Raw genomic sequence first — 57671 nt, forward strand, 5'->3', positions numbered from 1 at the left:
TTTTTCTGTGTCAGATAAAGGTGGAAGTACTTTCTTAAAAAAACTGAAGGCTGGTCGTGTGACCAACTTCATCCGCAAATTTCTAACGCCGAAGATAACGGCGATGATTACAATTAGCAGTACTACAATAGTCATAGCAAAACCTTTTGCCAGTTAGTTTGTTTTAGCCACTGGAACTGATACGCCAGCGGCCATGTAGGGAATCATTTTTCTTATCACGGCTTCAATGTCATTCTTTTCATTAAAGTCTGACTCTGCAATTTCAACTAGTGCATTCGATGACGCCATAGTGAAAACGACAGTTCCTAACGTAAAGTGTAGTCTCCAAAACATTTCAGCGGCAGGAATATGAGGTGCACAAGCTTGGACAGCATGAACAAATTTCATTAAAGGCTCTTGATAATGTGTCGTGATGAACCAGCGTAAGTGACCTTGGCTTTCAAAGTATCCTCGACCTAAAAGCTGAAGAAAATTACTGGTACCTTGTTCATGCAACTGATTCATATCAAGCAGAGGCTGAACTAAGCACGAAAAAACATCGTCAAGAGTAGAGTTTTGTTTATCTAAGCTTCCAATTGCTTGTGAAGCTGTTGGCATAAACAAGTCTAAATATCGTGCTAAAACAGCACGAATTAGCTCTTTCTTTGAACCGAAGTGATAATTGACTGAAGCCAAGTTAACTTCTGCTTTGCTGGTGATAAGTCTTAAGGAAGTTTCAGAAAAACCACGCTCTGCAAACAGCTTTTCAGCGGCATTGAGAATTTTGGTTTTTGTGTCTTGTCTTGTTGCCATTCCATGACCCATTCTTTATTTTAAACACTCGTTTAAAATTACTGCTTAAATCCTCTAAAGTCAATCAAGATCACAATAATAAAATCAATCTCAGTGACTTGTTACTCAAATTTAAACTCATGCTACTACGATGCAAATTTGGTTAATTTTAGGTAAACTAGAGGTCGTTCCAAATTAGTCATTTCGATTTGTTACTGCTTAAAATTAGTAAAATCAAGGCACGAAGATAGAAGTTTAGTGAACTAAATGAATGATAAGTAACGAAGAGTTTACTAATTTTAAGCGTAACCCGCAGGGCTGTGTATATTTTTTGTTTCTTCGGTGTTGTCGAATGCTTATGTAGAGTCACTACACCTCACATTCGTCGCCTTGAACAAACAAAAAATCTACAACAGCAACTCGAAATAGTTAATTGGGAACGACCTCTCAATTAAACAGGAAGTCATAACTGATGAAATTCTATAACCAGAGACCAGCAAAGTTGTCTCTTGTTATTGCATTAGCACTTGGTCTAAGTGCGTGTGGTAATGAGCAAACAGCCCAAGCTGACACTAAAAAAGTAGATGCGAAACCAACAGTAGCTGATGGTAAAGCCTTTATTAACGATGCAGAGCAACAATTAGCCGATCTTTCTGTTGAAGCAAGCCGTGCTGAATGGATTTACAGTAATTTTATTACTGAAGATACTGCTGCCCTAGCCGCTGCAGTAGGTGAAAAATACACAGCTAATTCGGTTAAGTTCGCAACTGAATCAGCAAAATATGCAGGCCTACCTTTAGGTGCTGTAGATGAACGTAAATTAAATGCGTTAAGAACAAGCCTCGTATTACCAGCACCTTTAGATCCTAAAAAGAATGCTGAACTTGCTCAAATCAGTGCTGAACTGAACGGTATGTACGGCAAAGGTAAGTACTGCTTCCAAGATGGTAACTGCATGACGTTACCTGAACTATCAGCAATTATGGCTGAATCACGCGATCCTGCTAAACTTCTTGAAGTGTGGAAGGGTTGGCGTGAAATCTCAAAGCCTATGCGTCCATTGTTTGAAAATGAAATCAAACTGGCGAATGAAGGCGCACAAGATTTAGGCTTTAAAGACCTTTCAGAATTATGGCGTAGCCAATACGACATGGAACCACAAGCATTCTCTGATGAGTTAGATCGCTTATGGGGACAGGTAAAACCTTTATACGATTCATTGCACTGTTATGTTCGTGGCGAGCTGAACGAAAAATACGGCGATGATGTAGTAGGAAAAACCGGGCCAATACCAGCTCACCTTCTTGGTAACATGTGGGCACAAAGCTGGGGTAACATTTACAATGAAGTTTCTCCAAAAAATGGCGATCCAGGGTATGACGTAACCAAACTTCTTGCTGATAATAACTATGACGAAAAGAAAATGGTTAAGCAGGCCGAAGGATTCTTTACTTCTCTAGGCTTTGAACCGCTACCAGAAACATTTTGGACTCGTTCTTTATTCACTCAGCCACAAGATCGTGATGTAGTTTGTCACGCTTCGGCATGGGACTTAGATAACCTTGATGATATTCGAATCAAGATGTGTATCCAAAAGACAGCTGAAGAGTTCACTGTAATCCATCATGAATTAGGTCACAATTTCTACCAGCGTGCCTATAAAAATCAACCGCATATCTTCAAAGGCAGTGCAAACGATGGTTTCCATGAAGCGATTGGTGACACTATTGCGTTATCAATTACACCTAAGTATTTGAAGCAAATTGGACTACTAAACGAAGTTCCTGACGAGTCAAAAGATATTGGTCTTCTACTTCGTCAAGCTCTTGATAAAGTAGCATTTATGCCTTTCGGCTTAATGATTGATCAATGGCGTTGGAAAGTATTCAATGGTGAAATTAAACCATCTGAATACAACAAAGCTTGGTGGGAGTTGCGTCAAAAATATCAAGGTGTTCAGGCACCTGTTGCACGTAGTGAAGCTTACTTCGATCCAGGTGCGAAATACCATGTTCCAGGTAACGTACCATATACTCGTTATTTCTTAGCACACATCTTACAATTCCAGTTCCATAAAGCATTATGTGAAATTGCTGGTGATGAAGGTGCCGTTCACCGTTGTTCTATCTACGGTAGCAAAGAGGCTGGTGAGAAACTGAATACGATGCTAGAAATGGGTTCAAGTAAACCTTGGCCAGAAGCGCTTGAAGTCGTAACTGGCACTAAAGATATGGACGCAAAAGCCGTTCTTGATTACTTTGCACCACTTAAAGTTTGGTTAGATGAGCAAAACAAAGCCCAAAACAACCAATGCGGATGGTAATAAGTAAATGATGTAAGTCTATAAGCCCACTCCGTTGGGCTTATGGACTTTTGCAATCTGACACACTTTGTAAATATTAATTTCTATTGCAAAGCGGCTGTTTGGCTTATAGTGACACTAATTTCGATTTTCAAAGATTATCTATGCGTTTTTTTCTTGTTTTTATTAGTCTTTTTTTCATACCAACCATTGGTTATGCTCACGATAAAAGTGAAATAAATGAAAAGATTAATGCCACTTACAGCCATTTTATTAATGCATTCAAACAACTTAATGCAGACCTGATTCAACCTGTATATAACAAAACAGCGATTTACATTCCTGAACAAAAAAGTGATGACTTAATTATAGGCTCAGAAGATATCGACCTCATTTATCAACGTTTCTTTAATCGCATTAAGCATAAAAATGCAAAAGTGAGTGTTGGCTTTAGAATCATTAGTCGTGATATTTCATCTGATAGAGCTACCGATATCGGTTATTATTTAATACGGTTTATCCCAGCTGATCATACTGAACAACCAATTTCAGAGTTCTCTGGTAAATTTTTAGTGATCAGTAAACCGACGAAAAATGGTGACTGGCAGTGGATTACTGAAATGAACAATAAGGCCAAACCGGCATTTTATTTTGGTGCAGAGTCTAAACCTGGGTTATTTTATACTGATACGAAACCTTTAAAACTGATCAAGAAATGACAAAGTCAACACATTGCCCATGTGGTTCTGAAAAAGAATATCAAAACTGCTGTCAGCCTCTTCATTTAAAGAAAGCTGTAGCTCAAACCCCAGAACAACTCATGCGTTCCCGCTACACCGCTTTCGTCTTAAAAGAGTTTCAATACCTAATGGATACCCATGCTGAAGATTTTTGGCAAGCGAGAAGCGTAGAAGAGCTTTCTAAACCTCCTCACCCTGAGTGGATTGGTTTAAATGTCATTAACTCATCAGAATCACAAAATACAGGTACAGTAACGTTTATCGCTTGGTTCAAAGCTGATGGGCAGCTCGATGCTATTCATGAACAATCTAATTTCCAAAAAAGAAACGGACTTTGGTATTACACAGATGGTGAGCATTTAAAAGTACCCACCCCTAAGCGCAATGATTTATGCATTTGTAATAGCGGAAAAAAATTTAAGAAATGTTGTGGGGCTTAAAATATGAATACGAAGAGTAAAGTGTGTTTAGTAACAGGTGGTAGCTCTGGTATCGGAGAAGCTATTTGTAAGCTTTTCCAAGAAAATAATTATTTGGTTTTGAACTTAGACATAAAGCCTGGTGAGTTTGGCGAGTACAATCACTGTGATATGTCTAAGTTTGATGAAGTAACCCAATGCGTTGAAGACTTATCAAATAAATACAATATCGATACCGTTATTTTAAATGCTGGTAAGCATATATCTGCCAATATTGAGAATACCTCTGAAGCTGATTTTGATGCATTGTTCAATTTGAACGTAAAAGGTGCTATTGCCACAATTAAGGCCGTAATACCCAATATGAAAGCAATGAATCATGGTAATATTCTGCTTATTGCATCCGATCAAGCGCTTATTGCGAAGAATAATTCATTCGCATACAACCTAACTAAAACAGCACTCGCATCGATAGCGAAAACTACGGCACTAGATTATGCACCATTTGGCATTCGTGCCAACGCCATCTGTCCCGGTACAATAGAGACCCCGCTCTACCACTCGGCGATTAATAGATACTGTGATGAGTCAGGAGCAAACAAAAATGAAATTCATAAAGAAGAAGCGGCTTTACAACCTGCTAATCGTCTTGGGCAACCTGAAGAAGTTGCAGAATATGCGCTATTTATAGCTTCAGATAAAGCCAAGTTCATTACCGGTAGCTTACAAGTCATTGATGGTGGCTATACAACTCAGTAGCCTAAACTTAGCGAAAGTAATTACAAAAGACCTTGTGCTTACAAGCTTAAGTGCAAGGTTTCTTCTATAGCATCTTCCAATTCCTCATTTACAGAATCCTCTAAAAATTTATTGAATTCAGCTTCACGAAGTGCAGGACTATACAAAAAGCCTTGTGCCTGATGGCAATTCTGTTCACTTAAGAAATGCTCTTGTTCTTTCGTTTCAACACCTTCAGCAGTCAATGATAAATTCAATGCTTTTGCCATTGCGATAATTGCACTCACAATCTCTCGGCTCTCTTTACTGACGTTAAGATCTGATATAAATGAACGATCAATTTTCAATTTTGAAATTGGGAACTGTTTTAAATAACGCATCGAGCTATAACCAGTACCAAAGTCATCAATCGCTAACCCTACTCCTAATTCAGATAATTCATGGCACAAATTCGTTGCAAAGCGAATGTCTTCCATTAACTCTGTTTCAGTGATTTCGAGTATCAGAGATTGAGGCTTTATTTGGTAGCGATTCAATAGCCCCCATACTTGCTCGAACAAGTTTCCGCTAAAGAACTGTCTGGCCGACACATTAACATGCATCGTGAGCTCTCGATTATAATGCTGCCATAAATTCAACTGACGACAAGCAGCCTCTAAAATCCATCCACCGATTGGTACTATCAATCCCGATTGCTCTGCAATATCAATAAAACTACCTGGGTATAACACGCCTTTTTTCGGGTGATGCCAACGAATTAACGCTTCAGCACCTGTATATTTACCCGTTTTTAAATTTCTTAATGGTTGATAATAAAGTTCAAGCTGTCGATTTCTTACCGCTGTATGTAAATCGCGTTCAATTTCATTATCTTCTTTAAATGCATTCAACATAGTATGGTTGAATACTTGAATTGTTTTTCCCTGTTTCTTTTTCGCTATTTGTAGCGCAATATCTGCACTAGTTAATGGAGATACCAGCTCAACAACTGAGGCAATATCAACAACAGCAATAGCAGGTTTTGGATCAATGGTATCTCGATGGATTTGCGCTGGGGCTCTTAAATGTTGATAAAGTTTATCGGTAAACGATTCAATGCTTTCATCTTTTTGATCATTAATAAGCATTCCAAACTCATCACTTCCTACTCGCGCAATTTCCTTTGCTTTGTGGATTTCAGCTAAATGACGTAACCGTCTGGCCATTTCCTGGAGTAATGCATCTCCCTTCTCATGACCATAAGTGTCATTGAAACTTTTAAATCCAACAAGATCAATGAGAAATAAATGCCCTTTATTGGTAGCTTCAAGTTCCTTATTAAAGTGAGCTCGATTATATAACCCTGTTAGAGCACACCGCCACGCTCTAATTTCTAGCTCTTCTTGGTATCTGTGCTCCTCAGTGCAATCTACACTGGTCATTAAAGCAAAATGATTACCACGGGCAGTAATGAAAGGCGAACAACTGTAGCGAATCCACAAACTTTTACCATCGGGTCCTTTTAACTCAACCTCATCGGAAATAGTGTGCCCTAAAATAACTTTCTCAAGCTGTTTTCGACCATACTCTGGTTTTTGCTTAAATAAGAACAAATCCCAAACAGGTTGACCAATAAAGTCTGAAGCTTTCTGACCGGTTCTTTTTCCGTAAGCATCATTTACAAATTCCACGTTTTCCGTGTGTAAATTCACGAGCATGGTAACCTGAACAGACTGTTCAGCAGCGCATTTAAATAAGGTTAAAAGTTCGTTTTGCTCATAACTATTGTGAGTAGCAAGAGTTAGAGCAAGCTGATCGGCTACTTGGCAAGCGATATATATTTCACTATCACTCCAATCTCTTTGTTCATGTGCTCTTTCAAGGTTCAGCACGCCTTCTAAACGTCCATTAATTCTAATCGGCACATCTAAGAGTGATGCAATATCGAAGGGTTCTAGATAAGTTTTACGTATTTCATCAACTCGATGGTCAGCCTTTGCATCGTTAACATCAATGTGCCGACTATTTTTAAGAAGCTCTAAATACTCTGGATAAACATTACATTCAACAGTATTGTCATTCCGTAAATTTGAAAGCGGCCCCTGATTTGCTAACAGCTCAAAACGATCTTGCTCTTCTGCTAATAACCAAACGCTCACAGCAGTAAGATTGAGGTTATTTAAGAGTAACTCAGTTGCGAACTCTGACGTTTTTGTAAAGTCACCATTTTGTTTTGGCTTAGAATTCACAATTGATTCAACAATATGTTGATACTTACGGCCTTTCACGTATTTCCCTTACATTTGCCTAGTGGCAACAATGTTTATTCTTTTTGTTTTGATTGAGCAGAATACTCGAAACAGTAATTAAAGTCCTAACTTCTGCATTTGAAAGAGCATTTTTTCAACGGCAACCTCAAACTCAAGCTTTAAAATCAAGCTGTGTTCGCTTTTATCGATGGAGTACTTTACTGTTTCAAATTGTTTCTGAGCTTCATTTGCAAGTGTTTTTGCTTCTGAATCTGCTTGCTCTGTTAAATCGAACTTTATTTCTAATACGTTATCTTCTTCATTTATCACTGCACCAATGTCTAATGTAGAGCCACATGTGGTGCAGTTATCATTGATGTCTAAATTCTGTGCTTCTTTAATCGATTTCATTTTCATAACCCAAAAAACAAATTTGGCACATTATATTTGAATGCTGGTTCCGAATTCCTGACTTAGATCACGCCGTCTCAATCAACTTTGCCATCGTTCTTTGTTGTTGAAGTTGATCGATAAAAGCGGGGTTCTTGTTCTTAGGCTTAACTTCTTCAACGTTCTTGTATCGGTTAATTGTATGCAAATCGCAATTTTCCAAAACTCTTTGAATCGGTGAGGGTAATTCGCCTCTAAATACAAGCGGTTCAGGACTCATAGACTCTCGTAAGCGAAATTCGATGTGGCCTTGTGCGTGAAAGACTTCACTGTGCTCTTTAAATTCAGTTTCAGTCGAAAGGTCTTCTTCTAAATGAGTTTCGTGCGGGAGTTCGAAATGGTCTCTAAGATCAATGTCGTTTATTAATTCAAATTGAGCCATATCTCGTACATCTTGTGAGAGCAAAGCTAAAATGAGTGCAAAGTCACCGCGACAATTAGTTTCGGTCGCTTTATTTAGCGATAAACCAATGTCGAGTTCATTTTTTAACACTCGCTCAATTTGCATAAAAAACCATCAAAACAACTACTTCTAATCAATTTATCGGCAAACAAATCGATTACTTTAATTTTTTTTAAATTCTCTCTTTACATGGTTCTAAATTCTGACTACTATTGCCGCCGCAAATTGAGGAGGGGTTCCCGAGTGGCCAAAGGGATCAGACTGTAAATCTGACGGCTCTGCCTTCGAAGGTTCGAATCCTTCTCCCTCCACCATTTTGCGACAAAAATTGAATAAAAATGCACCGGAGGGGTTCCCGAGTGGCCAAAGGGATCAGACTGTAAATCTGACGGCTCCGCCTTCGAAGGTTCGAATCCTTCTCCCTCCACCATTTTTCATTCAATATCTCCAAGATGGAGGGGTTCCCGAGTGGCCAAAGGGATCAGACTGTAAATCTGACGGCTCTGCCTTCGAAGGTTCGAATCCTTCTCCCTCCACCATCTTTTAAGTTTAAATTTCTCTATATTTACCGCACAATTTCTTATATTCTCTTGCTCATTCTCAGTGGATGGATTTTGCAATATGAGTAGCAAGTGGGTTAATAACGCCATAAAAAAAATTGATGCAGACTTTCAACGAAGTGCAGATACTCATCTCATCAAACTTGATATTCCATCTTTAACAGGGATTGATTTATACCTTAAAGATGAAAGTACTCACCCTACTGGTAGCTTAAAACATCGATTAGCACGTTCTCTGTTTTTGTATGCACTCTGTAATGGCTGGATTAAAGAAAACACAACAATTATTGAGTCATCTTCAGGAAGCACTGCAGTATCAGAAGCATACTTTGCTCGATTGCTTGGATTGAAATTCATCGCAGTAATGCCAAATTCAACAGCGAAAAGAAAAGTCGAACAAATCGAATTTTACGGTGGTGAATGTCACTTTGTTGAACATTCAAGTGAAATTTATGCAGAATCAGAACGTTTAGCTAAAGAACTAAACGGTCACTATATGGATCAGTTTACTTACGCCGAAAGAGCCACCGATTGGCGTGGAAATAACAACATTGCTGAGTCGATCTTCTCACAAATGGAAAAAGAGCCTTACCCTATTCCTAACTGGATTGTTATGAGCCCCGGTACTGGTGGTACCTCAGCAACTATTGGCCGCTTTATTCGTTATCAATGCTTGGACACTCAACTGATGGTTGTTGATCCTGAGAATTCCGTTTTTTTTGATTACTTTCACTCTAGAGATAAATCCCTAACATGCTGTTCAGGCAGTAAAATTGAAGGTATTGGTCGACCAAGACCTGAGCCATCTTTCATCTGTGGTGTGATTGATGATATGCGAAAAGTACCTGACGCAGCTTCCATTGCTACAATCCACTGGTTAGAGAGGCTTATTGGAAGAAAAGCTGGGGCATCTACAGGTACTAATCTTTACGGTGCATTACAAATTGCCATCGAAATGAGAGACAAAGGTGAAAAAGGCTCTATTGTTACTTTACTTTGTGACTCTGGGAATCGTTATTTAGATACATACTACAATACAACTTGGATTGAAGAGAACGTGGGTGAACTGGAAGAGTTCAATCATTTTTTAAGTAATATTTAGAGACCATATACGGCCTCTAAGGCGTGTCGATCTTTCCTAATTTTTTTCAGCGATAAATTGGTTATTTTATGCAAGGCAGCGCTTGTGATGTTTTCTCATGCTAAATGAGCAAATGATAACGCCGCAGATATGACCAATTAACGCTGCCTTCAATGCTGAGTTGTAGGCGGCTATGTATTTATATGTATTGATGAGACTGCTGCAACCATTGCTTGATTCAATTCTTTCAATCCACTTTGTACTCCTTTCATGCTGTTACTAACATTCGCTGCACATTTAACAGACACTGAGTTTGCATGGATTTTACTTGACTCATATTTCCGCTGAGCATTTATTAACATCGAAACTAAAAAGTCATGAACTTTTTGATTATTCTTGATTTTAGTTTCTATATTTGAATCATTGGATTTCAACTGAGCTTGAATATCACTCATAGAAATATGTTTATTAGAGTTCGATATCGACGTTAAATCAGACATTATCATACTCCTGTCTTAACTAAATTAAGCCAGATTTATCTAAAAACTGACTTAATTGGAGAAGTGCTGAGGTTAACCTTTTGCTGAAGGAGTGCTACCTGCATTCATACCTGAAAATGCTTGCATCAATCCTTGAATAAAGCTGCCCATTTCACTTTGAAGATCTTGTGAGCCCTTGGCACCTTTAATTGCTGCATGCTTCGCAGCATTTGCATTTGCTTTGCCAGCTAAAGACATGTCTTTCTTTTGATCTTTTTCAACTTCAAGAAGCATTGTCATAAATTGTAATAAAGCTTCAATTTCTTTTTTTAGCTTGTCATTTTTCTTCGCCACGTTGTCCATTGTATTTGATGTATCAACGCTATCATTTTTACTTGGACCATCAACATTATTTACTGTTGAAGTATTTGCATTGCTTGCTGAGCTTACACTAGTCATAATTTCTACCTCTTGATTTTTTGCTTACCTTAACTATAGGTGCTCAAAATAAATACGATATTGTTAAAACAAAGGTTCTTTCTGCAACTGGTATGACCAGCCAATTAGTCACCTGCACTCGCAACAGCGACTGAAATTGCACTCATCAAATCAGCAATACTCATATGAAGTTTTTGGGTACTTTTCTGTGCTCCATGAGTATCCGCAACTAGCTGAGGAATTGTTAATGGAACTGCAGGTGCTAAGGTTTCAGTATGGGTTTGCAAGTGACCATTACCATCATTAGTAATATGAATCATCGTATGGCCTACAATATAAAACCGATCTGCACCTGCGTTCCCCTTATTAATTTTTTGTTTGATCGCTTCAATCATTTCTTGAGGCGTCAAACCAGCAAGCTCAAGCTCACGATTCATTTCTTCTTTAACTTTCTTATCAATCTCTTTACTTGTGTCATCTTTCGTCAAATTATTCATCATCAACAATAACTGCTGCATAGAATAATTTATGTTGTCATTTTGATGACAACATTGAGAAACTCGGTGAAAGTTGTTTGAATTGTTACTTTGCGATTTGCTTTTGTCAGGCTTAAAAAGCTGTGAGCAATTTCCAACATTGCTCGAATTAATGCTTAAAGACATTTTTCTATCCTCCGAGGGATTGAACTACTGTAAGAATAGAAAAATGAAAATAACAGTTATATCGATAAGAAATGATTTATACAAGAAAGTGGTAAGACCAAGGCTGTTTTTAAAGATTAGTCTATATTTAAGTATTTATGGGTTTGTACGGACAAACGCCAATTTCTCTCAATACACACCTTCATTGCCAGTTCAGTTGCCCTTGGTTTTTGACTAATAGGTTGTAAGCAAACCGTTTTATTTTTGAGATTAGTGTTACCTAAGAGTTCATCTAGCTCGTCGATATGACTTTGCTTGGCAATGGGGTGTTTGATTTCATTGGCTCGGCTCAATGCTTGTTGTAAAACTTTATAGCCACCTTTCATATTGATTTTAGGTGACACCGTAACGTAGGTTTCAGTGCTACAAAGAACTTCAAACGTTCCGCTAGTTTCAATCTGAGTTAAATATCCGGCCTCATGGAGCTTTGTTGTAAGTTCAGTTAAATCATGAATACAAGGTTCTCCACCAGTAATCACTATCAATTTTGCTGTGAACCCCTTTTCCTCAAATGCATTAATCAAGCTTGCAGCATCATGTTCAGCCCACCTGCCTACGACACCATCAACTTGAATTACCAAGTCCTTATCGACTTTATTTTCAGATAACACATCCCATGTCTGCTGAGTATCACACCAACTGCATCCAACTGGGCAGCCCTGTAAACGAACGAAAATCGCAGGAATGCCTGTATGGCTACCTTCTCCTTGAATCGTTTCGAAGACCTCATTTATCGGATATTGCATATAAAAAACCTGAAAATAAAAACGGGTTGCATTTATAGTGGATTTTATCAGAATCTGCAACTCGTTAAGGCGTGATCTCTTTCAAGTTTATCTAATTTCTATGATTATGAAATTTTCAACGGTTTTCATTACACAATGGCTGAGCTAAACTGCTTACCTAATTAACCTATTTGTAAAGAAATCATGTCTAAAGCAGTAATTGTTTTCAGTGGTGGTCAAGATTCTACAACTTGTTTAGTTCAAGCCTTGGTAGAATATGATGAAGTTCATGCAATCACCTTTGATTATGGTCAACGACACAGTGATGAGATAGAAAGAGCAAAATTGCTGGCTAAAAAGTTTAATATCGCGAGTCACAAGGTTATGGATGTTTCTCTACTTAATGAACTGGCAATTTCCGCTTTAACCAGAGACTCTATTCCTGTATCACATACTCTTATGGATAACGGTTTACCAAATACTTTTGTACCAGGCAGGAATATCTTGTTTTTGACTTTAGCGGGCATATACGCCTATCAGCTTGGTGCAAAGACAGTGATTACTGGTGTATGTGAAACAGACTTTTCTGGTTACCCCGATTGCCGAGATGAGTTCGTTAAAGCAATGAATTCAGCATTGAAGCTAGGCATGGAATATCCGCTCACCATCAAAACGCCTTTAATGTGGCTTGATAAAGCCGAAACTTGGGCTTTAGCCGATAAGTACCACGAACTTGAAACTGTTCGTTATGAAACACTCACTTGCTACAATGGAATCGTTGGTGACGGCTGTGGTGACTGCCCTGCATGTGACTTAAGATCAAATGGACTTAATGAATATTTAAACAACAAATCAGCAGTAATGGATTCTCTGGAAAATAAATCTCGTGCAGAATTGGATTAACAAGTACTTCGGACAAACATTCAGTTTAGGTATGGGGATCACTTTGATCTCCTCCCTACTCTTTTTACTTAACATCTATACCCCTTCAGTCGATCATTATCTTGTTTATGATAGAGAGCTCATTGCATCTGGAATGTATTGGCAGCTGGTAACGGGAAATTTACTTCATTCAAATATTTGGCATCTATTGCTCAATCTTGCTGGGCTTTGGGTCATCCTGTCCATTCATGCCATGCACTATACAAGAAAACAGATATGGCTTTTATTTTGGCTTTTTTGTTTACTAGAAGGTGTTGGTCTATATTTGTTTTCCCCAAAATTAGAGGCATATGTTGGTTTATCAGGGATGTTACATGCCTTATTTGCATACGGAGCCTTATGCGATATTCAATCTAAGTTCAAATCAGGTTGGTTATTACTTTTGGGAGTAATAGCTAAAGTTGCACATGAACAAATCTACGGTGCAAGCACAGAAGTAACTGAAATGATTGGGACCAGAGTAGCGACAGAGTCTCATTTAACCGGAGTTATCATTGGAGTCATAATTGCTATCATGTTTGTTTGCCTTCAACATGGTCGAAAGCAGCCTAAAACATGAACAATAAATAATCACCTCAAAATATTATTTGTGCCAAAATACATGCATATTTCTTTTAGGACTGCGCATGGCTTCAGCATTACCGTCTAGGCCTCAATTCGAATTTATATGGGATGCAAATAAAGCCCCGGCACTGAGTTGGAATACACTCGACTTTGATCGTTTTACTTCTGTTCTAGGCAGTGATTGGAAAGAGTTAACATTTTCTTTAACTGTTGCGGATAGTACAAAAAAGACCTTTCGAATTGAGCCCTTGATAGATAATAAGCAAACAGATAATCATCTTTCAGTCATTAAATTTCATAATAGCGATAAGCCAGACAAGCAGATTAAAGGCCTATTTTTTAATGACAGTAACATACAAAAATATGTTGCTTCACAACTTGAAGTACACGATACCCCTCCACCAACTCAAGTTGCATATGAAACAGTTTTTAAAGTCAGTAATATATGGCCACACGTTACAGGTAAAAAACCTTTAATAGTATTCGACTTCGACTTTACATTGATTTGCGACTATACCGACTACGAAGCTGAGGATTGTGAATACGACATCGCACTTATTGAAGAAGACTTAAATGAACAACTCACTAAAGGAAAAGCACTTCATCCTGAAATGAAGTATGTGTTGATTACAAATACACATGAGCTTTACTTTGAAAGTAAATTCGCACTAACTGAAATAGATGCTTCCCTATTCGAAGAGCTCAAACCAATGAAAAAATGTCTTCTAAAAGCTCCAAGGCTGAATGAATTTCTATTAAACTCAAAATATACCTTCGATCAGATTATTATCGTAGATGATAATGAAAGTGACTTGGAGAACTTGGCTGATATGTGTGCTCAGCATAATATACCAGCTGTGAAATTACAGTTTTTTGGTGGTATGGATGATAAAATCGCCCACTTGGCAAAAATTAATGACTCCACAAAGCACTTACCAGAGGTTGAGCAACTTGCTAAATTTATCGAGCGCTGCCCTTGTTATAAACAATTATTGGATTATTTTAATGAGAATCGGCCTCAAACAAATTCTGATGAAGCTTAAGAAAGCCACTATTTAATAAAACTCAAGCAGAATGATTTCGCTCTTGCTTACTATCTATCCATGCCACCCAAGCAAAAATTGCAATAGACGTTATATACGTCCCCACTAATACCCAAGTAAACCAATGCTGCATAAACCATCCTAATATCATCCTTGATAGTCTGAGTATAGTTGACATTTACCTGTTCTATGAATACTTTGTGATAACTGTCATGGAAACAGGTTTTTACACTAGGAGTGTGTAAGTGAATATCATTGAAACGGACCGACTTTATATTCGAGAATTTACATTGACTGATGCCGACTTTATTTTTGAACTAATGAACACTGATGAGTACATAGAAAATATTGGTGATCGAAACATTAAGACAAAGAATTGTGCAGAAAACTTTCTAACCGATAAACTGATTAAGAGTTATCAATTACACGGCTATGGTTTATTTGCAATCATTAGAAAGGATGATGACACCATTGTCGGTATGAATGGTTTCGTTAACAGAGAGACGCTTCCACATACCGATATCGGTTTCGCCTTTTTACCCCAGTTTATGGGCAAGGGCTATGGTTACGAGTCTTCACAAGCATTAATGCAATATGCGGAATCAAATCTAAAGTTATCGCCAATTTTAGGGATCACGTCTAAAACAAATGTAGCGTCTCAAACTTTATTAAAAAAAATAGGGCTTCGTTATATTGAGTCAATTACACTCGATGATGAAGATGAAGAAATCATGCTATTTAGTAACCGAGTTAAACTTAATGATGAATAAGATGGTTAAGTATTGTATTTCAATTTTTTGGCTTCTAATTTCTACATTCATTTATGCGCAAGAACCATTAACGATAGATAGACAGCTCCCATCAAATATACAGTTCAACTTTGCTAACCCAGACAACATTCATCCTCAAAGAAGCGACTTTGAAGTCAAGAGTGCAATTCCAATGAGCTCAGAAGACGGTCAGCGTTGGGTGTTATTGACCATCAACAATTCAGCCAATGGAAACAGAACACTTAATCAAAGACATTTATTGGCAACGTTAGCTGATGGGAGTAAAGTTAAACCTGCTGAGTTTTCCCAACCATTCAAAGCAGGGGAAACCCTATCGATTTCAGTATACTTTACTAATAGTAGTTTTCCGATTATTTTGGTCACTTCCAATCCCAACTAAGGGACGCTGCATGTCTGAACACGGCTTATTTATTGATGTTGAACGTACAGAAAATCACATCTTTGTCATTTTTAATGCCATTGGAAAACTGACGCATGAGGATTATCTTAAAATCACTCCTATGCTCGATAATGCTCTAAAAGACATATCAAGTCCCAGTATTGATATCCTTCTCAATGCTTCACAACTGGAAGGCTGGGAACTACGAGCAGCTTGGGATGACGTAAAAATTGGAATTAAGTATGCGGGTAAATTCAATAAGATTGCGATAGTTACTCATAAGGATTGGCTTGAAGTCAGTACTAAAATTGCCAATTGGTTCACCGCAAGTCAAATAGAAACATTTGAGTCAGAATCATCTGCGATAGATTGGTTGAAAAGATAAAGTTGAAGACTACTTTATCTAAAAGTAAGAGACTGTAAATAAATCTGTGTAACTGTCTATTCTTTTAACTATCAATAAGTAAGGATAGACAGTTATGAATACTAAAGAGCTAGAAGCCTTTGCTAAGGCGTCCCACAGCATGTACTTAAAACACATAACTTGTGGGAGCACCTAACTACTGCAGCTTAAACATTTTACTCTACGGGTGACAAACGTTATGTAACTCTAAGTTTGTACCAACATCTTTATTTCTGTCTGCTTTAGCATCATCATTTCTCAATTGAGTTAAATGATCCAAGTAAGCTTGGTCAACATCTTGAGTAATGTATTTACCATCAAACACCGACGTTTCAAATTGTTCAATATCAGGGTTTTCCAACTTCACTGCGGCTACGAGATCCGATAACTCTTGGAAAATAATGCCATCGGCACCAATGATTTTTGCAATTTCGTCCGTTTCTCTGCCGTAAGCAATCAATTCTTCAGAAGTCGGCATATCAATGCCGTATACATTAGGAAAACGTATTTCTGGAGCCGCTGACGCAAAATAAACTTTCTTAGCTCCAGCCTCTCGAGCCATTTCAATAATTTGCTCTGAGGTCGTGCCACGAACAATTGAATCATCTACAAGTAAAACATTTTTGCCTTTGAACTCTTGATGAATAGCATTAAGTTTACGGCGGACTGATTTCTTGCGCTCAACTTGTCCAGGCATAATAAAAGTACGCCCAATATAACGATTTTTTACAAACCCTTGACGATATGGAAGCCCAAGCGTATTTGATATTTCTAATGCGACATCACATGAAGTCTCAGGTATTGGAATTACAACATCGATGTCGTGTTCATCCCATTCACGCTTAATTTTCTCACCCAGTTTGGTACCCATATTAATGCGGCTTGCATAAACGGATGCTTTATCAATCGTTGAATCAGGACGAGCAAAATAGACATACTCGAAAATACAAGGCGCATGTTTTGCGTTATGAGCACATTGTCTTGTATGAAGATTACCTTCCAAATCGATATAGACAGCTTCACCTGGGGCCACATCACGGATAAGTTCAAATCCAACAGCGTCAAGCGCAACGGACTCTGAAGCAACCATGTACTCTGTGCCAGTTTCAGTTTCACTCTTACCGAGCACTAGAGGTCGAATTCCAAATGGATCACGGAATGCCACAAGGCCTTGACCGATGATCATAGCAACAGCCGCATAAGCGCCACTTACTTGCTTATGTACTTGCTTAACCGCACCAAATACTTCATCAGGAGTCAAAGAAAGTCCACTAATATGCTGCAACTCATCTGCGAGTAAATTAAGAAGAATTTCAGAGTCCGAAGTCGTATTAATGTGGCGGCGTTTACGTTCAAGAGTTTCGCGTAATTCAATGGTATTAATTAAGTTACCATTGTGAGCAAAAGCAATACCAAAAGGCGAGTTAACGTAGAAAGGCTGTGCTTCTGAAGCACTAGAACTGCCCGCTGTTGGATACCTTACATGCCCAATACCAGCGTTACCTTGTAAGCGTTGCATATGCTTAGCTTCAATAACATCTTTTACTAAGCCGTTTGCCTTTCTCAGCCTAAAGCCGCCATTATCTTCAGTAACGATACCAGCTGCATCTTGTCCACGATGCTGAAGAACAGTAAGTGCATCATAAATCGTTTGGTTAACCGAAGATTGGCCAACTATTCCAACAATACCACACATGGGTAAGTATCCTCATTTTAGATGTTCTAAATCAACCGCTTACCTGACGTTGTATATTGTTATTTCATCAGTTTACAGTTGCTTTCATTTATATATTTTGGGGTACAAAGCTTGAGGTTGTTTCTATGTAGTTAAAAAACCACTGGATAACAACACCAAATTCAGGGATCAACTTAGATGCACGCCACCATTCCGTTGTAGGAGCACTGGTAAACGCATCCATAAAAAACAGTAAGGCACTGACGATTAAGGCGCCTCTGATTGCGCCAAAGACAAGACCGAGAACTCTATCGGTTCCTGATAAACCGGTCTTGGAAACTAATTGCCCTAGTAGGTAATTTAGTAAGGCGCCGAGAATGAGGGAAACAACAAATAAGATAGCGATAGCAACGCCGTTTCTGACTAACTCATCTTGTAACTGAGTTAAATACACAGCGAGATCTTTATAAAATTGACTGGCAATAAAAAAGGCAGCAAACCAAACAACAAGTGACATCGCTTCTTTAGCGAACCCTCTCACTAAACTGATTATTGTTGAGAGCCCGATAATGCATAAAATGGCATAATCAATCCAAACCATTTTTTGGTAAATCCTAAGTTGTTTTTAGTCGGCGAGATTTTAACAAAGGTTTAAACATTTCTCACCCCTGCAATTAAGATAATTGTCTGTAAAAAAGATAAGTGTTATTGATCTACAGGATCAAAGTTCACTATCTTCCCTTTCAACTTAGTCAACTTTTCAATATCTTTCTGCATATTTTGCAGTTTAGACTTAGAAATATTGGGACCAACAAAAACTTTAGTTAAACTTTTATCCACAGGCTGTTTCGGAACAGTATAAGCCGTAAAACCATTTGTTCTTAACTTTTTCACAAGTGCATTAACATTAACGGCGTTATTAAAACTGCCTAGTTGAATGGTAAAACCCACTTCAACTTGCTTTATTTTTGTCGATTGAGTGTCTTTCTTTATAACTTCTGTTGATGCAGTGGAATTGCTTCTTTTAACTTCTTTTTTAGCTTGAGGTTTAGAAGTCACCTGTTCTCCAGAACTTTCTTGATCAATGTTTGGCTCAACAGGAATATCAACGGTTCCAAGAATTTCATTTGTAGAACCTGTTTTAGTAAAAGATGGCCTTAAAGGGATTTCAGTAAACCCCTCTTCTTTCTGGGTATTTTTACCATCCAATAAATCGGGCAAAAAAATAACACCCAATGCCACTACAACAATGGTACCAACAAGACGGTTATGGAATTGATTCGACACTGACTATCCTTGTTTTAACTTTTTAAAACCCGCTACAGTGTAAAATGAGCCAAAGACAATTACCACATCATCATCGGTAATTTTTAATTTTAAATTGGCCCAAGCGTCATTTAAGTTATGAAAACAATTGATATTTTGTTTAGAATCGAAGCATTCCGCAAGTTCTGAAGACTCTGCACCTCGACTGACATCAAGGCTGACTAAATTCCATTCAAAAAAGTCAGCTTGTAAGCATTGGATTACCGACTGAATATCTTTATCTTTTAACATTCCACATAATGCAAAAACTCGCTTACCTTCGAACTTTCTTAATTGTGTTTTCAAATACTGCGCAGATTGAGGATTATGAGCTACATCCAAATAAACCATTGGCTGTTGAGAAACCAATTCCATTCGACCAGGTAAACTTGCTTGCTCTATACCAGTTTTGATCACTCCATCGGTTAGTGTAGGGTCAAACATTAAGGCTGTTTGAATCGCTGTAACTGCATTTTGCAATGGAAGTTGTGGAGATGGGATGTTGTTGATAACTCGAAGTCCATTGAAGTTCCAACTGCTATTCTCATCAAATGAATTAAAATCAACCCCCACAAAACACGTACTCGCACCTATCTCTTTTAAACTTAGTTTCACAGCATGAGGCACTTCAGGCTCACCAATAATCGCTGGTCGGTCTTTGCGACAAACACCCACTTTCTCAATACCTACGGACTCTCTTGTATTACCTAAGTATTCTTGATGATCTAGACCGATTGACGTAAGAACGGCAATATTTGCATCAATCATATTTGTTGCATCTAAACGCCCACCTAATCCTACTTCAAGTAATACAATATCGACGGCTTGCTGTTTAAATACATACAATGCCGATAGTGTTGAATATTCAAAAAAAGTTAAGGTGATTTCTTTACGAGCTAACTCGATTTGCTTAAAAGCTTCAATTAACTGTTCATCAGTTGCGTTGGTATTATTAACTCTTACACGCTCATTGAATTTTAGTAGATGAGGAGAGCTATAAACCCCAACATGATAGTTTGCATTTAAGAAAATCTTCTCGAGAAACGCACACGTTGTACCTTTACCGTTTGTACCTGCCACCGTAATAACTTTGGTTTTACCTAAATCGAGAAGGTTAAGTCGTTTCGCAACCTCACGGACTCTATTCAGCCCCATGTCGATTTCAACTGGGTGCTGACTAATAAGGTAATCAATCCATTCTTCAAAATGCATTTTGTTTTCCATCATTAAAAATTAGTCTTCTAGAAAGAGAGGACCCATTGGTGGTTTCGGTAAATTGAACTCTTTAGGGTAAGTGACATCAACCAAGTATAATCCGGCCGCTTTCGCCGTGGGGGCCGCTTGATTCCTGTCTTTTAAACTCAACAATGTTTTCATCCACGTTAAAGGTTGTCTACCCATGCCGATTTCAAGTAACGACCCCACAATATTGCGTACCATGTGATGTAAAAAAGCATTTGCAGCAATATCAATAACAATAAATTTACTGTGTCGTGAAACTTTTACATGGTGAATGTTACGAAAGGGCGTATTAGATTGGCACTGTATCGCTCTAAAACTCGTAAAATCATGCTCGCCCAGTAAATCTTGCGCAGCTTGATGCATCAAAGTTTCATCGATATCACCATGATAATGACTCACACCATGACGATGAATTCCTGGTCGGAGATTATCATTATAGATGATGTATCGGTACCGTCTGGCAGTGGCCGAGAAACGAGCATGGAACCCATCATCAACTTCTGTCGCCCATCTCACCGCAATATCATTGGGCAAATTAGCGTTAATACCTAAAGTCCACGCTGTGATCGGACGCTCAGCTGTAGTTTCAAAATGAATCACTTGTCCAGTTGCATGAACTCCCGCATCCGTCCGACCTGCACATTGAATCTGAATAGGTTCATTAGCAATTTTTGATAACGTTTTTTCAAGCTGAGCTTGAACAGAGTCGACTTCTCTTTGACGTTGCCAACCGAAATAACGGTTTCCGTCATATTCTATGCCTAATGCAATACGCATAACTAACCTAACTAAAAAATTTTGCCGCATTTTATACGACTTCAAAGTATTAATTCAATTCAGCTGACATCATTTCACGCATTTTAAATTTTTGGATTTTTCCGGTGACCGTCATAGGGAACTCTTTAACCAGTTTGATATATTTAGGTACTTTAAAATGAGCAATCCTATTCATTAAAAAATGTTCCAATTCTGAATGTTCTAATTCAACATTTTGCTTTAACTTCACCCATACACAAATTTCTTCACCATAATAATCATCTTCAATGCCAAATACAGAAGCATCTTCTATGGCAGAATGTGCTAAACAGTGGTCTTCGACCTCTTTAGGATAAACATTTTCTCCTCCTTTAATGATCATATCTTTAATTCTCCCTACCACTTTTACATAACCTTCCTCGTCCATCACTCCTAAATCACCGGAGTGCAACCATCCATCTTTATCAATAGCTTCTGCTGTTTTCTCAGGTTCATTCCAATAGCCTTTCATCACACAATAACCCCTAGCACAGATTTCGCCTTTCTCGCCAATACTGCAAACTGCTCCGGCATCGTTAATGATTTTAATTTCTGTATGCTCTGCCGCTCGCCCTACCGTCGAAACTCTTTTGTTGAGTGGCGTGTCCGTCATTGTCAGATGGTTCAAAGGGCTACTCTCTGTTTGACCATACCCACCAAGTAACTCTGTCATATGCATTTTATCAACCGCACTTCTCATCAAGGACTCAGGACACGGCGCACCAGCCATCGCCCCTGTTCTCATACTCGTAAGGTCAAACTGAGAAAACTCATTTTGAGCTAGGATAGCCACAAACATTGTCGGCACACCATGCATCGCAGTACATCTCTCTTTGTCCAATGCTTCGAGTGTTTTTAATGGTTCAAAAGACTCACTTGGAAACACTGAACAAGCACCAACTGTCATACAAGCAAGGTTACCTGTTGTCATTCCAAAACAATGATAAAGAGGCACTGGAACACACAGCTTATCTTGGGAAGTAAAATTCATGCCTTTTGCTGTAACTAACGCATTGTTTAAAATATTATGGTGCGTCAGTGTTGCACCTTTTGGGTTTCCGGTAGTTCCTGAAGTAAATTGAATATTTATCGGATCATGACAGTTTAAAGTGCCCCCTAATTGTTGAAGAGAATGAACTTTATCGTCAGTTAAATCACCATATAAATGATTAAATGAGAGGAAGCCTCTATGTGTATCCACACCAATATTAATCAACCATTTAAGGTGCGGCAGTTTTTCAGAATTTAATTGCCCTAATTCACTTTCCTCAATTTCAGGCACCATACTCTTTAACATGGATATATAATTGATGGAATGAAAGTGCTCTGAACATATCAATGCTTTGCATTCTGCAAGATTTAACGCATATTCAAGTTCATACTCTCGATAGGCCGGATTTACACAGACCATAACTGCGCCAATGTAAGCAGTAGCATACTGAACTAACACCCATTCAATATTATTAGGCGACCATATGCCTATTCTGTCTCCAGGCCTAATACCAAGTTCCATTAATCCAAGTGCGACGGATTGTACTTTTTGTAAAAGTTGTTGATAGGTCCAATGGATATCCTGATGACGAACAATTACAGCAAGTTGGTTAGGATATGCTTGTACCATTCGGTCTAAATGATGGCCAATGGTATGTTCTAAAAGGGGAAAAGAAGTGGGACCAACAAGAAAGCTACTTTCTAAAAGCGCTTGATTACTTTGAGCTTGGGGCATATTAACTCCATAACGACAACCATTTCGTAAAGAGTAATCCTTTTTAACTTAACCAAAGCTGAAAATAAAAATCACCGAAGTGATTTACTCCATGTCCTCTGCAGTAATCAAGCTTTGATGTTTTCTCATTGACTCAAACTTTTTGTATTCCTTAGGGATCAAGTGTGAGAAGTACGAAGAGGTGTAATACAATACATTTGCAGGAACAACTCGGCATTTTAGATCTTTATGCTGCTTTAAAAAACCAGTGAAGTCATGATATTGAGGTAATAAAGCGAGCACTCCAATCAACACCCCCGTTACGATACTTATCCCTGTTCTTGTAGGGTACTTATACTTGCTTTCATAACTTATTTCAGCTTGAGAAATCAGGAAACTTGGAAATACACCCAATAAAAACATGTGGAGTAAGAATGGAACTTTTATTTCGTTTAGAAAACCATTGAACCCAGAGTTAGTAATATGCTGCATCAAACCACTGCCTATAACCGTACCATAATGACTCATAAAAAAACTGGTAGCAGCAGCAATAAAAATAATGCACACAGTTGCAGGTTTTTGTATTTTTTCAAAGCTAATTAAAGAAAGCGCTGCATAGAAGGTAGCTATCAAAGCTATAACAAATGCAAAAACAAAATAACCTCCCTCCAGACTCAATACATGCTCTTGTGTCAGTAAATAATGCCATAACAATGGGTTATAAAATGCTGCGAGACCTATAGCTACCAAAAGATTTAGCCTAGAAACAGAGACGCTGTATTTTAAATCTAAAAAATCAATCACTTGCCGTACAGCCGACGGCTTATAAACCAGCTTATTCTCAAGTGTGTGCATAATATGCTCGACAGAAAATGGGGAGTTATAAAAGTATAGGATATGGCTTATGAATCTAACGTGAACGCTAAATGGCGTCTTGTTAATGAATAGACTGTTAACACTAATCACCTTGTAACTTATTGTTGTAATTCAAGAAAATAAAGGTTAAAAATAATAATAATTCGAAACGTTAATCAATTAACCACTAGAAGTTAATAAAGGAGCGCTATGGACTGGCCAAACTTTCACCTTTTCTGTCGATATATGTCAATCAAGAGACAAAAACAGGTTACTTGGGAAGATGCAAAATCTGATTTTTTTGACCGTTATAAGCCTAATACAGAAGCCAACAAAGTTTCAGATAGTATTCTTCAAAAAGTCTCAAACCTAGAACACACTGTTCAAATAAAAGCTCTAGAAACCTACGGAACACTAAGTTTTCAATCTAAACTGTCAAATACGATTAAGTCCAAAGAAAAAGTTCATTATCATTTAAGTCTGTATTTTATTTTCATGATGATTTGTATAGGTAGTAATACATTCATAGTCCCCCAATTCAAAGAGATTTATTATGTTTCTGGGGTTGAACCTCCCGTCACGCTTTTTTTTCAGTATTGGCTATTTTTTGTAGTCGCTCTATCTATTGCTGCCTTGTGGAGTACTATCAGCTTTTGGCGCTGCAATAAGCTTCACCGTCAACTCATGAACGCAAATCCAAACTGGTTTGATGCCTTATTAATATCTAAAACCTCACTCAAAGCCTTAAATGAACTTAATCAATTATTGCTGATGCCACTAGACATAAAGGAACACACTTTTACAAAAAAACTGTTCGAGGATGGACTTAACCCGAGCACTGAACTGCAAATTCAAATTAATAACAAACTTGAAGATTTGAACTCACACCTTGTTAAACGGCACAACTTCATCCATCGAGTTTTTGTCTCAGTATTAATTTTTTGTATTGCGGCAATGATTCATGGCCTTTACGAACCAATTTTTAGGATGGAAACCATAGTTGGATAGGATATGAAAAAATAAATGGATTTACACTAATTGAATTAATGATTGTGGTTGCCATTATTGGCATTCTTGCTTCTGTGTCGATGCCTAGGTATCAAGATTACTTGCAAAAAGCTCATATGGTTGAGCCTATTCAGTATGCTTCTAACATAAAGAAATCGCTAGAGGAGTATTATCTCTACCACCTAGCTTTCCCATTAAATAATGAGATGGCATCATTGCCTGCGCCAGACAAGTTAATCAGTAATAAAATAACAAAAGTTGAAGTCATGAATGGGGCATTTCATATCCACCTTGGAAATAAAATGCCAAAACCACTACAAAACAAAATCGTAAGCTTCAGACCTGCTGTTGTTATTGGTAGCCCATCGAGTCCGATATCTTGGTTATGTGGTAACTCAAAACCTGTCAATGGAATGGAAGCGATTGGTGAGAATAAAACGAATGTCGACGCTAACTTTCTGCCAATGGAATGTAGTCAATAATAAAGAATGCGTACCTTGACGTTAATTAAGGTACGCAAATCCACATTACTGCAAAATCAAATAACACACTACCGAGATAACAATTGCCATCATCAAACTCAAGGAAGCACCTTCTTTCACCATCTGCTGAATTTCAATTTTGCCTGTACCATAAACAATGGCATTGGGCGCCGTTGCAACGGGTAACATATAAGCACAGCTCGCTACCATCGCCGCAGGGATCATCAATACTTCTGGTTTAACACCTACACCAACTGCCGCAACAGCAAGTATTGGCATTAGGAGTGTTGCCGTTGCAGTATTACTGGTAATTTCAGTCAGATAAACCACAACCAAGCAAATAAGCGTCATCAAAGCAAGTAATGGAATATTGTCTTTCGCAGACAACCAATCGCCCAACATTTCGCTTAATCCAGATGCAGACATACCTTTCGCTAAAGCAATACCACCAGCAAATAACAACAACATGCCCCAAGGGATTTCTTTCGCTGTATCCCAGTCGAGTACTCGACCGCCTTTGCCATTCGGCGTAATAAACATCGCTACCACAGCAGTCAGTGCAACTGTGCTATCACCTGCTAAGTCAATTTGGAATAGTTCAGACCAGCCACCAAATGGGGCATGACGCGTTACCCAAGCCAAAATAGTCACAGCAAAAATCAGGATGGTTCTTTTTTCTTCACTGCGCCACATTCCCTGTTCGGGAAGTTCAACTTTGGCATTAAGAGTCACATTTCGAGTTAACCAGAGCGCCATTAACGGAATTGCGATAACAACGATTGGCACCCCTACTTTCATCCATTCTACGAATTCAAATGTTTGGCCTGTATATTGCTCATAAATGCCCATAAAAATCACATTTGGTGGGGTACCAATTGGTGTTGCAATCCCTCCTGTGCTTGCGGCATAAGCAATACCTAAAATGAGTGCAACAGAAAGTTTAGGGTTATCGATACGACTTAAAATAGCTAGAGCAATTGGCAGCATTATCAGTGTTGCGGCTGTGTTTGAAATCCACATACTGAGAAATGCTGTTGCGAGCATAAAGCCAAACACAAGCCTCTTAGCACTGGATACACCGACAAAATTCACCATATAAACAGCAAGCCGTTGATGTGCACCGCTTTTTTCTAGCGCCTTTGAAAGCATAAATGCCGCCATTAACAGCAAAATAACATGACTTCCAAATGATGAAGCTACCGTCTTATGATCGACAATGCTAAAAAGAGGAAGTAGTGCAAAAGGCACGAGCGAGGTTGCTGGGATTGGCAGAGCTTCGGTAACCCACCAAATAACGGTTAACACTGTAATGCCTGCGGTGGCGGCTGGAGCGAAATCCATTCCTCCAAGGGTAAGAAGCCAATAAAAGGCCCACGCTAATGCTGGGCCGATGACAAGAAAATGGGAACGGGTCAGTTTCATAATTGTTATTATTTATCGTTAATTATGAACTAAGGTTATCTGACGTGTTAACGACCGTCAATCATACGCCCGATACTTCCGAGTACTGAGCCTTCACCTTTATCACTTCCACCCGATGAAGGTGCACTTGCAATGATTCTATCTGCCATACGTGAGAACGGTAAACTCTGTAACCAAACACTACCGTGTCCCGATAAGGTTGCTAAAAATAGACCTTCACCACCAAAGAGCATTGATTTCATTGAGCCTGATTTTTGAATGTCATAATCAATACCAGAAGTAAAAGCGGCAATACAGCCTGTATCCACTCTCAGTGTTTCACCATTTAGCTCTTTACGAATCAAAGTACCACCAGCATGAATAAATGCCATACCGTCACCTTGGAGATTCTGCAGAATGAAACCTTCACCACCAAAAAAACCTGCACCTAAACGTCGGTTAAAGCTCGTACTGACTTGGGTACCTAGAGCTGCAGCTAAAAAGCTATCTTTCTGGCAGATTAGTTCGCCGCCAACTTCAGCTAGATCAATTGCAAGGATAGTTCCAGGGTAAGGCGCTGCAAAAGCGACCCTGCGCTTTTCATAGCCTTGGTTAGTAAAGTGAGTCATAAAGACGCTTTCGCCAGAAAGCACTCGTTTGCCAGCTCTGAACACTTTGCCAAAGAATCCGCTATCTGGATTAGATCCATCGCCCATTTTAGCTTCAAAGTTAATATCTTGTTCCATATAAGTCATGGCGCCAGCTTCGGCAACAACTGTCTCTTGTGGGTCAAGTTCAACCTCAACCAGCTGCATATCATGACCTTTGATTTCGTAATCGACTTCGTGACAACGGCGCATTTTTATCCCCTTAAAAAATCCGTTTCTATTTAAGTGGATTTACCCTACATTAAACGATGTTTTTTTCAACAGAAAACTTGTTTCTGAGTTTTACAATTGGAATTCATCAAGAATGAGCTGAGTAAACAATTGCCCTGCTCGACCAAGTGGCCTACTTTGTGTCGATACCAATTGTGGTGTAAAGATATAACGACTGCCACCAACAAAATCGACTTCGACTAATTCACCACTCTCTAATTTATCTTTTGCTAAAAAATCCGGCAACCAACCAAAACCTAAATCTTTAAGAAGTGCTTCACGCTTCATAATAAAGCCTGAAAGGTAAAACACTTTATCTCCTTGAAACTGCATTTCATCTCGATGGTTATTAGACGGAGCTGAATCTTCGATGGTAAGTTCTACGTGCTGCTGTAACTCTAACAGTGATACTTGGCTTTTATTGGCAAGCTCATGATTTTTGGATGTCACTAGAATATTGGTAATTTCAGGCAATGGAATGGGGTTAAGCTCTGGCCCTGTGCGGTAATCCTTAACCAGCATTAAATCAGCTTTATCGGTTTCGAAACGATGTTGCACTCCACCGAGGAATTCTACATTTAACTGTATCTTAGTTGGAATATCATGATCTGCTAGCTTTTTGAGCGCCCTCATAATCGGTGGCATAGGTAAAGCACCATCGATGACGAGCTCTAGCCGTGGTTCCCATTCTTGACTAAATCGATTTGCCAAACGTTCAATGTTCGATAACTGTTCGATTAAACGTTGTCCTTCTTTTAAAATTACTTCACCTTGAGGGGTCAACTGTGCACGATATTGCTCGCGGCTGAACAGCTCGACTCCAAGATGTTGCTCTAACTTTTTTATTTGATAGCTCACGGCTGACTGTGCTTTGTGCAATCTGTCTGCTGCCTTTGCAAAGCTGCCTTCTTCAACAAGAACTTGCATTACTTTAAAAGCTTCAATGTCAATTTTCATAGCGCCCTTACAAACCATCTATTTTTTAGATTGAGTCAAGCTAATTATTATTCTTTTTTTTGTTTGAATATGCAATTAAATTGCTAAGTAGATCACATTTTTGAGTGAGGACTTACAGATGCCATTTTATGTAAAACAAGGCCAAGTACCGCATAAGCGACATATCACCTTCGAAAAAGAAAATGGTGAACTGTATCGTGAAGAGTTATTTTCAACTCACGGCTTTTCAAATATCTATTCTAATAAATATCATCACAATATGCCGACAAAGGCATTATCCGTTAACCCATATCATGTTGATCATGGTTTAGGTTGGGAAGACTCGCTGATCCAAAACTATAAACTTGATTCTAAAGACGTGGATAAAAGTGGTAATTTCTTCAACGCAAGAAACAAGATTTTTTTCAACTCTGACGTTGCAATGTATACCGCTAAGGTTACAGAAGATACTGCTGAGTTTTACCGTAACGCTTATTGCGATGAAATTGTATTTGTTCACGAAGGTGAAGGTACTCTTTATAGTGAATACGGGACCTTAGCCGTTAAAAAGTGGGATTACCTTGTTATTCCTCGTGGTACCACCTATCAGTTAAAATTCGATGACTATGAAAATGTACGTTTATTTGTCATTGAATCTTCATCAATGGTTGAAATACCAAAGCATTTTCGTAATGAATATGGGCAACTTCTTGAATCTGCACCTTATTGTGAACGTGATTTACGAACACCTGAGCTGCAAGATGCTGTTGTTGAGAAAGGCAATTTTTCTCTCGTTTGTAAATTTGGTGAGAAGTATCAAGTAACCACACTCGAATGGCATCCGTTTGATCTTGTTGGCTGGGATGGCTTTGTTTACCCATGGGCATTTAACATTACTGAATATGCACCTAAAGTCGGAAAAATTCATTTACCACCTTCAGATCACTTAGTATTTACTGCACATAATTTTGTTGTTTGTAACTTCGTACCTCGTTTGTACGATTTCCATGAGAAATCGATTCCAGCGCCTTATTATCATAATAATATCGATAGCGATGAAGTGCTTTACTACGTGGACGGTGATTTTATGAGTCGAACAGGTATCGGTCCTGGCTATCTAACATTACATCAAAAAGGTGTACCACACGGGCCTCAACCAGGCAAAACTGAAGCCTCTTTAGGTAAAAAAGAAACTTACGAATATGCAGTAATGGTCGATACCTTCGCACCATTACATTTAACTGAACATGTACAACGATGCATGAGCAAAGATTACAACCGTTCTTGGATAGAAGATTAGAACCAAAAAGTTATCTAAGACGTACCACATACTAAATTGAGGACAAAACTATGGCTAGCGAACAAAATCCACTTGGATTAATGGGCATTGAGTTTACTGAATACGCAACACCTGATACAGATTTCATGCATCAAGTATTTAAAGATTTCGGTTTCTCTATGCTTAAAAAACATAAAGAAAAAGACATTCTTTACTATAAACAAAACAACATCCATTTTTTACTCAATAAAGAGAAAAAAGGATTTTCAGCTGAATTTGCTAAATCACATGGACCTGCAATTACATCTATGGGTTGGCGAGTAGAAAATGCTGACTTTGCATTTAAATCTGCTGTAGAACGTGGTGCAAAAGCTGCGGATGACTCAGTTAAAGATTTAGATTATCCAGCGATCTATGGTATCGGTGATAGCTTAATCTACTTTATTGATGTTTTCGGTGAAGAAAACAACATCTATAACAACGATTTTGTTGACCTAGAGAGTCCTGAGCTTATTCAAGAAAAAGGCTTTATGGAAGTCGATCATTTAACCAATAATGTTTATAAAGGCACAATGCAACATTGGGCTGATTTTTATAAAGATATATTTGGTTTCACCGAAGTTCGCTATTTCGACATCAACGGTGCTCAAACAGGGTTAACTTCATTTGCACTTCGCTCTCCTGACGGTAGCTTCTGCATCCCGATCAATGAAGGTAAAAATGATGATAAAAACCAAATCGATGAATATTTGAAAGAGTATGACGGCCCAGGCGTACAGCACTTAGCGTTCACCAGTCGTGACATCGTAGCATCTCTTGATGCGATGGAAGGCTCTTCAATCAAAACGCTAGATATCATCCCAGAGTACTACGACACTATTTTCGATAAGCTTCCACAAATCACGGAGGATCGTGATCGTATAAAACATCATCAAATTCTGTGTGATGGTGACGAAAACGGATACCTTCTACAGATTTTCACTAAAAATCTATTTGGCCCAATCTTTATCGAAATTATTCAACGTAAGAACAACTTAGGATTTGGTGAGGGCAACTTTACTGCTCTGTTCGAATCTATCGAGCGCGATCAAATGCGTCGTGGTGTGCTTTAATTTCAATTGTTTAGCAGAGCCTTGTGCTCTGCTATCTTTTCATCATATCAATCAAATCTGTTGTTAGTGGCCTTCTAATTGGATCTCTAAGAAATAACAACACTTCTTTTTGACAGCTTGATTTTATATTTTCTTTAACCCATTCAATAAAATACTTTTTGTTAGAATCTATCATTAATGAATTGCCAAAATTGCTTTGGTTAAGGTCAGCGTTAATAGACCTTGCAATTGCTGGTGACATGGATTCACACATCATCACCATTACCGCATATCTTTGTAGCACCAGAGCACGTTTTAATCTTTCTTCATTATCCTTTGCTTGCATTACCCACTCTTGCAAACCTTTTGGGGCTAAATGTTCGTCTTCCATTTTATTTTCATAATCCCCAAACTCATTTCCAACTAAGTATTTCCAACCTGTAAACCTTATTGGCCCACCATCTTTAGCACACAAAAGATTATGATTAGAAATATTTTTGAAGTGATAACCTCTCTGGTGGACATCTTTTACCAATCTTAAAAATGGGGCTACTTGCGCTCTTTCTAATTTATGATCTGAACGACAATAGAATTTTTTAACGTCCCGACCACCATACTCGGATATAACTTTATCCTTATCAACGATCCACGATCTACAAATACATTCTTTGTGTTCTTTAACAACATCCAGCCTTTTCTCCATTTGTTTTTTATCTTCAGTACTGTACTCCCCTCTTGATTTCCTTAATGATACGAACTCATTATTTTTTCTAACTATACGCTCTTCTTTTCCAATCATAGAGTACGTAGGTGTTTCAGCAGGTTCATAAACCACAAACTGGGCTACTGGTTCAGGAGAAGAATCTTCACTTTCGACAGAATCAGGTTCCAGTGAAGGGCTAAGTTCATAATACGTCTTACCACCCAGTCCAATTGCTCTACACCCAACACTGGTCATATGAGCAGGTGCTCTTTTTAAATCTTGTTCAAAAGATTCACATGTTGATGGGTGATACCAATACTCATTCTCTTTATGTTCACTCTTATATAAGTGAACAGCTACTCTTCGACTTTGTGTATCAGCGTCCCAAGCTGCATGTTCTTCTCTATTATCATGGGGGAATGCCATTGAGTAGTCTGGAACAACTTCATCAGTAACAATTCTTATATGACCTTCATTAACATTATCTTTCTCATATTTCCATGCAATGGCCATTGAACCACTTCGCTCTCTTCTTGCTGAAGGTTTCTCAACAACTATTTCATTTTCTTCCCCTTCTGAGGGCTCTAAAGGTTCGATATCTAATTCTTCATCTAGTTCTGCTAAGAACAATTCTTCCTCATTCGAGAGAATTGCGCATTGATTGAAACCTTCAGTGGCTTTCTGTGTCCCCTCATGTTTGTGTTCTTCAATTTCATCTTGAACAACGTGAATACCGTTAGGATTGTTATCAGACGCTCCTACTGAGGCAATACCTGTTTCACTAGGTGTAGTATGCTTGAAACTACCATAATCTATAGAAGTTCCACCCTTCAGGAAGCTTTCTTCAGTGATATTTTTAGGGCATCTTTTTAAAAGATAATTATCTTGGAGGAACTCCTCTTCGTTTAGAACATCCTTAATACGTGAACTGGTAGTACCTAATGGCCCACGACGTAAAAATGAAAAGAGACAATAAAAAAAGCCAGCTTTTGAATCATTCTGCTCCTGAACATCTTCTATTTGGTTGCCTAGTGCCCCTTTTCCAATGGTCACATCAAAGTGCCTGTTATTAATGGTTAGTTTATATAGGTTTTGAGTTGTTTCACTTACTGAGACAGATTGCTGTCTCAAACCTTCTCTAATGGCACCTTTAAAAATTGGCATAGTCATAAGTAATGCCTCAAGCATCTTTTAGTTTCTTTAAAATTACAGTCAAAACCACTTATAAATTGAGTGTTTCCTCAAAGATTCACGAAGATTAATTTCTAGGAAATAAAAAAGCCGAGCAAATTCAGCTCGGCTTCAATTATGTAAAAATAGCTTTTAATCATTGTCATGAAAATGATGTTCAGACATTAAATGCCCTAAAACAGTAGACTTAGTTTTAAGGTAATGTTCATTATATCGGTTCTTACCCACTTGCAGTGGCACTCGTTCGGCGACTTCGACACCAAAGCGTTGCAGTGCGTTCACCTTACGTGGGTTGTTCGTCATCAATTTGACTTGGTTTATACCTATTTTTTCAAGCATGGGTACAATCATGTCATAGCGGCGCAGGTCAGCAGCAAAACCAAGCTTTTCATTGGCTTCAACGGTGTTAGCACCTTGATCTTGAAGCTCATAAGCGCGAATTTTATTGATCAAACCAATACCACGACCTTCTTGACGAAGGTAAAGAATAAACCCTTGGCCAGCCTCTGCAATATGCTGCATTGCTGTTTGTAATTGAAAGCCGCAATCACACCTTAAACTGAATAAAGCATCACCAGTTAAGCATTCTGAGTGAACTCGGCCTAAAACCGCTTCGCCTTTTGACCATTCACCTATGGTTAAAGCAACATGCTCTTTACCTGTTTCCGTATCTTCAAATCCATGCATAGTAAACACTCCATAAGGAGTAGGTAATTTTGAAGATGCAACATATTTTACCGACATGAAAAAACCTTAAAAAAACTCAAATTGAAAGGTTAAAAACCATTTCTTTATTTTAATTATATCGTTTATTTTGCCTTTAAAACTCTTTAGGCGCATAACCCGTCATTTGTGTTAAACCCATTTCACGGCCTAACGCTGTCATTGGATGAACAACAACAAGCCCTTTAACCGACTTTTTTAGCTTCCCTAAGTCAGCCTGTTCTTGTTTCGTTAAGGTACGATTAAAGGCTAGCGAAGTAATCTTTGAGCCTTCTTTGCTTAACTGACGAGAACTCTGAGATTTTACTGAATTGATTCGTTTAGTAACGGCTGCAATTTCTTTTTTAAATTGCATGGCAACGGCTTCGTCACCTCGCCCTTCTGCTGCAGATAATTTACGACGAAACTTATCTAATTTGTTGTTAAGATCTTGCAGCTCTTGTTTTAAATTCATTTTGCGACCTTGGCATCTGATTTAGATCAAATGCAGAAATGATTTTTTGAAAGTGCGAATATTATAGCAGTAACTCGATGAAACAAGTTACTGCTTTGTGTGGAAGATTTAAGAGTATGAGTTCAATGTATGGATAATTTGATTACTGCTGCCTCTAAACCGTAAACTGGGATCAGCCAGTTCATTTTCAAATTTTCCATCAACAACGACATCTAACATGCTAATAACTTCTTGCTGCTCAAGCGTTAGCGCATTCAAGGTGTAACCTGTCCACAACCAGATGTCTTTATCCGGGCATTCTTTTTTCACTCTTTTAACTAGCGCTTTAATTGCAGGTAAATTAGACGGCAACAGTGGATCGCCGCCACTTAAACTTAACCCTCTTCGTTTTATACGTTCATCTTTGAGATCATCAATAATTTTCTGTTGTATTTTAGCATCAAATACATGACCCGAATCGGGATTCCATGTAGATTGGTTATAGCAACCACGGCATTGATGAATACAACCAGAAACAAACAGAGTAGCTCTTGTCCCTGGTCCATTAATCACATCTACAGGATAGTAGGCGTTATAATTCATAGATGTTTGACTCTTCGCTTAACTTCTTCTTGTTTACCAAAATTAAACGGTCTTGCATCTGGACTGCCCAAATAACCACACACTCTTCGGGTTACCGATACTCTGCTCGGATCATGATTTCCACATTTAGGGCAAGTAAAGCCTTTACTGGTACATTCAAATTCACCTAAAAAGCCACATTCATAGCACTCGTCGATGGGAGTGTTCGTCCCATAATAAGGGACTCGGTTATAGCTGTAATCCCAAACATTCTCTAACGCTTCAATGTTATGCTGCATATTTGGGTATTCGCCATAGCAAATAAAACCACCATTTGCGATGAGAGGGTAAGGCTGTTCAAAATCAATTTTATCGTATGGGTTTACTTTCTTTTCAACATCTAAATGAAAACTGTTGGTGTAATACCCTTTATCGGTCACACCTTTTACAATACCAAATTCTTTTACATCAATATGATGAAAACGACTGCAAAGGTTTTCACTCGGCGTACTGTATAAGCTAAAGCCATAACCTGTTTCTTGCTTCCATTGATCAACAGCAGTTTTTAAATATTCAACAATGGCGATGGCTTTTTCACGTAACATTTCACTGTCATAAATATGCTCATCAGTGCCATACAGTGCATTGATGGCTTCATGTAAACCGATATAACCTAGTGAAATGGATGCTCGCCCGTTTTTGAAGATCTCAGTAATATCATCATCTGCATGAAGCCTAACGCCACATGCCCCTTCCATATATAAAATCGGAGCAACTTTGGCTTTAACACCTTTTAATCGGTCAATTCGAGTATCTAATGCTAATCGGGCCACATTTAAGCGCTCATCCAATAAACGATAAAACTCAGCTTCATTATTACCAGATTCTAAGGCAACCCGAGGTAAATTTAAGCTCACAACACCTAGATTATTTCGCCCCTCATGTTGCAGTTGACCATCTTGCTCATAAGCACTTAAGAAGCTACGGCACCCCATTGGCGTCTTGAAAGAGCCTGTAACTTCAACAACTTTGTCGTAGTTAAGAATATCTGGGTACATGCGCTGACTAGCACATTTCAATGCCATTTTCTTAATGTCATAGTTGATATCTGTCGGCTTGTGATTAACACCGTCACGAATCGCAAATACTAACTTAGGGAATACCGCTGTTTTTCGGTTCTTACCTAAACCAGCAATCCTTACCTTCATGATTGATTGCTGAATTAATCGTGATTCCCAACTGGTACCAAGGCCAAAACCAAAGGTGACAAATGGCGTTTGCCCATTAGCGGTATGCAATGTATTTACTTCGTATTCAAGCGACTGAAATGCATCGTGACATTCTTTTTCTGTTTGTGCTTTTGCATAAGCTTCAACATCAGCGATACTCCAATCTCCTGCTATATCTAAGTGCTTCTCATAACTCTTAGTTACAAACTGAGCTAGTACTTCATCGATTCGATTAATCGTAGTACCACCATATATATGACTGGCTACCTGAGCAATAATTTGAGCAGTTACAGCGGTTGCGGTTGAAATTGACTTCGGCGTTTCAATTTCTGCATTACCCATTTTAAAACCATGAGTCATCATGCCTTCCAGATCAATCAACATACAGTTAAACATTGGAAAAAACGGTGCATAATCTAAATCATGATAATGTAACTCACCTGCTTCGTGCGCTTTCACCACAGATTTAGGCAGCATATGCGTTTTAGCATAATGTTTAGCCACAATACCTGCTAACAAATCACGCTGTGTTGGAATAACTTTGGCATCTTTATTAGCGTTTTCATTTAGTAAAGCAGCATTACTTTGTTCTATGAGTCCACGGATTTCTATATTCAAGCTGCTACTCGTTTCTCGAGCAACATCTCTGTCATGTCTATATTCAATATAATGACGAGCAACAGATTTGTAATTTCCCGCCATCAATTCATTTTCTACAAGATCTTGCAACTGTTGAATTTCGATTTCGTGCTGCTGCGCAACCTTTTGAGTTACCGCATTTGCAACGGTTTGCGCATATTCGCTATCATTCACATCTGCAGCTAGAGCTGCTGCTTCGACAGCTAAGAAAATCCGTTTTGCATCAAATTCCGTTTTGATACCATCCCTCTTAATAACTACTGGCATGCCATTCTCCAATTAACAACACTTGTGACAATGAATTGTTCAAACCACAACATATAGTGGCTAAGTTAATCTTATTATACTATCTGTAGGAATTTAGGCAGGCAGTGACTTCAATAATCATGATCAAGATCATGATAAAAAAATCTTTTCTTTTATTAAATTTGATTGCTTTTTTATATCTATAATTAAATTAAATAGGTATGGAGAAAACCCATTGAACAAAATTCCGAAAAGTTATCTACCATCAGCTTACTCAACTGATAGTAACAATTCATCAGTGGATAGCATCGATACGAGTAAACTTAAATCACAGCTCGATTGTATTGATCCTGAAATAGTCGAGTTAACATGGGAATTTTTATCTATCCATTTTCAACTCGAAAACATCGAAAAAGCAAAAGAGGTTTATTTAGCACTATGCAGTTATTTAACTGAAGATCGAAAAAAAGAATCATTATTCTTACAACTAAAAGAATTAGCATTACCAGCAAGCCAACCCCAATTCATCAGCTATTCTTCACTCAAAGGTAATTGTGAAGAAATAGTAATGATGGCTCCTCATTGTTCCCTTAAGTCATTTGTCATATCACCTTCTCTAACTGAATTAGATGCTCAATTGAATCTCCAAATAAAAGTTGCCACAGATACAAAAGATAAATTTGAGAAAGATTTGTATAGAGATAGTTTTAGCGACAGCTATACATTTAACGGAGAAAAAGTCACTCTTGAAAATTTCACAAAATTTAAAGTTGCTTGTGGGAATAACTTAAAAGCTATAATGGCACTTGCCAAACAAGGAGTCGATGCAGATGTCTATGAAGTTATCAAAGGCTTACCATCAGGTGCGCCCAAACCTCTTGCTTTGTCACAAGTTGAGAGAAGCTATTCTGTTTTACTCGAAGATAATGAGTTAACTCTTACCTTCAAAATGTATACCGATATTGCCTTCAATCAGGAAAAAACTCTGCTAAGTAGTGTCATGGCCTATGAATCAGAAGGCTTGGCAAAGTCAGTAGATATTATTGTCTCAGTACAAATACTTGAAGGCATAGCAAAAACTACTGAAGCTAGAGTTAAAACAGGTGATCGAGTTGTCTGTCAAACCACTCCATTTGTAAATTATCCAGCATAATTACCATTATATGCTTTTAAAATGTTTAACAAAGTTGCTCGCACTTCCTTCCAATAAATCCAACACATGCTCAAATCCTTCATCACCGCCATAATAAGGGTCTGGCACTTCTGCTTCTCGAGACTCAGCATAAGATAAAATAAGTTTAAGTTTATCTTTGTATTGAATCGGACAACGCATCATCAAATCGTTCAAGTTGTCATTATCAGCGGCTAAAATTAAGTCAAACTTTTTAAAGTCTTCTGTTGTAACTTGCCTTGCCGTAATTCCCTCAAAACTGTAGCCTCGTTTTTTGCCTGCGGCTCGTGCACGTATATCGGGCAAATTACCTTGGTGATAACCTATGGTTCCAGCACTTTCTAACTGAATATCAACACCTGCATCGTTTAAGACTTTTCTAAATACCGCTTCTGCCGTTGGAGAACGACAGATATTGCCCATGCATACAAACAGAATCGAATTAATGGATTTTGTCATTTTTATCACTTGCTTGAATGGTTTCTGCTGGAAATCTTACTCTAACAAAGCTCGCAAACCTAGGGGTTTTCTTAGAAGTATAACCAAAATATTTGAATGTAATTGTACTGCCTATTTGTGGAGGATTTTTACGTTCATCGACCGAGAAACCTGAGCCAATTTTAAACTGCTTTCCGTTTGACAATTCCACTAACAAGCTACCTAACATGCCTTTAAACCGACCTTTGCCCTCAATATGAGCTACCACCTTAGCTTCAGCATCTTGATATTGTTTTAGCTTGATTAGGTCAGGGTTTCGACCAGAGCGATATAAACTATCAGCTTTATGAAGCATGAGCCCTTCAGCCCCTGCTTGAACCCGCTTTTTCAGTTCAACCATTAAATCAGCTTTCGTGTTTATTCGAAATTGCTCTACGATCTGCAGATAAGACGATAAATTCGATAAGTTCTCTTTGGCATATAAATATCTCTGCTCAAATGTTCCCTCATGATTGGGGACGTCAAAGACCATAAATTTTATCTGTGACCAGAGGTGATCTTCTGGGACTACTCGCCGAACTGCACCAGAAACAAATTCAAATTTCTCTCTCTTTATCCACAGTTCTCCATCTAATGCGTATTTAGGGAAATCTTTGTAAAACCAAAGCGGCATATTAATTTTATTGCCTTGCTTCGTCCACATCTGGCTGCCATCCCAACGCCCCCTAACACCGTCCAGCTTTTCACTTATTAAGTAATCTTTAACTTCAATATCCGTTTTAAACGTAGTCGCAAGTTGAAGGCTTCCTGAAGCAGTAAAAGAAGACAAGTAAAAAGCAGTAATTACAGCTGTTTTGAATATATTGGTGACGAGACCTTTTGTTACAAACATAGCATTCCTTGCTATTGATGCAGTTTTCCCCATGGTGTAACTTAATTTACCTTTAAGGGATAAATTGTCAATAAAACATGGAATTAGCTATAAAAGTTCAAAGTTTACAGAAGTCTTTCTCAGATAAAATGATACTCAACAATATTAATTTGAATGTTCCCAAAGGCAGTATTTACGCTTTTTTGGGTCAAAATGGTCAAGGGAAATCAACAACCATAAAACTACTTACAGGTGTATTAGAAGCTGATGCTGGCAGTATCAAACTGTTCGGTCATCCTGTGTCATTAAGCTCGACATCACATCGGAAGCACATTGGTTGCTTAATCGACTCGCCAAGCAATTATCCAAACCTTATCGCTAAAGAGTTTTTAAATATTGCTTGTATCTTGAAATCCGTCGCAAGCTCAGAAGTCCAGCGTGTTCTAGAACTTGTAAATTTAAGAAATTCTGCCGTCAGAATTAAAGATTACTCACTTGGGATGAAGCAAAGGCTTTCTATTGCTTTTGCTTTAATAGGCAATCCAAAATTATTGATTTTGGACGAGCCCACAAGTGCCCTAGATCCGTTAGGTATTCAAAATCTTAGAAATGTATTTCATAGACTCACACAGCAAGGCTGCACAATATTTCTGTCCAGTCATAACCTTGAAGAAGTAGAAAAAGTGTGTAGCCATTTTTGTGTGCTACATAACGGAAGCATTCAATTCGAATCGAGTATGGAAGACTGGAAAAAATCACATGAAACGAGCTTCAATGTAGAAGTTTGTCGGCCTCAATTAGCGCAACAAGTTTTAGCTGAAAATAACATTACAGCCAAAATATCTAATTCGAGCATAGAACTTCACTCAAACAGCCTCGAACAAAGAGCAGTAATCCATAAATTACTTTTTGATAATGGCATTCAAATATTTCGCTCTTTTGATATAAATCCAAAACTTGAGCAGTGGTTTATTGATACTCAGCACTAACCGTTTTTCAAAGGAATGATCAATGAAATTATTTAGCTTACTTCAAGTTGAGTTAATCAAACTGAAGCGAACCTCAACATTATTTGTGATGTTAATTGCACCGTTATTTACTTGTGTCGTGTCGTTGATGATGTTTATTCATCAACGAGGTCTTGTCGATGTGCCGGAGGACGCTTGGTTATTATGGTCAAAAAGCGTATTAGCCATGTGGAACTACTTTATGGTGCCATTACTTATTGCTTTATTAGCATCATTAATCAATGGACTCGAACATCGAAATAGAACTTGGATGTTGATGTTGTCACTGCCGATCTCAAGTCGCCAGCTTTTCCTTAGCAAATTTATCACGATTTGGTTAATAACTCTGTGTTCGACGCTGTTAGTGTGGGTTTATTCATTATTACTTCTGGCAATACTGTCGTTATTAGGTGCAAGCTTAGACCTAACGGTCACTAATGACATTTTATTCAGCAGCTGGCGATTCGCTTTTGCTCTGATCCCTTTAGTTGCGATGTTACATGCAATCAGTTGGTATTTCCCTAACATCATGATTGCTTTATCCATTGGTATTATGAATACAATGTTCTTAACTCAGATTGCCAGTTCCAAATATTGGGTTTACTTCCCGCCCTCTTATCCGTTAATGGCTACAGCAGGCGGAAATTCCGTTTATCAAGCTCAGGCTGTAGAGTTAGGATTTATTGTTGGCTTAATACTATTACTGATTTTAAGTTTCAGTGTTGCTAAAAAAGTGAAAGAGCTATAAATGATTACGTTTATTTATTTCTAATATAAGAAGAAACGTTAAGTTTTTTCTTATATTTTCACTTTTAGTGTAATTTCATTAGAGTATTAATTTTATCAACTTCTTGCTTGGCAGCAATATCGAGGAGCTATATGGCTGAAGCTGTAGGTCGAATAAGAATATCTTTCTCAAATGAGACACAGAAGGTAACACAATGCGATGAATTTGCTGTTTCTGATAGTGACTTTCAAAAAATCACTATCCAAGTTGACCGCAGCAAAAGCTACGAAGGATATCTTTACCGTGGTGCAGTGCTTATAGAGAGCTCTAGTCAGCAAAATTTGTTCAAGAATTTAACTACGTTCTTGAATGACTCAGACAACTTTACTATAAAAAGCAAGCGGAATGATCTTTTGTTTACTGTTACAGAAAAACCTTTACCTAAAAGATTTACCTCAAATAAACTTAAATATTTTCTATGCCTCTGAAGTATAAAAGCAAAAATTTGAAAAAAAATCAGTCTAGTAAAACTAAAACTTTACAACAATTTTCCCAACTGTACGTTTATCTCTAAGTTTCTTTAGCGCTGCTGGCACCTCTTCTATTGAGATCAGCTCAAGTTTTGGTACTTGAATTCGACCTGTATTAACAAGATGAGTAAAGCGCCTTCCAGATTTCAAAATACTTTTTCGTCCCTTATCACCATTTACATGTCCGGCACCGAGGCTTACTTGATGAAAGCTTAATCCTCGTCCAAAAGCATCGTTGTATTCACTGGGCCTGATAGTTGAAACAAGTTCAAGCATATGCCCTTCATACTCTAACGCATTCGCACATAGAACATCGTTATCACCACCAACACAATCCATTGAGGCTTGAACACCTTTACCGTCAGTGAGTTCAAGTACCTTTTGTAAGATATCTTGTTCGTGATAATCAAGCGTATGATCCGCACCTAAACTTAATGCATACTCATGGTTTTTAGCAGAGCATGTAGTAATGATGTTATCAACACAAAAGTGGCTCGCAAGTTGGAGTGCAAAACTACCCACTCCACCAGAACCACCTGTGAGTAAGAAGCTTTTACGGATATCAATATGGAGTTTATCAACGAGAGCATGCATCGCTGTCCAACCTGCACAAGGTGTTGCTGCAGCAATCTCAGGTGACACAATCGGATGCTCTATAAGTGTACGGCTATCATGAACTGCATACTCTGCGAATGCGCCATGTTTGCGCCTCATATCACCGTGATAAAGCACTCGATCACCGATTTTCCATTCAGTTACTGATGAGCCTATCTCAATAATTTCTCCAGCCACATCCAAGCCAGGGACAAAATTGTCATCCATTTCAGCCATCATGCCATGCCAAAAATTAATTTTAGCATCAACTGGGTTTAATCCAGCTGCCAGCACTTTAACGACTACGTCGTATTCAGTTTCAATGGTAGGGATTGGCAAGTTTTTAAGGGTAAATTCATCTGATTTTTTTTGGTAAGTAATCGCTTTCATACTTATCGGCAATTAATGTAAGGTTTGTTTAAAAATACGCTTTATTCTGAAAAATTCAAATTGTTTAATTAGTTAGCATGCATTAACAGTAAAATTGAACCCTTTATGGTTTTAATCTCTAGATTGTAGGGAAATTTTAGACCAATCTAACAATCTAAATTTACCTTCTGTGGTAAGAATAAAGTCAGAGTAATCATTGACGATTAGCCTTGCACCAAACTCAGAAATGCTTCGCATCATCTCTACAATCTTTTGATGTTTATAATGCTCTGAAACCTTGCCAGAACGAAGAGCCGGTAGTAATAGTTCTCCTTCCAAAAATTCAAATATGACAACCCTCATTGGCAAATGATTGGACTCAAAAGTAAATGAATGGAAAACATGCGTTGTAATGCCCAACGCATTGATTTGCTCTCTTATTTCTGGTTGATAATTGTAGCTACAATCTGGAAAATAATCTGGATGTATTTTAATGCCTAAAGATGTACGTAGCCCTTTGACTTTTATCTTTAATACTAAAGCATCGTTTTCTTTAAATATATCCGGCGATTTAACTTTATAAACAATGTAACCACCTGCTCTTTTTAATAAAGCTTCAACTTCTGAAATTTTTCTAAAGTTTATGTTTTCATCTATTATAGAGTGAAGAATAAAATCTTGTAAGTGCAATATCTCGGTGCATAAACGCTCATCCTGTAAGTGATCATTTCTGAGTGATACAGGTTCATGACTTTCGTACAGTGGGCGTTTAAGTCTTTGTTCCTCACTCGCTCCATTGCTGGCAACGAACTGCTTTACCTTTTTATCAACTTCACCTCTTTGCACATCAAAGTAACTGAATGACTGTTTAGCATTCGGTTTATCTTCACGCCCAATGAACGAATCATTATGAGGTTTCACTGTAAAAATTGTGCCTGGTTGTATAGGAGAAGCCATATAAAGCCGAGTCAGATAACATATGTATCATTTTACTATCTTCAGCTTTATTGGTTTGTTTTATAAGAAAAGTTTAATCTTAAGTTAATATTTTGAGTCCACTAATAAAAAGTGGACTCGTTATTTATGAATATCAAATAATGCACTAAGTAAGTTAGGGATCAGTTTTTGGCCATTATTCCTTCTTCAGCTTCTGGTGCAATTTTTAAAGTTACTCTTCGGTCAAAAAAGTTATCTTCTAGTGATGCTTCTGCAGACAACGGGGCAGTGTCACCGTAAGCTTGAGTTGTTAAACGGTTTTCTTCGATACCACTTTTCACGAGGTAATCCTTCACCTGATGCATACGTTTTTCAGATAATTTTTGGTTAAATTCACTGCTACCGGTTCTGTCAGCATAACCAGATAAATCAAGCTTTAAGCTCGGTGAAGACTTCATGACTTGTGCAACCTCATCCAGTTGGGTTTGGAAAATTGGTTCTATATCCGCAGAACCAGTTTTAAACTGTACGTTCATACCAAGGGCTAATTCATTTAACTTAACTTGATCAGCTTGACTCAAATGCATAAGTTTTTTCTGACTGATGCTGTATCTATGTGCAAGGTCATCATACTTTTCGCTTTTATGAGCTAGGCGTGCAATTCTCTCACTCTGTTCAGAAATCTTAGTTTGTTGCATATCTAATTTTGAGTCATCTGCCACGCTTTTCCCTACAACACCACCTGTAAAAGCGCCGATAACAGCTCCAACTGGCCCACCTACTACGGCTCCGAGCACAAGGCCTGATCCAAAACCGATGAGTTGCTCATTCTCTCCGTGTTTTTTATCTTGCTGAGTTGATTGAGCGAAAGCCGTTGAAGATACTAAAAGGCTGCTGATAACGATACTTGTGATTGCTAATTTTTTCATTTTGAACTCCGAGTCCTGAAATTAATGATTTAAATTCGATTGTTGTGTTTCGTTTCGATGAGGCTATTAAAGCAAGTGAATTTGGCGTATTTCAGGAAAAAAAAAGGCAAAGTGGAGAACAAATGTGGCAAAAAAATGGCAATTTCTTTTGTAAAGGTAAAATAGCTGCGTTGCTATGTATTTATAAACTCTTTTGGGTATAGTCATTACAAGATAAATATTTGAAAGATGTGAAATGAAAAGAATTGCCATAGTCGAAGATGAAGCAATCATTCGAGAGAACTATAAAGAATTATTAGAAAGCCACGGTTATCAAGTGCAAGGGTTCGCCAATCGTAAGCAAGCTATGGAAGCCTTTGGCATTCGTTTACCGGATTTAGCCATTATCGATATTGGACTCGAAGATGAGCTAGATGGAGGTTTTTTGTTATGCCAAAGTTTAAGGGCTCAATCTGCCACACTCCCAATCATCTTCTTAACTGCTCGTGACAGTGATTTTGATATCGTCAGTGGACTTCGTTTAGGCGCTGACGATTATTTAAGCAAAGATACGAGCTTCCCACATCTACTCGCAAGAATAGCGGCTCTTTTTCGAAGATCTGAAGTCGCATCCCAACCTGCACAAACAGAAACGATAAGACATCATCAACTGTTAATTGACGTAGATAAAATGCAAGTTTTCTGGGCTAAACAGCTCGTTGAGTTGACTGTTACTGAGTTTTGGATGGTTTATGCCTTAGCAAAAAGACCAGGCCATGTTCGCAGCCGTAATGATTTAATGTCTGACGCCAAGATTTATGTCGATGACAGTACGATTACATCCCACATAAAACGAGTACGAAAAAAGTTTATAAAAAGTGACTCAAACTTTGACTGTATCAATACCGTTTATGGAATGGGTTATCGATGGGATCAATCTTCATGATCCGTTTAAAAAAAATGCTTCACCCCAGAGTCAGTATAAAGACCAAGCTTTTCATCATCGTTATCTTCTTTGCTGTGCTCCCTTGGTTTGGGTATCGATACCTCTGGGAAATTGATAATTACCTAAAACTCAGCCAACAACATTCGTTAACTTCAACAAGTCAGGCCGTTGCAACCGCTTTACATCAACGTCCTACTCTATTTTCTCAACTGAACAGAAATTTGGTTCAACAAAGAGAAAAGGATTTCTATAATTATTCATTAAAACAAGCAATCTTTGAAGGTTCAATCGACAAGCTACTACTATCTGAAAAAGACAAATTTAAATATTTTTCGTCTAGCTTCATTACTTATAAAGCCAAAGCAGTAAAAGAAGAAAATTATGCAATCAACGCCATGATTGGTAACTTTGATAATGATTCATATCTTGTTTTTTCAGTTAAAACACCCAGCATCTCAACACAAACAAAAGGCAGTTTTCGCTTTGACATTGGCGACCATTTCATCATTGCAACAACAAATAGGAATGAAAAGCTCAAACGCTTTATCATCTCAATGAATCAAAATAAATCGCTGAATTTAGCTTTACTTCCAACAAACCCAGCCATGATCGTTCCTCAAACATTGCAATCAGAATATCAAGGATTTTGGCGTGAAACGCCTATTGGCTTTGATTTAGTATTGAGCATTCCATCAAAAGAATTGGGCAATAAATTTTCATTTTCGGCGTATTTTGCAAGTAAATACAATCCAACTGAAAGCAACGTTGTCTTGGCATCAAGTCCAACAAATTCAGTACATAACTTAGGCAATTTAAACAAACCTTCAGAGACCATTGAGTCAGTTGTCAATGCCTTAAGTTACACAGAAGCCAGAATTTGGGTATTGAACAGCGTGGGTCAAGTGCTCGCTTCTGGAGGCAGTATTCACGATGCACAAAATAGCTGGGATACTGAAATCAATAATAAAAAATCAGAAAGGCACTTAAGTGATTTACTTGCGCCACTTTTTCGAATTTTCGAACAAAATACCGACACTAATTTTGTGGATCCACTCAACAACGCTACCCACATTGACACACCGATTGTGAATCGTGCTCTGAGTGGCTTTACTGCAAGTGAGAAGTATTATACACCCGATAACAAAGCAGAAATTTTGGCGTCAGCAACTCCCATTTGGCAACAGAGTAATGTGGTCGGCGTTGTGATAGCCGAGCAATCAACAATGGGAATAAGAGCATTACGTAACAATGCGATGCAATCTTTACTTAATACGGTATTTATCGTATTACTGCTCGCCAGCGTGGCCATCATACTTTTTGCTTCTAACATCTCAAACCGGATTATTCGGCTCAGAAACGATGCTAAAGATGCCGTTGATCATAAAGGAAAGTTCAACGACTTCATCTACCAATCTCAGACTCAAGATGAAATTGGCGATTTAGGCCGCAGTTTCCAAGAAGTACTTCAACAGCTTGGGCAATACAACCTTTACCTTGAAAAAATGAGCTCTCGTCTCGGTCATGAACTAAGAACACCAATTACAGTTGTTCGTTCATCACTTGAGCACATTCAACTCACTGGCTCAAACCCACAAACAGATAAATACATTGATAGAGCACAAGAAGGCTTAAAAAGATTAAGCCTGATTCTTAACAGTATGACAGAGGCTTCCCGTATTGAATCAAGCTTACAAAACGAAAATAGAGAAGTATTCAATCTAAGTGAGGTAGTTAATGGTTTAGTAGAGGGATATCAATTAGGGTTTCCTGACTCTCTCTTTACTCTGTCCAATGATACAAAAACTGTATCTGTAGATGGTGTTCCAGAATATTTCGCTCAACTATTAGACAAACTCATATCCAATGCGATAGACTTCTCGACATCTAGACGTCCAATCGAAATATCCGTTACTGAAAATTCTGATGCTGTTATTGTTTCAGTCGCAAATGAGGGAGCAAAACTGCCTCAGGGAATGGAAAGTGAAATTTTTAGCTCACTCATTTCCATGAGAGAAGAAAACTCAACATCTAGTCCACACTTAGGTTTTGGACTTTATATCGCAAGGCTCATTACTGATTTTCATAATGGCCAAATTTCGGCTAAAAATAGAACTGATGTCGATGGAGTAACCGTAACAGTTCAGGTTCCCAAGTATAGAGAGTAATCATGCAAAAAGAAAAGCACTCACCGCAAACAAAGATAGTCACTTCTGGTCGAAATAAAAATTGGAATAAAGGGGTCGTAAATACCCCCGTTTATCGCGCTTCAACTGTGCTTTTTGATACGCTTGATGAAATGTATAACGCCGTAAAAAGCGGTGCGGACAACAAGCTGGCTTATGGCCGTCGAGGCACACCCACACATTTTTCTTTTCAAGAAGCCATTGCTGAACTCGAAGGTGGTTTTGCAACGGCGCTCTACCCATCGGGAGCTGCAGCAATCAGTTGTTCGTTATTATCCTTTTTAACCAGTGGTGATCATTTATTAATGGTCGACAGTGTGTACGAACCAACTCGAAAATTTTGTGAAACAATCCTCAAAGATTTAAACATTGAAACGACTTACTACGATCCACTCATTGGTTCAAAAATTGAGTCCTTAATTCAACCAAACACAAAAATTGCATTTCTAGAGTCTCCAGGTTCTTTAACTATGGAAGTTCAAGATGTACCAACCATTTGTAAAATTGCACACAAGCATGATCTACTCACGTTTTTAGATAATACTTGGGCCTCTCCTATCAATTGCCGCCCTTTTGAGATGGGGGTTGATGTATCTATACAAGCTGCTACTAAATACATCGTCGGCCATTCAGATGTCATGATGGGCACAGCAACAACCACTAAAGCACTTTGGGATAGGCTAAAAGCTCGTTCTTATGCTTTAGGTCAGTGCGTATCGCCAGATGACGCTTATCTTGCACATCGAGGGTTAAGAACTCTTGCGGTGAGAATGAAGCAACATGAGAAAAGTGCCATAGAAATCGCAACGTGGTTACAGCAACGACCTGAAGTCGATCATGTTCGCCACCCCGCTTTTGAATCATGCCCCGGGCACAAATTTTTTAAGCGTGACTTTTCTGCTTCAAATGGATTATTTTCTTTTGTGTTAAAAGATTTGACCAAGACACAACTTAAGCAATTTGTCGAAGGCATGACGTTATTTAAAATGGGATTCTCTTGGGGAGGCTACGAGAGCCTAATCATTCCAGCTTTCAATCTTTCTAAAATTCGTTCAGCAACCTCTTGGCCCACCAGCAACTTTGTAATTCGTTTGCACATTGGATTAGAAGACCCCAAAGATCTGATTGAAGATTTAACGAATGCTTTTTTGCGTCTATAGCGATTGGCGTTAAAGCACCTTATACCAATTACAGTAATTGGTATAAGGTGCTTTTGTTAGGGGCTGTTTATCTTTCGTATTTATTTTTGATGTAAATCAGTACCTAAATTAAAAAAACAGGAAAGAATAGTCGTAAATCTAAAAGAGCGAGTTATAAAATGGAATTTATCCTCTGGGCAACAAAAGAAAATCCATTGATAGGCTTATCATTAGGGTTGATTATTTTCGTATTTCTCTTTCTATTAAAACCCCTTGTAATGTGGATTTACAGTAAAAGAAACAAAAGTAGCTAAGTATTCGTTTTCTAAGAATTAGCACTTCCGGTAGGCCATTATATTTTCGCCGTGTAGCTCGTCATCACTCTGATACTTAGCTTTTTAAGTTTTTCCTTCATTCTCAGATTTATTTATGTACATAATGGTGCCAGCGGGAGTAAAAAGAGTGGTCATTACACTTACTTTAGTGTTTCCAAGTCAATTTGAAACTGTAATAAAAATATCATAATGTCATATTTTTGTAATGATAAATGCATAGGATAAAAGTATTAAAAAACAATAAATAACCTTAAAACGATACTCTATATTAAGGGAGTAATTGTAGTGTCTACCTCTGATCAAATACAACTTATGCCAAAAGAGCTTTCCTGGTTGTCATTCAACGAGAGAGTTTTGCAAGAAGCTTGCGATGAAAACGTCCCCCTCATAGAACGAGTACGATTTTTAGGTATATTCTCAAGTAACATGGATGAGTTTTTTAGAGTACGAGTTGCAGCCGTTCGACGTGCAATACTTATCGACTCAATCGAATCAAAAAAGGCTCAACACAACCAAACTTTAATGGCTCGAATTCAACAAAAAGTATTAGAACTACAAGTTAGGTTTGATGAAACATACAGTATTTTAATGAGAGAATTGATCAGGAAAAACATCTTCCTGATAAGTGAAAAGCAACTTTCAGAGTTTCAAAGCATTTGGTTAAAAGGTTATTTCAATGACCAGCTAAAACGCCATATCACTCCGATTTCTGTGAGTAAAAATAGAGATTTGACTAAGCAGATGTCCGACACAATGACCTATCTTTTTGTCTGCTTACATAAAGAAAAAAAACACCAATATATACTGATAGAAGTACCTACAAAAAGTGTACCTCGATTTGTATCTTTGCCTTCAGAAAGCGGTAAATCAAAAAAATATCTTATTTTACTCGATAATATTATTCGTCATTGTGCAGATGAACTTTTTAAGCCTTTTTTTGATTATGATGATATTGATGTTTATTCAATGAAGCTTACCCGTGATGCAGACTTCGACATCACAGATGAGCTTGAACAAACTCAGTTAGAAAAAATGACTAAAGGCGTAAAAAAACGTCTAACCGCTGAACCTGTAAGGCTGGTTTATGACAAAGAAATGCCAGAGCATATGCTGTTGATTTTAAAGACTCAATTGAACATTAGCTTAACTGAGTTTTTAGTTCCTGGCGGGCGTTATCATAGCTTTAAAGATTTTATTGCTTTTCCTAACCCAAGCCGTAAAAATTTAGAGTACGACAAAAAAGTCGCATTAAATTCGGCCAGATTTGATCAATCAGCTAACGCTTTTGAAGCCATCGCAAAAAGTGACATTCTTTTAAATTATCCATTCCATAAATTTGCCTACTTCACCGAACTCATTCGTCAGGCCGCCTATGATCCTGCAGTGAAGTCGATAACAATCTCACTATATCGAGTCGCTAAAAAGTCTCGAGTTATAAACTCTCTGATAGATGCGGTACGTAACGGCAAACAAGTTACAGTAATTTTAGAATTAACAGCCCGTTTTGATGAAGAAGCAAATATTGAATGGACAAAATTACTTGTTGAGGCCGGGGTGAAAGTACATCACGGAATTCCGAACTTAAAGATTCATGCCAAACTGTGCTTAATCCATCGACAAGAAGACAAACAAACAAAGCTCTATTGTCATATTGGTTCTGGAAATTTCAATGAAAAAACGGCCAGAATATACACTGATTTATCGTTATTTACAGCCAACGAAGAAATAACAAAAGAAGTTGAAAATGTATTCGACCTCATCAAGCATCCATATAAACACTATAGATTCAACCATTTAATTGTTTCACCATACAACTCAAGAAAACGCCTAAATCGATTAATTGATGATGAAATAAGAAGCGCTAAAGATGGCTTGGAAGCTTCGATAACTTTAAAGCTCAATAACCTAGTTGATAAGCAACTTATCAAAAAGCTCTATGCCGCCGCTTTTTCTGGTGTAAAAGTAAAGCTCTTAATTAGAGGAATGTGCTCTCTAGTGCCAAGCAAAGATGCTGTGACAAAGAACATTGAGATATACAGTATTGTCGATCGATACCTAGAACACTCTCGAGTGATGGTATTTCATGCTAATGGTAAACAAAAAATGTACTTATGTTCTGCTGACTGGATGACACGAAACATTGATAATCGCGTTGAAGTTGGCGTACCTATCTACAGCGAAGACCTGAAAATGATGATTAATTCATTGATGAACATTCAATTTAGCGATAACACTAAATCCAGAATCATCGATCATGCACAGTCGAATCCATACAAAAAACGAGGCAATAAGAAAAAAATAAGATCTCAAGAAGTTGTTTTCGAATTTTTGAGAAATCTAGAAAAGTCTACCTTGATTTAAAATCATTTTAATTCAAGAATGGATAATATGGCTTTAATTTGGACAACAAATGACAGAACTTAAACATCGGCATAAACATTTTGTTGCCATTGATATGGGTTCCAATAGCTTTCACTTGGTCATTGCCCGTGAACAAGATGGCAGTTTGCAAATACTTCACAAAGAAAAAAAGCAAGTGCAACTAGCTCAAGGGTTAGATGAAAATAACAATTTAAGTAAAGAAGCCATTGCCAGAGGCATCAATTGCTTAAAAGAGTTCAGATTAAGGTTCTCTGAGCTCACAGAAACTCAAGTAAAACCAGTTGCGACTCATACATTAAGAGTCGCTAACAACGCTCACGATTTTTTAGAACAAGCTCTTGATGTCTTTCCTTATGATATAGAAATAATTTCCGGTCATGAGGAAGCAAGACTCATTTATAGTGGCGTTGCTCATAACCAAGTTTTAAAGCCTAAAAATTTAATTATCGATATTGGTGGTGGTTCGACTGAAGTTATTATAGGAAAAAAAATCACCCCTACCCGCCTCTCCAGCTTAAAGTGTGGGTGTGTAAGTTATCACGAACGATATTTTCGAACCGATGAATTAACTAAAGACAACTTTAAAGCTGCAATGATTGCGGCAGACAGCCAACTTTCTACATTGTCAAAAGATTACCTTTCAGGCAATTGGGATTTAGCGCTTGGTAGCTCTGGCTCAGTTAAAGCTGTGGCTATTGCACTAAAAGAAAAGTATCAGTCAGACGTCATTACCATTAAATCGTTAAAACAATTAAAAGCAGATCTTATTGCAGCAGGGCACACAAATAACATTACCTTTGAAAATATTGATGATAGACGAAAAGTTTTATTGCCAGCTGCTATCGCAATTCTTATCAGCTTTTTCAAACGATTAAATGTAAAGAAACTCGAATTCTCGCCTTTTGCACTTCGTGAAGGAGTTTTGTACGAACTGGCTAAAATCGGACAATATAAAGATGTACAAATGAGAACTGTGGACAGTATTGCACGCCTTTATCATATCGATATGCCGCATGCTGGAAAGGTCTGTAATACAGCAATGGAATTATTTGAACATGTTGCTGATGAGTGGCAACTGAGAGGTTATGCAAGATTGTTACTTTTTGCATCAACTTTGCATGAAATTGGCATACACATCAACTCAAGGCAACATCATCAGCATGGTGGCTATATCATACGAAACAGTGACTTACCTGGCTTTAGCGAGCCGTTACAACATCAGCTATCCGTTTTGATCCGAAATCACCGAAAGCGACCGTATTTAAATGCTTTTGAAGAACTGGAGCCTGAATTAAGAAAAAGCACTCAATATCTTTGCTCGATTTTACGTATTGCAGTATTGCTGAATTTGGGACGGGTGAGTCTTAGATTCGATTTTAGGGAAGCTAAGGCTGTTGAAAGTAAACTATTTTTAACGCTACCTAAAAATACTAAAAAAAACACCCTATTAATTAACGATCTACTTAGAGAACAAAAGTCGATAGCCGATTTAGGTATTGAGTTGCATCTACTTTAAAACTAAACTTTGATCACAATTTAAATAATAAAACTTTATGCACGCTAATATTCTTTATTCATTTCGACGCTGCCCCTATGCGATGAGAGCTAGGCTCGCTATTCTATTTGCTGGAGTAAAAGTCAACCTACGAGAAATTGAGCTTAAAAACAAACCTCAAACTATGCTTGATGCGTCCCCTAAAGGTACGGTGCCAGTGTTTATAAAGCTCGAAGAGAACACACCAATCCTTGTCATTGAAGAAAGCTTAGATATCATGCATTGGGCATTGAATCAAAATGACTCAAGAGATTTGCTCAGAAAGAGTGATGGACAATGCGTCATAAATATGGACAGTTTAATCGTGCAAAACGATGCCGAGTTCAAGTTGTGGTTGGATAAGTATAAATATTGTGACCGTTTCCCCGAACAACCACAGACATATTATCAAGAACAAGGTGAACAATTTTTATCAAAACTCGAGGCCTTACTAGAAAAAAATAACTTCCTTTATTCTGAAAAGCCTTGCCTAGCAGACATTGCTATATTCCCGTTTGTTCGACAGTTTTCTCTTGTCGATAAAGCTTGGATTGAATCAAAAGAATTTCCTAATTTAAAGAAATGGTTAGCGTTTTGGCAATCATCGAAAGAGTTTGAAATTGCAATGGAAAAATTCGAGCCATGGCTCATAAATAACAAAGAATATTTATTTGGAAATTAGGTCAAATAAAGGTACATTGGAAGAGTTTTCATTATCAATTGATCATATACGGAATTTAAGACAATGACTATGTTTGGAAATGTAGAGCTTCAAATTTGGTATATGGTCGTTTTTCTTTTGATACTTCATGCTATTTTTGCAATAAAACCAGCGATATCTGATGCCCCTATTCCGCCAAGTAAAAAACTAAAATGGTCCATAATGGGGATATTATTTGGTCCCATAGGTTATTACATTTACCAAGCGTCACTACCATTCGAAAATATCGAAAATCCAGCTGACTTTTTTAAGATAGAAGACAAAAAAGAACACTAATAATCAAACTTACTGAGATATAATTCTGCCTCAGGCTTGCAACCGTAATTAACGCTTACTGTTCTAAAACAACAGCGTTATTCGTTTTATTTTTCTTTCTTAGAGTTTTTATGACTAACCTCCAATCTTCAAGCCAACTTCCTAGGTGGCTTCTGTTGCCATTACTCGCCAGTATTGTGGCAATCACACCTTTAGCGATAGATATGTATTTACCAGCATTAACTGAGATCGCTCAAGAGTTCGGTACAGATGTCACAATTGTTCAGCAAAGCTTGAGTACCTATCTCGCAGGGTATGGTTTAGGGATGCTTTGCTTTGGGTACTTGGCTGATAAATTTGGCAGAAGGCCGCTCGTGATTTTTGGTTTGAGTTGTTTTTGTATTATCAGTATGGCCTTAAGTTTTAGTAGCAATATGGATGTTTTCTTCATATTAAGATTTTTTCAGGCATTTGTCGGTGCTGCAGCCACTGTCGTTATTCCGGGTTACATCAAAGAGATATATAAAGAAAATACAGCTAAAGGCATGTCGTACGTCAGTTTAATAATGATGTTAGCACCTTTGATTGCGCCAGCAATAGGCACGTTAATTTTAGACGTTTTAAATTGGCATTGGATTTTCAGAATTCTATCGATTTATGCTTTTATCCTTTTGTTTTTTGTCCTTTTTAAACTAAAAATGTCGAGCGACAAAGATAAATCAGTAAGGACTGAAAAAAGTTTTTTAGGCGCATACAAGACGGTATTCACAAAGCCTGGCGTTAGAGCATACATCGCTTCAGGCGTTCTAACTTCATTTGCATTTTTCTGCTACCTAACCGCTTCATCATTTGTGTTTATGGAGGTTTTCAAAGTCGATAAGCTGACTTTTTCAACCTTATTCAGCCTCAATGTTGGTTCGTTAATGTTTGCCAATGTTATTAACTCTCGCTTATCACCTAAATTTGGGGCTAAGGTAATGTTAAAAGCCGGGGTAATCGTTGGCTTATTCACAGCAAGCGGACTAACTGCTGTTAATTGGCTGCAATTGGATTATATCTACACTATGGTGTTCTTGATGCCTCTAATGGGTTCATTAGGGATTATTTCTGTGAGTTGTGATGCTATTGTATTGCTAAAATTTAAGAATGAAACAGGCACGGCTACAGCTGTCATTGGGACGTTGAGATTTGGCTGCGGTGCGCTCGCAGGTCCAATTCTTGCCATTCTTTATACTGGAACAGCCGTTCCCTTTGCCGGAGTGATGTTAACATCTATTTTTATCATTGGGCTACTTCAATTCTTTTACAAGGGGAATAAAACAAAGGTGACAAAATAAATTCGTCACCTTTAATTGAGCTACTCTATTAACCTTTATTTAGGTTGAAAAACAAGTGTTGTGTTTTTCTCAGTACTTGGAACAAGCTCAGTATCTCCTAATGCTTGGCTGTACTTAATAAATGATTGTGCGTCTGAATCACAAATGGTATTCCCACTACAATCAGGTTCACCTACAGGTGTATAAGTTACTTTGCCATCTTGCTCAGTAGAAGTCATAGTGACAGAGTTAACTGCTGGTGTACGAGCATTAGTATCGGGATCTACGTTAAAGTAAACATCTTGACGGTTAGTCGTTGTGCCATCCCCTTTCGCTTCTGCCTTTGCCAATTCGCTCCAACCATCGTTACCATTAGCATTATAATTGCCTACAGCAACAGTGTATGAGTCAGCGTCAATGATATTTTGCCATTCAACAGTACCGTCCTCATTTGTTTGCTTCAGCTGAATTTGTGAGAAAGTACCGTTTGTGTCATCACTAACTGATTGCACAAATGTATACCTCATACCTGCCACATATGGGAACTTACCTGCATGTGCAGAAGCATCTAATACAGGTTCTATGGTCGACTTCAATACACTTTTTAGTTCAGCCCCTGTGATCGTCATTACTGTTAAGTGATTTTTGAATGGCAACATCTCTAACCGGATATTTCCTTCATAAAGTGCACCAGGTTTTATATTGGTTCTCACGCCGCCAGCAGCAACCAGAGCCACATCTACGTGTCTTCCATTTGTAGCATCAAGCGCATCTTGTACATCATCAGAATTGAGCCAATCTAAGAAAGCTTGACCAACAAGAGGTGCGACTTGCGAACCGTGATAACAGCGTAATTTAGAGTCCGTTCCAGAGCATTCATTCACCGTTTTATCGATTGGTTCTTGATAATTGCCAACTTCACTTAAATCACCAGGTCTACGCACTTGATAAATAGTATGCGCAGACACGCCAATTTGTGAGCCAATGGCATCTTGATATTGCTGACTGTTTTTATAATCGGTATCGATTTTTGTACGCAAACTAGAATCTTCAGTTACTATTTTTAGATTCTGTTTTTCTAAACCTGAAATGTAATTCTCGATTTCAGCTTTCGTCTCGTCAGAAACTTTGGTTTGTTTCGCTTCATCGCTATAAAACTCATCCGATGAAAGTAATGTATTGTGGCCTTGGCAAGTTTCTACATTTCCGTTCTTATCGAACTGAACTTGAACCTCACCTACCGCTTGAGCATTGCTGCCAGCTTGTACAATACAAGTCTTGGCATCACCTGATTTTTGCGGCAACATCTCGGCGTATTCACCATTATTTGTTAAGCCGATATTAGTAAAGTCGCCTAGTAAGGTATGAGAGTGCCCACCAACGATTAAATCAATACCAGTGGTACCTTGAGCTAATTTTTTATCTGCGGCTAACCCAATATGTGAAACAACAACGACTTTATCAACTCCCAATGTTTTTAGAGTATCGACTTCTTTTTGAGTGCTTTCAATTTCACTGCTAAACGTTACGCCAACTAATTTACTGTCGCTCACGAAATCACTCATATTTTCAAGTGAAACACCAATCACAGCGACAACAACTTCGCCGCTTTTTGCATCTGAAATATTCTCTATCTTTCTTTTACTTGTACCTTTATATGCAAACAATTGGTAAGGTTTGATGGAGGTGACATCTTTTAAGTCATCACTTTTTGATGTATCCATGTTGTCAGCCAACATTGGAAAATTTACGGTAGTTGCCAGCATTTTTAAAGCCGACGTACCTAAATCAAATTCATGATTACCTACTGCCATTGCATCTATCTTCATGTTTTTCAGAAGATTGGCATTAGCCTCACCATTAAATGTTTGGAAATAAATGCTCCCTTGAAAAGCATCACCAGCATTGAGAACTAACGATGCAGTTTGTGACTTATCACTTGCAGCGATGTCATCATTGACTTGTTGCAACACTCTTGGATAGCCACCAAATGTAGTGTAGAAAGTCTGTTTATTAACAGAATCTTTCCCCATTAAAAAGTGCCCTTCAACACCGTCAAATTGTGAGTGTAGATCATTCATATGAATGACATTTAACACAAACGGTTCTTGAGGATTTGGAGCTGGATTTCTATGATGCTTATGGCTGCTACCACAACCAAATAAAGCGAATACGACTGCCGTCGCCGTTAATGTCTTTAACAATTTCGTACTCATTTGCAAAAACCTCTTGGCCAAATAGCCTTGTTTTTAAAAATAAGTCAGCCCTGACATTGGATTTAAAGTTGTGTTGGGTTCTTTATATTAATCCTTATAAAGAATCGATTTTGAGAGTTTAAAAATATTTATTTGAATTATCGGAAAAATACTAACAGAAGCAGATGAGAGATATGAGTAACAAAAACAATCACTCTGTGGCGCAGATCACACTTTAGAAAACAATTTGAATTTAATTACAATCCATCTAATTTTGCGTAATTTGAAATGACGAGGAATACTACTTTCTAATTACATATATTCTCACTTTGAAACAGATAATCGCTAATTAAAAACATCTGTAAATTAATGAATACTTAACTGGGAATAGAAAGGGTTTTCTTTGATTTTCCCTCGAAAAACAAAAAAGCCCGTATAAACAGGCTTTTTTTACATATTCGATAATTAAAAATTAACGAGTGCGTGGCTTGATTTCTTCTGGGCTGAAGAAGTAAGCAATTTCACGCTCTGCAGAAGCAAGAGAATCAGAACCGTGAGC

General features: G+C 38.0%; 58 protein-coding genes and 3 tRNA genes (2 of these 61 cut by a window edge). 30 read left to right on the plus strand and 31 right to left on the minus strand.

The genetic code is table 11. The features are described 5' to 3' along the window. Together AC1EU2_RS14250 and psrA are read right to left on the minus strand one after the other, a co-directional pair. Positions 1 to 135, minus strand: partial view of an acyl-CoA dehydrogenase gene (locus AC1EU2_RS14250; protein ID WP_480298941.1) — the start only. The gene continues 2142 nt to the left of window position 1, outside the view; the window shows 135 of its 2277 coding nt (coding positions 1-135); its start codon is at positions 133 to 135; its stop codon lies beyond the left edge, outside the window. An 18-nt stretch (positions 136 to 153) separates the two neighbouring features. Then, positions 154 to 792 carry a TetR family transcriptional repressor PsrA gene (gene psrA / locus AC1EU2_RS14255; RefSeq protein WP_480298942.1) on the minus strand — a complete coding sequence of 213 codons (639 nt, stop codon included), beginning with the start codon at positions 790 to 792 and terminating at the stop codon, positions 154 to 156. 451 nt (positions 793 to 1243) lie between these two features. On the opposite strand from psrA, the gene AC1EU2_RS14260 reads away from it, so the two are divergent. The 4 genes from AC1EU2_RS14260 (at position 1244) to AC1EU2_RS14275 (ending at position 4991) form a co-directional block, all read left to right on the plus strand. Next, positions 1244 to 3094: a M2 family metallopeptidase gene (locus AC1EU2_RS14260; RefSeq protein ID WP_480298943.1), complete on the plus strand. Its 1851-nt coding sequence runs from the start codon at positions 1244 to 1246 to the stop codon at positions 3092 to 3094. Between the two features lie 143 nt (positions 3095 to 3237). Next, entirely contained in the window at positions 3238 to 3792 is a 555-nt protein-coding gene (locus AC1EU2_RS14265) for a DUF4440 domain-containing protein (protein WP_480298944.1), read from the plus strand. After that, positions 3789 to 4253, plus strand: a complete 465-nt coding sequence (locus tag AC1EU2_RS14270) for a YchJ family protein (protein WP_480298945.1) — start codon at positions 3789 to 3791, stop codon at positions 4251 to 4253. The genes AC1EU2_RS14265 and AC1EU2_RS14270 overlap by 4 nt, the downstream gene beginning before the upstream one ends. Before the next feature lie 3 nt (positions 4254 to 4256). After that, positions 4257 to 4991, plus strand: a complete 735-nt coding sequence (locus AC1EU2_RS14275; RefSeq protein WP_480298946.1) for an SDR family NAD(P)-dependent oxidoreductase — start codon at positions 4257 to 4259, stop codon at positions 4989 to 4991. A 38-nt stretch (positions 4992 to 5029) separates the two neighbouring features. On the opposite strand, the gene AC1EU2_RS14280 is transcribed toward AC1EU2_RS14275, so the two are convergent. From AC1EU2_RS14280 to AC1EU2_RS14290, 3 genes are all read right to left on the minus strand, one after another. Beyond that, a complete protein-coding gene (locus tag AC1EU2_RS14280; protein ID WP_480298947.1) occupies positions 5030 to 7237 on the minus strand; it encodes a putative bifunctional diguanylate cyclase/phosphodiesterase in 2208 nt (735 codons plus the stop codon). 78 nt (positions 7238 to 7315) lie between these two features. Further along, positions 7316 to 7609, minus strand: coding sequence for a DUF406 family protein (locus AC1EU2_RS14285; protein WP_480298948.1), 294 nt, complete (start codon positions 7607 to 7609; stop codon positions 7316 to 7318). 67 nt (positions 7610 to 7676) lie between these two features. Further along, a complete protein-coding gene (locus tag AC1EU2_RS14290) occupies positions 7677 to 8156 on the minus strand; it encodes a VC2046/SO_2500 family protein (protein WP_480298949.1) in 480 nt (159 codons plus the stop codon). A gap of 124 nt (positions 8157 to 8280) precedes the next feature. Here AC1EU2_RS14290 and AC1EU2_RS14295 point away from each other — a divergent pair. The 4 genes from AC1EU2_RS14295 to AC1EU2_RS14310 all read left to right on the plus strand — a co-directional run bounded on the left by AC1EU2_RS14295 (position 8281) and on the right by AC1EU2_RS14310 (position 9713). After that, a tRNA-Tyr gene (locus AC1EU2_RS14295) sits at positions 8281 to 8365 on the plus strand. A 31-nt stretch (positions 8366 to 8396) separates the two neighbouring features. Beyond that, positions 8397 to 8481 (plus strand) — tRNA-Tyr (locus tag AC1EU2_RS14300). Positions 8482 to 8505: 24 nt separating this feature from the next. Then, positions 8506 to 8590 (plus strand) — tRNA-Tyr (locus tag AC1EU2_RS14305). A gap of 82 nt (positions 8591 to 8672) precedes the next feature. Next, complete coding sequence (locus AC1EU2_RS14310) at positions 8673 to 9713, plus strand: PLP-dependent cysteine synthase family protein (RefSeq protein ID WP_480298950.1); 1041 nt, start codon at positions 8673 to 8675, stop codon at positions 9711 to 9713. Between the two features lie 170 nt (positions 9714 to 9883). Here the strand turns inward: AC1EU2_RS14310 and AC1EU2_RS14315 are convergent, their stop codons facing one another. The 4 genes from AC1EU2_RS14315 to queE form a co-directional block, all read right to left on the minus strand. Then, positions 9884 to 10192, minus strand: a complete 309-nt coding sequence (locus AC1EU2_RS14315; protein WP_480298951.1) for a hypothetical protein — start codon at positions 10190 to 10192, stop codon at positions 9884 to 9886. A gap of 72 nt (positions 10193 to 10264) precedes the next feature. Beyond that, positions 10265 to 10630, minus strand: coding sequence for a hypothetical protein (locus AC1EU2_RS14320; RefSeq protein ID WP_480298952.1), 366 nt, complete (start codon positions 10628 to 10630; stop codon positions 10265 to 10267). A 104-nt stretch (positions 10631 to 10734) separates the two neighbouring features. Continuing rightward, positions 10735 to 11271, minus strand: coding sequence for a hypothetical protein (locus AC1EU2_RS14325; protein ID WP_480298953.1), 537 nt, complete (start codon positions 11269 to 11271; stop codon positions 10735 to 10737). A gap of 116 nt (positions 11272 to 11387) precedes the next feature. Beyond that, a complete protein-coding gene (gene queE, locus AC1EU2_RS14330) occupies positions 11388 to 12056 on the minus strand; it encodes a 7-carboxy-7-deazaguanine synthase QueE (protein WP_480298954.1) in 669 nt (222 codons plus the stop codon). Between the two features lie 183 nt (positions 12057 to 12239). On the opposite strand from queE, the gene queC reads away from it, so the two are divergent. From queC to AC1EU2_RS14360, 6 genes are all read left to right on the plus strand, one after another. Then, positions 12240 to 12938, plus strand: coding sequence for a 7-cyano-7-deazaguanine synthase QueC (queC, locus tag AC1EU2_RS14335; protein WP_480298955.1), 699 nt, complete (start codon positions 12240 to 12242; stop codon positions 12936 to 12938). 31 nt (positions 12939 to 12969) lie between these two features. Further along, positions 12970 to 13536 carry a rhombosortase gene (gene rrtA, locus AC1EU2_RS14340; RefSeq protein WP_480299055.1) on the plus strand — a complete coding sequence of 189 codons (567 nt, stop codon included), beginning with the start codon at positions 12970 to 12972 and terminating at the stop codon, positions 13534 to 13536. A 67-nt stretch (positions 13537 to 13603) separates the two neighbouring features. Continuing rightward, the gene (locus tag AC1EU2_RS14345; protein ID WP_480298956.1) at positions 13604 to 14584 is read left to right on the plus strand and encodes a DUF2608 domain-containing protein; all 981 of its coding nucleotides are present in this window, start codon (positions 13604 to 13606) and stop codon (positions 14582 to 14584) included. A 245-nt stretch (positions 14585 to 14829) separates the two neighbouring features. Then, positions 14830 to 15354: a GNAT family N-acetyltransferase gene (locus tag AC1EU2_RS14350; RefSeq protein ID WP_480298957.1), complete on the plus strand. Its 525-nt coding sequence runs from the start codon at positions 14830 to 14832 to the stop codon at positions 15352 to 15354. Further along, positions 15344 to 15754 (plus strand): hypothetical protein, encoded by a 411-nt coding sequence (locus AC1EU2_RS14355; RefSeq protein ID WP_480298958.1) that lies wholly within the window; start codon positions 15344 to 15346, stop codon positions 15752 to 15754. Before AC1EU2_RS14350 ends, AC1EU2_RS14355 begins: the two co-directional genes overlap by 11 nt. A gap of 10 nt (positions 15755 to 15764) precedes the next feature. Continuing rightward, positions 15765 to 16139 carry a SpoIIAA family protein gene (locus AC1EU2_RS14360; protein ID WP_480298959.1) on the plus strand — a complete coding sequence of 125 codons (375 nt, stop codon included), beginning with the start codon at positions 15765 to 15767 and terminating at the stop codon, positions 16137 to 16139. Between the two features lie 199 nt (positions 16140 to 16338). Here the strand turns inward: AC1EU2_RS14360 and purF are convergent, their stop codons facing one another. From purF to AC1EU2_RS14395, 7 genes are all read right to left on the minus strand, one after another. Further along, a complete protein-coding gene (gene purF, locus AC1EU2_RS14365) occupies positions 16339 to 17853 on the minus strand; it encodes an amidophosphoribosyltransferase (RefSeq protein ID WP_480298961.1) in 1515 nt (504 codons plus the stop codon). Positions 17854 to 17941: 88 nt separating this feature from the next. Next, positions 17942 to 18433: a CvpA family protein gene (locus AC1EU2_RS14370; RefSeq protein WP_480298962.1), complete on the minus strand. Its 492-nt coding sequence runs from the start codon at positions 18431 to 18433 to the stop codon at positions 17942 to 17944. A 104-nt stretch (positions 18434 to 18537) separates the two neighbouring features. Next, a complete protein-coding gene (locus AC1EU2_RS14375) occupies positions 18538 to 19119 on the minus strand; it encodes an SPOR domain-containing protein (RefSeq protein WP_480298963.1) in 582 nt (193 codons plus the stop codon). Between the two features lie 3 nt (positions 19120 to 19122). Continuing rightward, positions 19123 to 20349 (minus strand): bifunctional tetrahydrofolate synthase/dihydrofolate synthase, encoded by a 1227-nt coding sequence (folC, locus tag AC1EU2_RS14380; RefSeq protein WP_480298964.1) that lies wholly within the window; start codon positions 20347 to 20349, stop codon positions 19123 to 19125. Positions 20350 to 20370: 21 nt separating this feature from the next. Then, a complete protein-coding gene (truA, locus tag AC1EU2_RS14385; RefSeq protein WP_480298965.1) occupies positions 20371 to 21156 on the minus strand; it encodes a tRNA pseudouridine(38-40) synthase TruA in 786 nt (261 codons plus the stop codon). Positions 21157 to 21205: 49 nt separating this feature from the next. Beyond that, positions 21206 to 22900 (minus strand): AMP-binding protein, encoded by a 1695-nt coding sequence (locus AC1EU2_RS14390; protein ID WP_480298966.1) that lies wholly within the window; start codon positions 22898 to 22900, stop codon positions 21206 to 21208. 84 nt (positions 22901 to 22984) lie between these two features. Then, the gene (locus AC1EU2_RS14395; RefSeq protein WP_480298967.1) at positions 22985 to 23683 is read right to left on the minus strand and encodes a phosphoethanolamine transferase domain-containing protein; all 699 of its coding nucleotides are present in this window, start codon (positions 23681 to 23683) and stop codon (positions 22985 to 22987) included. 261 nt (positions 23684 to 23944) lie between these two features. On the opposite strand from AC1EU2_RS14395, the gene AC1EU2_RS14400 reads away from it, so the two are divergent. Continuing rightward, the gene (locus tag AC1EU2_RS14400) at positions 23945 to 24742 is read left to right on the plus strand and encodes a hypothetical protein (RefSeq protein ID WP_480298968.1); all 798 of its coding nucleotides are present in this window, start codon (positions 23945 to 23947) and stop codon (positions 24740 to 24742) included. A gap of 38 nt (positions 24743 to 24780) precedes the next feature. Further along, positions 24781 to 25224, plus strand: coding sequence for a pilin (locus AC1EU2_RS14405; protein ID WP_480298969.1), 444 nt, complete (start codon positions 24781 to 24783; stop codon positions 25222 to 25224). A gap of 45 nt (positions 25225 to 25269) precedes the next feature. Here the strand turns inward: AC1EU2_RS14405 and AC1EU2_RS14410 are convergent, their stop codons facing one another. From AC1EU2_RS14410 to AC1EU2_RS14420, 3 genes are all read right to left on the minus strand, one after another. Beyond that, positions 25270 to 26646: an SLC13 family permease gene (locus AC1EU2_RS14410; RefSeq protein WP_480298970.1), complete on the minus strand. Its 1377-nt coding sequence runs from the start codon at positions 26644 to 26646 to the stop codon at positions 25270 to 25272. A 47-nt stretch (positions 26647 to 26693) separates the two neighbouring features. Continuing rightward, positions 26694 to 27485, minus strand: a complete 792-nt coding sequence (locus AC1EU2_RS14415; protein ID WP_480298971.1) for a TIGR00266 family protein — start codon at positions 27483 to 27485, stop codon at positions 26694 to 26696. Between the two features lie 90 nt (positions 27486 to 27575). Then, positions 27576 to 28460: a LysR family transcriptional regulator gene (locus AC1EU2_RS14420; protein ID WP_480298972.1), complete on the minus strand. Its 885-nt coding sequence runs from the start codon at positions 28458 to 28460 to the stop codon at positions 27576 to 27578. 118 nt (positions 28461 to 28578) lie between these two features. Between AC1EU2_RS14420 and AC1EU2_RS14425 the strand changes: the two genes are divergently transcribed. Both AC1EU2_RS14425 and hppD read left to right on the plus strand, forming a co-directional pair. Then, a complete protein-coding gene (locus tag AC1EU2_RS14425) occupies positions 28579 to 29739 on the plus strand; it encodes a homogentisate 1,2-dioxygenase (RefSeq protein ID WP_480298973.1) in 1161 nt (386 codons plus the stop codon). A gap of 50 nt (positions 29740 to 29789) precedes the next feature. Then, complete coding sequence (gene hppD / locus AC1EU2_RS14430; protein WP_480298974.1) at positions 29790 to 30830, plus strand: 4-hydroxyphenylpyruvate dioxygenase; 1041 nt, start codon at positions 29790 to 29792, stop codon at positions 30828 to 30830. A 31-nt stretch (positions 30831 to 30861) separates the two neighbouring features. Here hppD and AC1EU2_RS14435 read toward each other — a convergent pair whose 3' ends face one another. From AC1EU2_RS14435 to nrdD, 5 genes are all read right to left on the minus strand, one after another. After that, positions 30862 to 32700, minus strand: coding sequence for a hypothetical protein (locus AC1EU2_RS14435; protein WP_480298975.1), 1839 nt, complete (start codon positions 32698 to 32700; stop codon positions 30862 to 30864). Between the two features lie 135 nt (positions 32701 to 32835). Further along, positions 32836 to 33447, minus strand: a complete 612-nt coding sequence (ribA, locus tag AC1EU2_RS14440) for a GTP cyclohydrolase II (RefSeq protein ID WP_480298976.1) — start codon at positions 33445 to 33447, stop codon at positions 32836 to 32838. A 76-nt stretch (positions 33448 to 33523) separates the two neighbouring features. Then, positions 33524 to 33880, minus strand: coding sequence for a YibL family ribosome-associated protein (locus AC1EU2_RS14445; protein ID WP_480298977.1), 357 nt, complete (start codon positions 33878 to 33880; stop codon positions 33524 to 33526). Between the two features lie 108 nt (positions 33881 to 33988). After that, positions 33989 to 34462, minus strand: coding sequence for an anaerobic ribonucleoside-triphosphate reductase-activating protein (gene nrdG / locus AC1EU2_RS14450; protein ID WP_480298978.1), 474 nt, complete (start codon positions 34460 to 34462; stop codon positions 33989 to 33991). After that, positions 34459 to 36576, minus strand: coding sequence for an anaerobic ribonucleoside-triphosphate reductase (gene nrdD, locus AC1EU2_RS14455; RefSeq protein WP_480298979.1), 2118 nt, complete (start codon positions 36574 to 36576; stop codon positions 34459 to 34461). Before nrdD ends, nrdG begins: the two co-directional genes overlap by 4 nt. A gap of 214 nt (positions 36577 to 36790) precedes the next feature. On the opposite strand from nrdD, the gene AC1EU2_RS14460 reads away from it, so the two are divergent. Continuing rightward, on the plus strand, positions 36791 to 37708 hold the full coding sequence (locus AC1EU2_RS14460; RefSeq protein WP_480298980.1) for a hypothetical protein: 918 nt from the start codon (positions 36791 to 36793) through the stop codon (positions 37706 to 37708). A 6-nt stretch (positions 37709 to 37714) separates the two neighbouring features. On the opposite strand, the gene AC1EU2_RS14465 is transcribed toward AC1EU2_RS14460, so the two are convergent. Beyond that, a complete protein-coding gene (locus AC1EU2_RS14465; RefSeq protein WP_480298981.1) occupies positions 37715 to 38185 on the minus strand; it encodes a low molecular weight protein-tyrosine-phosphatase in 471 nt (156 codons plus the stop codon). Continuing rightward, on the minus strand, positions 38169 to 39056 hold the full coding sequence (locus AC1EU2_RS14470) for a DNA ligase (protein ID WP_480298982.1): 888 nt from the start codon (positions 39054 to 39056) through the stop codon (positions 38169 to 38171). The genes AC1EU2_RS14465 and AC1EU2_RS14470 overlap by 17 nt, the downstream gene beginning before the upstream one ends. Positions 39057 to 39133: 77 nt before the next feature. Here AC1EU2_RS14470 and AC1EU2_RS14475 point away from each other — a divergent pair, with 77 nt between their 5' ends. The 3 genes from AC1EU2_RS14475 (at position 39134) to AC1EU2_RS14485 (ending at position 41257) form a co-directional block, all read left to right on the plus strand. Then, positions 39134 to 40024 (plus strand): ABC transporter ATP-binding protein, encoded by an 891-nt coding sequence (locus AC1EU2_RS14475; RefSeq protein WP_480298983.1) that lies wholly within the window; start codon positions 39134 to 39136, stop codon positions 40022 to 40024. 22 nt (positions 40025 to 40046) lie between these two features. Continuing rightward, on the plus strand, positions 40047 to 40790 hold the full coding sequence (locus tag AC1EU2_RS14480) for an ABC transporter permease (RefSeq protein ID WP_480298984.1): 744 nt from the start codon (positions 40047 to 40049) through the stop codon (positions 40788 to 40790). Between the two features lie 131 nt (positions 40791 to 40921). Then, positions 40922 to 41257, plus strand: a complete 336-nt coding sequence (locus AC1EU2_RS14485) for a hypothetical protein (protein ID WP_480298985.1) — start codon at positions 40922 to 40924, stop codon at positions 41255 to 41257. 42 nt (positions 41258 to 41299) lie between these two features. Here AC1EU2_RS14485 and AC1EU2_RS14490 read toward each other — a convergent pair whose 3' ends face one another. From AC1EU2_RS14490 to pdsO, 3 genes are all read right to left on the minus strand, one after another. After that, complete coding sequence (locus tag AC1EU2_RS14490; RefSeq protein ID WP_480298987.1) at positions 41300 to 42283, minus strand: zinc-binding dehydrogenase; 984 nt, start codon at positions 42281 to 42283, stop codon at positions 41300 to 41302. A 111-nt stretch (positions 42284 to 42394) separates the two neighbouring features. Further along, complete coding sequence (locus AC1EU2_RS14495; protein ID WP_480298988.1) at positions 42395 to 43219, minus strand: hypothetical protein; 825 nt, start codon at positions 43217 to 43219, stop codon at positions 42395 to 42397. A gap of 161 nt (positions 43220 to 43380) precedes the next feature. Further along, complete coding sequence (pdsO, locus tag AC1EU2_RS14500; protein WP_480298989.1) at positions 43381 to 44127, minus strand: sortase-associated OmpA-like protein PdsO; 747 nt, start codon at positions 44125 to 44127, stop codon at positions 43381 to 43383. Between the two features lie 235 nt (positions 44128 to 44362). On the opposite strand from pdsO, the gene pdsR reads away from it, so the two are divergent. The 8 genes from pdsR (at position 44363) to AC1EU2_RS14540 (ending at position 54938) form a co-directional block, all read left to right on the plus strand. After that, entirely contained in the window at positions 44363 to 45052 is a 690-nt protein-coding gene (pdsR, locus tag AC1EU2_RS14505; protein ID WP_480298990.1) for a proteobacterial dedicated sortase system response regulator, read from the plus strand. Then, positions 45049 to 47217, plus strand: coding sequence for a proteobacterial dedicated sortase system histidine kinase (gene pdsS, locus AC1EU2_RS14510; RefSeq protein WP_480298991.1), 2169 nt, complete (start codon positions 45049 to 45051; stop codon positions 47215 to 47217). The genes pdsR and pdsS overlap by 4 nt, the downstream gene beginning before the upstream one ends. A gap of 2 nt (positions 47218 to 47219) precedes the next feature. Then, positions 47220 to 48395, plus strand: a complete 1176-nt coding sequence (locus AC1EU2_RS14515) for a cystathionine beta-lyase (protein WP_480298992.1) — start codon at positions 47220 to 47222, stop codon at positions 48393 to 48395. 599 nt (positions 48396 to 48994) lie between these two features. After that, entirely contained in the window at positions 48995 to 51070 is a 2076-nt protein-coding gene (gene ppk1 / locus AC1EU2_RS14520) for a polyphosphate kinase 1 (RefSeq protein WP_480298994.1), read from the plus strand. 49 nt (positions 51071 to 51119) lie between these two features. Then, a complete protein-coding gene (locus AC1EU2_RS14525; protein WP_480298995.1) occupies positions 51120 to 52607 on the plus strand; it encodes a Ppx/GppA phosphatase family protein in 1488 nt (495 codons plus the stop codon). 37 nt (positions 52608 to 52644) lie between these two features. Continuing rightward, positions 52645 to 53307, plus strand: a complete 663-nt coding sequence (locus AC1EU2_RS14530; RefSeq protein ID WP_480298996.1) for a glutathione S-transferase — start codon at positions 52645 to 52647, stop codon at positions 53305 to 53307. Positions 53308 to 53370: 63 nt separating this feature from the next. Beyond that, positions 53371 to 53622 carry a hypothetical protein gene (locus AC1EU2_RS14535; RefSeq protein ID WP_480298997.1) on the plus strand — a complete coding sequence of 84 codons (252 nt, stop codon included), beginning with the start codon at positions 53371 to 53373 and terminating at the stop codon, positions 53620 to 53622. A gap of 110 nt (positions 53623 to 53732) precedes the next feature. Continuing rightward, positions 53733 to 54938, plus strand: a complete 1206-nt coding sequence (locus AC1EU2_RS14540) for a multidrug effflux MFS transporter (RefSeq protein WP_480298998.1) — start codon at positions 53733 to 53735, stop codon at positions 54936 to 54938. 35 nt (positions 54939 to 54973) lie between these two features. On the opposite strand, the gene AC1EU2_RS14545 is transcribed toward AC1EU2_RS14540, so the two are convergent. Both AC1EU2_RS14545 and ndk read right to left on the minus strand, forming a co-directional pair. Beyond that, positions 54974 to 57133, minus strand: a complete 2160-nt coding sequence (locus tag AC1EU2_RS14545) for a bifunctional metallophosphatase/5'-nucleotidase (protein ID WP_480298999.1) — start codon at positions 57131 to 57133, stop codon at positions 54974 to 54976. A 451-nt stretch (positions 57134 to 57584) separates the two neighbouring features. Then, positions 57585 to 57671: the 3' end of a nucleoside-diphosphate kinase gene (ndk, locus tag AC1EU2_RS14550; RefSeq protein ID WP_129947916.1), read on the minus strand. 345 nt of this gene lie beyond the right edge of the window; the window shows 87 of its 432 coding nt (coding positions 346-432); the start codon falls outside the window, past its right edge; its stop codon occupies positions 57585 to 57587.

It is taken from the genome of Parashewanella sp. 2304DJ23-3, assembly GCF_056591695.1.

Excerpts from the sequence above, each read along its gene's own strand:
- psrA (WP_480298942.1), bottom strand. The coding sequence starts at position 792 with ATGGCAACAAGACAAGACACAAAAACCAAAATTCTCAATGCCGCTGAA.
- AC1EU2_RS14260 (WP_480298943.1), top strand. The coding sequence starts at position 1,244 with ATGAAATTCTATAACCAGAGACCAGCAAAGTTGTCTCTTGTTATTGCA.
- AC1EU2_RS14265 (WP_480298944.1), top strand. The coding sequence starts at position 3,238 with ATGCGTTTTTTTCTTGTTTTTATTAGTCTTTTTTTCATACCAACCATT.
- AC1EU2_RS14270 (WP_480298945.1), top strand. The coding sequence starts at position 3,789 with ATGACAAAGTCAACACATTGCCCATGTGGTTCTGAAAAAGAATATCAA.
- AC1EU2_RS14275 (WP_480298946.1), top strand. The coding sequence starts at position 4,257 with ATGAATACGAAGAGTAAAGTGTGTTTAGTAACAGGTGGTAGCTCTGGT.
- AC1EU2_RS14285 (WP_480298948.1), bottom strand. The coding sequence starts at position 7,609 with ATGAAATCGATTAAAGAAGCACAGAATTTAGACATCAATGATAACTGC.
- AC1EU2_RS14290 (WP_480298949.1), bottom strand. The coding sequence starts at position 8,156 with ATGCAAATTGAGCGAGTGTTAAAAAATGAACTCGACATTGGTTTATCG.
- AC1EU2_RS14310 (WP_480298950.1), top strand. The coding sequence starts at position 8,673 with ATGAGTAGCAAGTGGGTTAATAACGCCATAAAAAAAATTGATGCAGAC.
- AC1EU2_RS14315 (WP_480298951.1), bottom strand. The coding sequence starts at position 10,192 with ATGTCTGATTTAACGTCGATATCGAACTCTAATAAACATATTTCTATG.
- AC1EU2_RS14320 (WP_480298952.1), bottom strand. The coding sequence starts at position 10,630 with ATGACTAGTGTAAGCTCAGCAAGCAATGCAAATACTTCAACAGTAAAT.
- AC1EU2_RS14325 (WP_480298953.1), bottom strand. The coding sequence starts at position 11,271 with ATGTCTTTAAGCATTAATTCGAGCAATGTTGGAAATTGCTCACAGCTT.
- queE (WP_480298954.1), bottom strand. The coding sequence starts at position 12,056 with ATGCAATATCCGATAAATGAGGTCTTCGAAACGATTCAAGGAGAAGGT.
- queC (WP_480298955.1), top strand. The coding sequence starts at position 12,240 with ATGTCTAAAGCAGTAATTGTTTTCAGTGGTGGTCAAGATTCTACAACT.
- rrtA (WP_480299055.1), top strand. The coding sequence starts at position 12,970 with ATGGGGATCACTTTGATCTCCTCCCTACTCTTTTTACTTAACATCTAT.
- AC1EU2_RS14345 (WP_480298956.1), top strand. The coding sequence starts at position 13,604 with ATGGCTTCAGCATTACCGTCTAGGCCTCAATTCGAATTTATATGGGAT.
- AC1EU2_RS14355 (WP_480298958.1), top strand. The coding sequence starts at position 15,344 with ATGATGAATAAGATGGTTAAGTATTGTATTTCAATTTTTTGGCTTCTA.
- AC1EU2_RS14360 (WP_480298959.1), top strand. The coding sequence starts at position 15,765 with ATGTCTGAACACGGCTTATTTATTGATGTTGAACGTACAGAAAATCAC.
- purF (WP_480298961.1), bottom strand. The coding sequence starts at position 17,853 with ATGTGTGGTATTGTTGGAATAGTTGGCCAATCTTCGGTTAACCAAACG.
- AC1EU2_RS14370 (WP_480298962.1), bottom strand. The coding sequence starts at position 18,433 with ATGGTTTGGATTGATTATGCCATTTTATGCATTATCGGGCTCTCAACA.
- folC (WP_480298964.1), bottom strand. The coding sequence starts at position 20,349 with ATGCATTTTGAAGAATGGATTGATTACCTTATTAGTCAGCACCCAGTT.
- truA (WP_480298965.1), bottom strand. The coding sequence starts at position 21,156 with ATGCGTATTGCATTAGGCATAGAATATGACGGAAACCGTTATTTCGGT.
- AC1EU2_RS14390 (WP_480298966.1), bottom strand. The coding sequence starts at position 22,900 with ATGCCCCAAGCTCAAAGTAATCAAGCGCTTTTAGAAAGTAGCTTTCTT.
- AC1EU2_RS14400 (WP_480298968.1), top strand. The coding sequence starts at position 23,945 with ATGGACTGGCCAAACTTTCACCTTTTCTGTCGATATATGTCAATCAAG.
- AC1EU2_RS14405 (WP_480298969.1), top strand. The coding sequence starts at position 24,781 with ATGATTGTGGTTGCCATTATTGGCATTCTTGCTTCTGTGTCGATGCCT.
- AC1EU2_RS14410 (WP_480298970.1), bottom strand. The coding sequence starts at position 26,646 with ATGAAACTGACCCGTTCCCATTTTCTTGTCATCGGCCCAGCATTAGCG.
- AC1EU2_RS14415 (WP_480298971.1), bottom strand. The coding sequence starts at position 27,485 with ATGCGCCGTTGTCACGAAGTCGATTACGAAATCAAAGGTCATGATATG.
- AC1EU2_RS14420 (WP_480298972.1), bottom strand. The coding sequence starts at position 28,460 with ATGAAAATTGACATTGAAGCTTTTAAAGTAATGCAAGTTCTTGTTGAA.
- AC1EU2_RS14425 (WP_480298973.1), top strand. The coding sequence starts at position 28,579 with ATGCCATTTTATGTAAAACAAGGCCAAGTACCGCATAAGCGACATATC.
- hppD (WP_480298974.1), top strand. The coding sequence starts at position 29,790 with ATGGCTAGCGAACAAAATCCACTTGGATTAATGGGCATTGAGTTTACT.
- AC1EU2_RS14435 (WP_480298975.1), bottom strand. The coding sequence starts at position 32,700 with ATGCTTGAGGCATTACTTATGACTATGCCAATTTTTAAAGGTGCCATT.
- ribA (WP_480298976.1), bottom strand. The coding sequence starts at position 33,447 with ATGTCGGTAAAATATGTTGCATCTTCAAAATTACCTACTCCTTATGGA.
- AC1EU2_RS14445 (WP_480298977.1), bottom strand. The coding sequence starts at position 33,880 with ATGAATTTAAAACAAGAGCTGCAAGATCTTAACAACAAATTAGATAAG.
- nrdG (WP_480298978.1), bottom strand. The coding sequence starts at position 34,462 with ATGAATTATAACGCCTACTATCCTGTAGATGTGATTAATGGACCAGGG.
- nrdD (WP_480298979.1), bottom strand. The coding sequence starts at position 36,576 with ATGCCAGTAGTTATTAAGAGGGATGGTATCAAAACGGAATTTGATGCA.
- AC1EU2_RS14465 (WP_480298981.1), bottom strand. The coding sequence starts at position 38,185 with ATGACAAAATCCATTAATTCGATTCTGTTTGTATGCATGGGCAATATC.
- AC1EU2_RS14470 (WP_480298982.1), bottom strand. The coding sequence starts at position 39,056 with ATGTTTGTAACAAAAGGTCTCGTCACCAATATATTCAAAACAGCTGTA.
- AC1EU2_RS14475 (WP_480298983.1), top strand. The coding sequence starts at position 39,134 with ATGGAATTAGCTATAAAAGTTCAAAGTTTACAGAAGTCTTTCTCAGAT.
- AC1EU2_RS14480 (WP_480298984.1), top strand. The coding sequence starts at position 40,047 with ATGAAATTATTTAGCTTACTTCAAGTTGAGTTAATCAAACTGAAGCGA.
- AC1EU2_RS14485 (WP_480298985.1), top strand. The coding sequence starts at position 40,922 with ATGGCTGAAGCTGTAGGTCGAATAAGAATATCTTTCTCAAATGAGACA.
- AC1EU2_RS14490 (WP_480298987.1), bottom strand. The coding sequence starts at position 42,283 with ATGAAAGCGATTACTTACCAAAAAAAATCAGATGAATTTACCCTTAAA.
- AC1EU2_RS14495 (WP_480298988.1), bottom strand. The coding sequence starts at position 43,219 with ATGGCTTCTCCTATACAACCAGGCACAATTTTTACAGTGAAACCTCAT.
- pdsO (WP_480298989.1), bottom strand. The coding sequence starts at position 44,127 with ATGAAAAAATTAGCAATCACAAGTATCGTTATCAGCAGCCTTTTAGTA.
- pdsR (WP_480298990.1), top strand. The coding sequence starts at position 44,363 with ATGAAAAGAATTGCCATAGTCGAAGATGAAGCAATCATTCGAGAGAAC.
- pdsS (WP_480298991.1), top strand. The coding sequence starts at position 45,049 with ATGATCCGTTTAAAAAAAATGCTTCACCCCAGAGTCAGTATAAAGACC.
- AC1EU2_RS14515 (WP_480298992.1), top strand. The coding sequence starts at position 47,220 with ATGCAAAAAGAAAAGCACTCACCGCAAACAAAGATAGTCACTTCTGGT.
- AC1EU2_RS14525 (WP_480298995.1), top strand. The coding sequence starts at position 51,120 with ATGACAGAACTTAAACATCGGCATAAACATTTTGTTGCCATTGATATG.
- AC1EU2_RS14530 (WP_480298996.1), top strand. The coding sequence starts at position 52,645 with ATGCACGCTAATATTCTTTATTCATTTCGACGCTGCCCCTATGCGATG.
- AC1EU2_RS14535 (WP_480298997.1), top strand. The coding sequence starts at position 53,371 with ATGACTATGTTTGGAAATGTAGAGCTTCAAATTTGGTATATGGTCGTT.
- AC1EU2_RS14540 (WP_480298998.1), top strand. The coding sequence starts at position 53,733 with ATGACTAACCTCCAATCTTCAAGCCAACTTCCTAGGTGGCTTCTGTTG.
- AC1EU2_RS14545 (WP_480298999.1), bottom strand. The coding sequence starts at position 57,133 with ATGAGTACGAAATTGTTAAAGACATTAACGGCGACGGCAGTCGTATTC.